Source organism: Flavobacterium chilense (genome assembly GCF_001602525.1).
Classification (GTDB): Bacteria; Bacteroidota; Bacteroidia; order Flavobacteriales; family Flavobacteriaceae; genus Flavobacterium; species Flavobacterium chilense.
The window spans coordinates 1-57,671 of record NZ_LSYT01000016.1 but is presented as its reverse complement, the minus strand read 5'-3'; the positions used below and the strand labels follow the sequence as shown (position 1 = coordinate 57,671).

At 35.0% G+C, this 57,671-nt stretch carries 40 protein-coding genes, 1 pseudogene and 2 riboswitches (1 of these 43 running past the window's edge); of the genes and pseudogenes, 37 read left to right on the top strand and 4 right to left on the bottom strand.

Annotation, left to right across the window (positions count from 1 at the left end):
* Positions 1-812, top strand: partial view of a M28 family metallopeptidase gene (locus A4F88_RS24645; protein ID WP_068845788.1) — the 3' portion only. It extends 655 nt beyond the left edge of the window; only the last 812 of its 1,467 coding nucleotides appear in the window; its start codon lies off the left edge, out of view; its stop codon occupies positions 810-812.
* Positions 813-974: 162 nt separating this feature from the next.
* Here the strand turns inward: A4F88_RS24645 and metK are convergent, their stop codons facing one another.
* Complete coding sequence (gene metK, locus A4F88_RS24640) at positions 975-2,225, bottom strand: methionine adenosyltransferase (RefSeq protein WP_068845786.1); 1,251 nt, start codon at positions 2,223-2,225, stop codon at positions 975-977.
* 526 nt (positions 2,226-2,751) lie between these two features.
* Between metK and A4F88_RS24635 the strand changes: the two genes are divergently transcribed.
* The 11 genes from A4F88_RS24635 to A4F88_RS24585 all read left to right on the top strand — a co-directional run bounded on the left by A4F88_RS24635 (position 2,752) and on the right by A4F88_RS24585 (position 16,538).
* On the top strand, positions 2,752-5,598 hold the full coding sequence (locus A4F88_RS24635; protein WP_068845784.1) for a TonB-dependent receptor plug domain-containing protein: 2,847 nt from the start codon (positions 2,752-2,754) through the stop codon (positions 5,596-5,598).
* A 419-nt stretch (positions 5,599-6,017) separates the two neighbouring features.
* Positions 6,018-6,206, top strand: coding sequence for a hypothetical protein (locus tag A4F88_RS24630; RefSeq protein WP_068845783.1), 189 nt, complete (start codon positions 6,018-6,020; stop codon positions 6,204-6,206).
* An 83-nt stretch (positions 6,207-6,289) separates the two neighbouring features.
* Positions 6,290-7,594 carry an O-acetylhomoserine aminocarboxypropyltransferase/cysteine synthase family protein gene (locus tag A4F88_RS24625; RefSeq protein WP_068845782.1) on the top strand — a complete coding sequence of 435 codons (1,305 nt, stop codon included), beginning with the start codon at positions 6,290-6,292 and terminating at the stop codon, positions 7,592-7,594.
* 208 nt (positions 7,595-7,802) lie between these two features.
* Positions 7,803-8,891 carry a homoserine dehydrogenase family protein gene (locus tag A4F88_RS24620; protein WP_068845780.1) on the top strand — a complete coding sequence of 363 codons (1,089 nt, stop codon included), beginning with the start codon at positions 7,803-7,805 and terminating at the stop codon, positions 8,889-8,891.
* Between the two features lie 612 nt (positions 8,892-9,503).
* Positions 9,504-9,704, top strand: a complete 201-nt coding sequence (locus A4F88_RS24615) for a hypothetical protein (RefSeq protein WP_068845778.1) — start codon at positions 9,504-9,506, stop codon at positions 9,702-9,704.
* A 188-nt stretch (positions 9,705-9,892) separates the two neighbouring features.
* Positions 9,893-10,001, top strand: a riboswitch (SAM riboswitch).
* Positions 10,002-10,078: 77 nt separating this feature from the next.
* Positions 10,079-11,062, top strand: coding sequence for an alpha/beta fold hydrolase (locus tag A4F88_RS24610; RefSeq protein WP_245179221.1), 984 nt, complete (start codon positions 10,079-10,081; stop codon positions 11,060-11,062).
* A gap of 1 nt (position 11,063) precedes the next feature.
* Positions 11,064-13,478, top strand: coding sequence for a bifunctional aspartate kinase/homoserine dehydrogenase I (gene thrA / locus A4F88_RS24605; RefSeq protein WP_068845774.1), 2,415 nt, complete (start codon positions 11,064-11,066; stop codon positions 13,476-13,478).
* 75 nt (positions 13,479-13,553) lie between these two features.
* Positions 13,554-13,979: an OsmC family protein gene (locus tag A4F88_RS24600; protein ID WP_068845772.1), complete on the top strand. Its 426-nt coding sequence runs from the start codon at positions 13,554-13,556 to the stop codon at positions 13,977-13,979.
* Positions 13,980-14,120: 141 nt separating this feature from the next.
* On the top strand, positions 14,121-15,293 hold the full coding sequence (locus A4F88_RS24595; protein WP_068845809.1) for a trans-sulfuration enzyme family protein: 1,173 nt from the start codon (positions 14,121-14,123) through the stop codon (positions 15,291-15,293).
* Positions 15,294-15,483: 190 nt separating this feature from the next.
* Positions 15,484-15,990, top strand: a complete 507-nt coding sequence (locus A4F88_RS24590; RefSeq protein WP_068845770.1) for an RDD family protein — start codon at positions 15,484-15,486, stop codon at positions 15,988-15,990.
* Between the two features lie 137 nt (positions 15,991-16,127).
* Entirely contained in the window at positions 16,128-16,538 is a 411-nt protein-coding gene (locus A4F88_RS24585; protein WP_068845807.1) for an RrF2 family transcriptional regulator, read from the top strand.
* Between the two features lie 111 nt (positions 16,539-16,649).
* On the opposite strand, the gene A4F88_RS24580 is transcribed toward A4F88_RS24585, so the two are convergent.
* Positions 16,650-17,432 carry a sulfite exporter TauE/SafE family protein gene (locus tag A4F88_RS24580; protein WP_068845768.1) on the bottom strand — a complete coding sequence of 261 codons (783 nt, stop codon included), beginning with the start codon at positions 17,430-17,432 and terminating at the stop codon, positions 16,650-16,652.
* A 311-nt stretch (positions 17,433-17,743) separates the two neighbouring features.
* Here A4F88_RS24580 and A4F88_RS24575 point away from each other — a divergent pair, with 311 nt between their 5' ends.
* The 19 genes from A4F88_RS24575 (at position 17,744) to A4F88_RS24485 (ending at position 42,334) form a co-directional block, all read left to right on the top strand.
* Complete coding sequence (locus tag A4F88_RS24575; RefSeq protein ID WP_068845766.1) at positions 17,744-18,646, top strand: sulfite exporter TauE/SafE family protein; 903 nt, start codon at positions 17,744-17,746, stop codon at positions 18,644-18,646.
* A 25-nt stretch (positions 18,647-18,671) separates the two neighbouring features.
* Complete coding sequence (locus A4F88_RS24570; RefSeq protein ID WP_068845764.1) at positions 18,672-19,382, top strand: phosphoadenylyl-sulfate reductase; 711 nt, start codon at positions 18,672-18,674, stop codon at positions 19,380-19,382.
* 204 nt (positions 19,383-19,586) lie between these two features.
* The gene (gene cysD / locus A4F88_RS24565) at positions 19,587-20,486 is read left to right on the top strand and encodes a sulfate adenylyltransferase subunit CysD (RefSeq protein ID WP_035645595.1); all 900 of its coding nucleotides are present in this window, start codon (positions 19,587-19,589) and stop codon (positions 20,484-20,486) included.
* Positions 20,487-20,609: 123 nt separating this feature from the next.
* Positions 20,610-21,854, top strand: a complete 1,245-nt coding sequence (locus tag A4F88_RS24560) for a sulfate adenylyltransferase subunit 1 (RefSeq protein ID WP_068845805.1) — start codon at positions 20,610-20,612, stop codon at positions 21,852-21,854.
* A 160-nt stretch (positions 21,855-22,014) separates the two neighbouring features.
* Entirely contained in the window at positions 22,015-24,105 is a 2,091-nt protein-coding gene (locus A4F88_RS24555) for a HEPN domain-containing protein (protein WP_068845762.1), read from the top strand.
* Complete coding sequence (gene cobA, locus A4F88_RS24550) at positions 24,098-24,871, top strand: uroporphyrinogen-III C-methyltransferase (protein WP_068845760.1); 774 nt, start codon at positions 24,098-24,100, stop codon at positions 24,869-24,871. Before A4F88_RS24555 ends, cobA begins: the two co-directional genes overlap by 8 nt.
* Positions 24,872-24,971: 100 nt before the next feature.
* Positions 24,972-25,553 (top strand): precorrin-2 dehydrogenase/sirohydrochlorin ferrochelatase family protein, encoded by a 582-nt coding sequence (locus A4F88_RS24545; RefSeq protein WP_068845758.1) that lies wholly within the window; start codon positions 24,972-24,974, stop codon positions 25,551-25,553.
* 97 nt (positions 25,554-25,650) lie between these two features.
* Positions 25,651-26,703 (top strand): NAD(P)/FAD-dependent oxidoreductase, encoded by a 1,053-nt coding sequence (locus A4F88_RS24540; protein WP_068845756.1) that lies wholly within the window; start codon positions 25,651-25,653, stop codon positions 26,701-26,703.
* 251 nt (positions 26,704-26,954) lie between these two features.
* Positions 26,955-27,314 (top strand): TfoX/Sxy family protein, encoded by a 360-nt coding sequence (locus A4F88_RS24535; RefSeq protein ID WP_068845754.1) that lies wholly within the window; start codon positions 26,955-26,957, stop codon positions 27,312-27,314.
* A gap of 268 nt (positions 27,315-27,582) precedes the next feature.
* Positions 27,583-27,696, top strand: a riboswitch (SAM riboswitch).
* Between the two features lie 336 nt (positions 27,697-28,032).
* Positions 28,033-29,037, top strand: coding sequence for a homocysteine S-methyltransferase family protein (locus A4F88_RS24530; protein WP_068845753.1), 1,005 nt, complete (start codon positions 28,033-28,035; stop codon positions 29,035-29,037).
* Positions 29,038-29,062: 25 nt separating this feature from the next.
* Positions 29,063-29,383, top strand: coding sequence for an NTF2 fold immunity protein (locus tag A4F88_RS24525; RefSeq protein ID WP_068845751.1), 321 nt, complete (start codon positions 29,063-29,065; stop codon positions 29,381-29,383).
* 264 nt (positions 29,384-29,647) lie between these two features.
* The gene (gene metH / locus A4F88_RS24520; RefSeq protein ID WP_073075578.1) at positions 29,648-32,323 is read left to right on the top strand and encodes a methionine synthase; all 2,676 of its coding nucleotides are present in this window, start codon (positions 29,648-29,650) and stop codon (positions 32,321-32,323) included.
* Between the two features lie 77 nt (positions 32,324-32,400).
* Positions 32,401-33,357 carry a methylenetetrahydrofolate reductase [NAD(P)H] gene (metF, locus tag A4F88_RS24515; protein WP_068845749.1) on the top strand — a complete coding sequence of 319 codons (957 nt, stop codon included), beginning with the start codon at positions 32,401-32,403 and terminating at the stop codon, positions 33,355-33,357.
* A gap of 212 nt (positions 33,358-33,569) precedes the next feature.
* Complete coding sequence (locus tag A4F88_RS24510) at positions 33,570-34,223, top strand: class I SAM-dependent methyltransferase (protein ID WP_068845747.1); 654 nt, start codon at positions 33,570-33,572, stop codon at positions 34,221-34,223.
* A gap of 194 nt (positions 34,224-34,417) precedes the next feature.
* Positions 34,418-35,641, top strand: coding sequence for a dicarboxylate/amino acid:cation symporter (locus A4F88_RS24505; RefSeq protein ID WP_068845745.1), 1,224 nt, complete (start codon positions 34,418-34,420; stop codon positions 35,639-35,641).
* Between the two features lie 93 nt (positions 35,642-35,734).
* Complete coding sequence (locus A4F88_RS24500) at positions 35,735-37,144, top strand: pyridoxal phosphate-dependent decarboxylase family protein (RefSeq protein ID WP_068845743.1); 1,410 nt, start codon at positions 35,735-35,737, stop codon at positions 37,142-37,144.
* A 292-nt stretch (positions 37,145-37,436) separates the two neighbouring features.
* The gene (locus tag A4F88_RS24495) at positions 37,437-39,785 is read left to right on the top strand and encodes a TonB-dependent receptor (RefSeq protein WP_245179220.1); all 2,349 of its coding nucleotides are present in this window, start codon (positions 37,437-37,439) and stop codon (positions 39,783-39,785) included.
* A 35-nt stretch (positions 39,786-39,820) separates the two neighbouring features.
* On the top strand, positions 39,821-41,062 hold the full coding sequence (locus tag A4F88_RS24490) for a DUF4374 domain-containing protein (RefSeq protein ID WP_068845742.1): 1,242 nt from the start codon (positions 39,821-39,823) through the stop codon (positions 41,060-41,062).
* A 105-nt stretch (positions 41,063-41,167) separates the two neighbouring features.
* A complete protein-coding gene (locus A4F88_RS24485) occupies positions 41,168-42,334 on the top strand; it encodes a PepSY-associated TM helix domain-containing protein (RefSeq protein WP_068845740.1) in 1,167 nt (388 codons plus the stop codon).
* Between the two features lie 418 nt (positions 42,335-42,752).
* Here A4F88_RS24485 and A4F88_RS24480 read toward each other — a convergent pair whose 3' ends face one another.
* Both A4F88_RS24480 and gldA read right to left on the bottom strand, forming a co-directional pair.
* Positions 42,753-44,876 carry an outer membrane beta-barrel family protein gene (locus A4F88_RS24480; RefSeq protein ID WP_068845738.1) on the bottom strand — a complete coding sequence of 708 codons (2,124 nt, stop codon included), beginning with the start codon at positions 44,874-44,876 and terminating at the stop codon, positions 42,753-42,755.
* A 498-nt stretch (positions 44,877-45,374) separates the two neighbouring features.
* On the bottom strand, positions 45,375-46,271 hold the full coding sequence (gldA, locus tag A4F88_RS24475) for a gliding motility-associated ABC transporter ATP-binding subunit GldA (protein WP_068845736.1): 897 nt from the start codon (positions 46,269-46,271) through the stop codon (positions 45,375-45,377).
* Positions 46,272-46,404: 133 nt separating this feature from the next.
* On the opposite strand from gldA, the gene A4F88_RS24470 reads away from it, so the two are divergent.
* From A4F88_RS24470 to A4F88_RS25810, 6 genes and pseudogenes are all read left to right on the top strand, one after another.
* A complete protein-coding gene (locus A4F88_RS24470) occupies positions 46,405-46,986 on the top strand; it encodes an outer membrane beta-barrel protein (protein ID WP_068845801.1) in 582 nt (193 codons plus the stop codon).
* Between the two features lie 96 nt (positions 46,987-47,082).
* Complete coding sequence (locus tag A4F88_RS24465) at positions 47,083-47,781, top strand: type 1 glutamine amidotransferase (protein WP_068845734.1); 699 nt, start codon at positions 47,083-47,085, stop codon at positions 47,779-47,781.
* Between the two features lie 296 nt (positions 47,782-48,077).
* The gene (locus tag A4F88_RS24460; protein ID WP_068845732.1) at positions 48,078-49,742 is read left to right on the top strand and encodes a T9SS type A sorting domain-containing protein; all 1,665 of its coding nucleotides are present in this window, start codon (positions 48,078-48,080) and stop codon (positions 49,740-49,742) included.
* A gap of 8 nt (positions 49,743-49,750) precedes the next feature.
* Positions 49,751-53,395: pseudogene (locus A4F88_RS24455) on the top strand (DUF5977 domain-containing protein); the annotation flags it as partial.
* Between the two features lie 143 nt (positions 53,396-53,538).
* Complete coding sequence (locus A4F88_RS24450) at positions 53,539-54,729, top strand: DUF5977 domain-containing protein (RefSeq protein WP_068845727.1); 1,191 nt, start codon at positions 53,539-53,541, stop codon at positions 54,727-54,729.
* Positions 54,730-54,759: 30 nt separating this feature from the next.
* A partial coding sequence (locus A4F88_RS25810; protein ID WP_068845725.1) for a DUF6443 domain-containing protein occupies positions 54,760-57,671 on the top strand: 2,912 nt, incomplete at its 3' end.

The following is a 57,671-nucleotide window of genomic DNA, read 5'->3' as shown; positions in this document are numbered from 1 at the left end:
TTGGGGCGACAATGCCAGTTTTCTGGGTACACAATAATCAATTGGAATATTTAAAAAGTACTAAAGATCTATTATCAACAGAAGTAGTTTCTGAAACCTATAAGTATCCTTCAGTAAATGTAGTTGGGAAAATTGAAGGAACAGATCCTAAATTAAAAAACGAGTATGTTCTTTTCAGCGGACATCAGGATCATGACGGAGTTCGTCAAAAATATGGACAGGATTCTATTTATAACGGAGCTGATGATAATGCAAGTACATGTGTAGCAATGCTGGCTATTGCACGAGCGTATAAAAAACAACCAGGAAAAAGAACCTCTTTGTTTGTATTCCATGGTTCAGAAGAGCGTGGTTTATTAGGTTCAAGATGGTATGCTTCGCATCCAACAGTTCCTGAAAAGGATATTATTGCAGTATTAAATGGTGACATGATTGGTAGAAACAATGTAAATCAGGCTGCTCTTTTGGGTTCCAGTTCTCCACATGAAAACTCTTCAGATTTAGTTGCCATTGCTAAAAAAGCAAATGATGAAGGGCCGAAATTTGACCTGGATAAACTTTGGGACAGACCGGAACATCCGGAATATTTTTACTTCCGTTCCGACCATTTGCCATATGCAAGAAAAGGAATCCCATCTGTTTTCTATACCAGTGTTTTGCACAGTCAATACCACACACCAATGGACGAATCAGAAAATATTGATTTCGTAAAATTGCACAAAATGACAGAGTGGATTTACCGCACCGGCTGGATTTTATCTAATGATCCTTCTCGCCCTAAAACATTACCTAATGTACAATTAGAGCGATAAAGAATTATATATGTGTTTGATCTTTATTCAAATAACACATAAGATTTAAATATAAATCTCACTAAAAATAAAAGAGGCTATCTAAATAAATAGATAGCCTCTTTTTTATGTTTAAGAGTAAATTAGTTGTCTAACAATCTAATTTAGTCTGGTAATCTAAAATTACAATCCAAATGCAGCTTTTACCTGGTCTACAAAGTCAAGTTTTTCCCATGTAAACAATTCAACAGTAACTGTTTTTTCATTTCCTCCGGGAGCAGAAAAAGTTTTAGTTACAGTTTCCGGTTTACGTCCCATGTGACCATAAGCGGCAGTTTCACTATAAATAGGATTTCTTAATTTCAAACGTTGCTCAATAAAGTAAGGACGCATATCGAAGATAGCTTCTACTTTTTTAGCAATTTCACCGTTAGTTAAGTTTACTTTAGAAGTTCCGTAAGTTTCAATGAAAATTCCCATTGGTTCAGCAACTCCAATTGCATAAGAAACCTGAACTAAAATCTCATCAGCAACACCTGCAGCAACTAAGTTTTTAGCGATATGACGTGTAGCATAAGCAGCACTTCTGTCTACTTTACTTGGATCTTTTCCAGAAAATGCACCACCACCGTGAGCACCTTTACCACCGTAAGTATCAACAATAATTTTTCTTCCTGTTAAACCAGTATCTCCGTGAGGTCCTCCAATAACGAATTTTCCTGTTGGGTTAATATGGTAGTTGATTTTATCATTGAATAAATGCGCGTGAGTTGGATTTTTAGCAATGATTCTTGGAATCAAAATTTCGATAATATCTTTTTTGATTTTAGCCAGCATAGCAGCTTCTTCATCAAAATCATCGTGTTGAGTAGAGATTACAATCGCATCAATACGGGTTGGTTTGTTATCATCGCTATATTCTAAAGTTACCTGCGATTTTGCATCAGGACGTAAATAAGTGATTTCTTTATTCTCACGTCTTAAAATTGCTAATTCCTGTAATAAGCTATGAGATAAATCAAGTGCCAATGGCATGTAGTTGTCAGTTTCGTTAGTTGCGTAACCAAACATCATTCCCTGGTCTCCTGCACCTTGCTCTTCTGGCTTAGCTCTGTCAACCCCTTGATTAATATCTGCTGATTGTTCATGAATTGCAGAAAGAATTCCACAAGAATTTGCCTCAAACATATACTCGCTTTTTGTATATCCAATTTTACGGATTACATCACGGGCAATTTGCTGCACATCAAGATATGTATTCGATTTTACTTCACCAGCTAAAATTACCTGACCTGTAGTAACAAGAGTTTCACAAGCTACTTTTGAGTCAGCATCAAATGCCAGAAAATTATCAATTAATGCATCCGAAATTTGATCTGCAACTTTGTCTGGATGCCCTTCACTAACAGATTCTGACGTAAATAAATAAGCCATAATAATTTATTAAATTAAAATTAAGCGAGGAAAATAATTGCTGAAAAAGCTAAAGAAGAGTTTCTGCTTTAGCATTTTTTACTACTGAAATCAATCTTTCAGCATCCATAACGAACCATTTCATTATGAAGAGGTTGCAATCAGTTCAAATTTTTCCTCTGTATTCGCGTGCAAAGGTATAAAACCATTTTGATTTGCAAATCAAAGTTCAACTTTTTTTATTTTTATAAACAGAAATTTAACACAAACATACTAAATTGATAGGGTAATAGAAATTATTTCTGTTTTTGTTTGGTTGATTAAAAAATAGTTTGCAAATTTGCCCCATCAAAATAATAGAAAGAATGAAATTAACAGTTTGCAACATGATGTCTTGTAAGATGCCGGAGCCTTCCGCAGAGACGCTGTTGTAGTTTTTTTCAAGACTTAATATAGAACCTCTGCTAACAGCAGGGGTTTTTTTATTTAAAAAGGAAACCAAACTGTACAATTTTTTTTACATCAAAATAATAAAATCAGAAAAACAATGAAAAAAAATGTAGTAATCGCATTAGGTCTTTTAACATTTTCTGGAATCTATGCTCAGGATAATAAAAAAGAGCAGGATACATTAAAGAACAATGAATTATCGGAAGTAACGATAGTAGGATCCAGAAGTAAAAACCGGGTAAAAACAGATGTTCCTGTTCCTGTTGATGTTTTTAATATATCAGATATAACAAAAGGATCTCCGCAAACAAGCGTTACCCAGATCTTAAATTATGTTGCACCATCCTTTACCAGTAATGCAACTTCTACCGCTGATGCAACAGATCACGTCGATCCGGCACAATTAAGAGGTTTAGGACCGGATCAGGTTTTGATATTGGTAAACGGTAAACGAAGACATACAAGTGCGTTAGTGAACATAAACGGATCACCGGGAAGAGGATCTGTTGGAACAGATTTAAATGCCATTCCGTCTTTTGCGATCGAAAGAATTGAAGTTTTACGAGATGGAGCTGCTGCTCAATATGGTTCTGATGCCATTGCAGGAGTTATTAATATTGTATTAAAAAAGAATGCCAACTTTATTTCGGGAGGTATTCAGTACGGGACTAATTTATCTTCAGGATCTAATAACTTTAAAGGAGGAGCCGATGGTCAGACTGTACAAGTAGACCTAAACTACGGAACCTCTTTAGGGAAACCCGGAAGTTTCCTGAACATAACAGGTAGTGCAGTAACAAGACAGGCCACAAGCAGGGCAGGAATTAGAAGCAATGGTATTTTTAATGCTTACAATGCTGTCGAAAACAGAGCTGCGCAAAACGGTGTTGCTATTAACTCATTGTTCAGCAACATTAATAACACTCCAAATACCACACAAATTCTAAATTCATTAAAGCAATATGCACCACAAGTAGGTTATTTTACACCGGCACAGCAAACTGCTATTTCATCAGCAACAACATTGGCACAGATGCAGACTGCTTTGAATTTTGATGTAACCAATAATGAATTAGCATACAGAGGTCAGGAAAGAAGCGATTACAATATGAGTGTTGGTCAGTCAGAACTGGCTTCGGGACAATTGTATTATAATACAAAGTATCCGTTAACAGAGACTACAGCTTTATATTCTTTTGGTGGAGTTTCATATAGAAACGGAAAATCATATGCTTTTAACAGATTGCCAAACGGTTCCGGAACTTTCACGCAAGTGTATCAAAACGGATTCCTGCCAGAAATACAATCTAATATTTTAGATGCTTCATCTGCCATTGGAGTGACCACAGAATTATTTGGTTTTGATACAGACCTTAGTACAAACTTAGGAACAAACTCTTTTCAATATGATGTAAACAATACTATTAATGCTACTTTAGGAACCAATTCGGCTTCGAGTTTTGATGCAGGAAAAGTTTCATTTTTGCAAAGCACTACCAATTTAGATTTAAGTAAAAAGCTGGATGTTTTAGAAGGATTAAACGTTGCTTTTGGTGGAGAGTTCAGATATGAAAACTATCAGATCAAACCAGGAGAAGAAGCTTCTTATGGATTGTATGATATAAACGGAAATTTAGTTTCAGGAATTTTGCCAAGTAATTCACCATTAATTGTAACAGACTTTTTTGGAAACAAACGCGGAGCAGGAGCACAGGGATTTTCAGGATTTCAGCCTTCGGATGCTAAAGAAAAAAACAGAAAAAGCGGAGCAGCTTATGTAGATTTAGAATTAAGTGCTACCAAAAACTGGCTTATAAACGGAGCTGCACGTTATGAAAATTATTCCGATTTTGGAAGTACCGTAATTTTTAAACTGGCTTCTCTTTTAAAACTAAATGATAATATCAACTGGAGAATTTCAGGGCAAACCGGATTTAGAGCGCCATCATTACAACAAAAATATTTTGAATCAAGTTCAACCCAATTTATAAATGGCTCACCATATCAGGTAGGTTATTTTACAAATGATTCGCAGGCAGCAAAAAGTATTGGAGTTGAAAACCTGAAACCAGAAAAATCTAAAAGTATCAGTACAGGATTTACATTCAAAATCCCGGAAGCAAATATTACGATTGCAACCGATGCTTATTTTACAAGAATCGATGACAGGGTAGTATTAACAGGACAATATTCAAGACCAACAGATGCGCAGATAAATGCAGCTACTTCGCCGGAACAAAAAGATGCACTGACTCTGTTTCAACAGGCATTTGATTTAAAAGGAGTAGAGAGAGCTTCGTTCTGGACAAACGGAATCAACTCTGAAACAAAAGGTATCGATGTGGTAATTTCTCAAAAATACGATGTAATCCCGGATTTTGTAATCAGAAATGATTTTGCATTGAGTTACAACGAAACCAAAAGAGTAGGAGACTTAAATGTTCCTCAATCCATTATTAATGCAGGTGGAGATCCTTATAAATATTCATTTTTCCCGGAATCAAGCCGAATTTATTTAGAAGAAGCAATTCCAAAACTAAAAGCAAATTTAATGACAACATTCAGCATTAAAAAACTGGATATTTATTTAAGAAACAGTTATTTTGGAAAAGTAACAGATCCTGGGGCAACAGATGTAAACTTAGACGGATCATCTTCAGTTTACGAACACCCTGTTTACAGCTCAAAAATAGTTACTGATTTATCTTTTGGATATCAGATTAACGAGAAATTCAGATTCACACTTGGGTTTAATAATATAGGAGATGTATATCCGGACAGAAATAATCCTTCAACTCCGGCATTTACCAATACAACACCAACATTGTCTCCTGCGCCAAGTACAGATTTAACAAATGCAAATCAGTTTGCCTATTCAAGAGCAGTATCACAATTTGGACTAAACGGAAGATTTGGATTTGCCCGTTTAAGCTTTAAATTTTAAGTATTGAATGAGTCTGCCACAGATTATAAAGATGAAACGAATTAGCATTGATTTTAAAATCAGTGTCAGCTTTTAATCTGTGGCTAAACTTCTTCAGTAGAATTCAGCTGTAATTGCCTGAATTTGGTGAATTAAATAATTTTAATGATAAATATCAAAATTTTATTTGGCAGTTAAATAAATATATATTACATTTACTCTATCGAATTAGTCGAGTTTAAAAAAAGAATTAAATTTTAAATTGAAATGAAAACAATAGCAAGAAAAAACATGATGTGTTGTAGTATGATGCAAATGTGCATCCAACCTTGCTGTTGCCAAAAGTAAAAGATCCAATCTTTGTTATAGTTAAACTATAAGCCCTTTTGGTCGCCATCCGAAAGGGCTTTTTTCATTTCAACACTTTTAAATTACAAATTATGAAAACACTAAACTCAATAGCAGTAGAATATTTGTTGAGAAACGATTCTCAAAACAACAACACTAAATCAGAAGAGATAACAAGAGAAGTTATCAGAATAAATACAGAGCAGAATATAAAAAATCAAAAATCATTGCTTTTTCAAATGTATGATCTTGAAGAAGAAGCAGAAGATTTTTTTGCTTAAACCGAATTCAAAATTCAATAACCATTTCAAAAATCAAATAACAATATATAATAGTATTAACAATACCTAAAAACTAAGAAATCATGAGTACACAAAAATTTGCCACAAACGCACTACATGCAGGACACGATGTTACTAAAAATGCAGGAACAAGAGCAGTACCAATTTATCAAACATCATCATATGTGTTTAACGATTCAGATCAGGCTGCCAATTTATTTGGTCTAGCTGAGTCCGGATTTATTTACACCCGGTTAAATAACCCGACAAATGATATCTTAGAACAACGACTTGCAGCGCTGGAAGGCGGAATTGCAGCTGTCGTTACAGCATCAGGAGCATCAGCAATTTCTACTACTTTATTGACTTTGCTAAAAGCCGGAGATCATATTGTAGCTTCTAATAGTTTATATGGCGGAACTTATAATCTTTTAAGTGTAACCTTACCACGTTTAGGGATTACAACAACTTTTGTAGATCCTTCAAAACCGGAAAATTTCACTAAAGCAGCCAAAGAAAACACAAGAGCCTTTTTTGTAGAATCTTTAGGAAATCCAAAATTAGACGTTTTGGACTTAAAAGGAATTTCGGCAGAAGCCAAAAACTTTAAAGTTCCTTTTATTGTAGACAATACCGTTGCTACACCTTATTTATTGAATCCAATTGAGCATGGGGCAGATATTGTGATTCACTCCTTAACCAAATATATTTCAGGAAACGGAACTTCTTTAGGTGGTGTGATTATCGATGCAGGAAAATTTGACTGGTCAAACGGAAAATTTCCTGAGTTTACAGAACCTTCTGCAGGGTATCACGGATTAGTGTATCACGAAGCTCTGGGAAATGCAGCCTTCATTGCAAAAGCAAGAATCGAAGGGTTACGTGATTTTGGCGCAGCTTTAAGTCCGTTTAATGCATTTCAGATCATTCAGGGATTAGAAACATTACCCATCCGAATCCAGAAGCATAGTGAAAATGCTTTGGCTTTGGCCTCTTGGTTAGAAAAACAAGATGAGGTAGTCTGGGTAAATTATCCGGGTTTAAAAAACAATAAATATTATGATTTGGCACAACAATATTTACCAAAAGGACAAAGTGGTGTTATCACATTTGGACTAAAAGGCGGTTTTGAAGCTGCTAAAAAAGTGGTAGACCAAACAAAATTGTTCTCACTTCTGGCTAATATTGGTGATACCAAATCACTAATCATTCATCCGGCAAGTACAACACACCAGCAATTGTCTGATGCAGAACAATTAGAAACAGGAGTTTCAAAAGATCTGGTTCGACTTTCTGTCGGACTTGAAGATATCGAAGATTTAATAGCTGATTTGCAGGTTGCTTTCGCAAACGTTACCCAATCGCAATACAGCATTAATAAAAATTAGGTTTTTTTGTTTTTTGTTTGAAAAATTGCCTTTAGCAGCGTGAGTTCTGCTAGAGGTGATTTTTTATAAAAAACTAACCATATAAAAGTTTTTTCACCATATAAGTGATATAAGTTCATGTTAAGCGTTGCATTACGTTTCAGCTCTTTTTTAAATTTTCTTAGATCACTTATATGGTTTAATTAACCCCCCCAATACATTAGAAATTATGTCAAAGCTTAAAATAAATATCATCCTTTTTGGAATTGGAAATATCGGAAGTACTTTGATCAATCAGATTATCGAAAGTCAGGAGTTTTTTCTCGAAAGTAAAAATGTCGATTTTCATTTTCCAATAATTACAAATTCTACAGTCGCCTTTTTCGAGAAAGAAGGTGTTGGATATGCCTGGGAAACCAATTTCCTGGAATTAGCAGTTCCGTTTAAAGTGCAGGATATTATTGAATTTGCCAAAGAAAATGAATTTGAAAATCTGATTGCTGTTGATGCAACGGCAAGCGATGAGCTAATTCATCATTATAATACGCTGATCGAAAACGGATTTAATATTGTAGCAGTAAATAAAAAAGCCAATACATTGCCAATTGATTTGTATAAAGAAATCAGGTCGAATCTTAAAAAATACGACAAAGAGTTTTTGTACGAAACATCAGTTGATACCGGTTTTCCGGTTTTGCAGACGCTAAGAGATTTGTATTATTCAGGAGAGAAAATTACAAAGATCCGGGGCGTATTTTCAGATAACCTGAGTTATGTTTTTAATCGGTTTGCGAATGAAGAAACCTCTTTTTCATCGCTATTAAAAGATGCCAGTTTACTCGGATTAATGCGATCTACTTTTAAAGAAGATTTATCCGGAAATGATACAGCCAGAAAACTACTGATCCTGACAAGAGAAATTGGAAAGGATTTTGAACTTTCAGATATAAAAATCAATTCCTTAATTCAGGAACAACATTTAGAACCAAATGGCATTTTGAATAAAGAAGCTATTGACAGGTTTTTCAAAATTGCAAAAATTACCCAGGCAGATAATCATGTATTACGATATGTAGGAGAATTTGATGTACAGAAAAACACCTTAGAAGTCAAATTGGTTTCAGAACCGGTTTCCTCAGCCATTGGTCAGCTAAAAGGATCCGATACCATTTTTGAAATTTACACACAATCTTACGCAGATGTTCCAATAGCAATTCAAAGTGCTTCGGCATGCAAGCAGGCTATTTCAAGAGGGATAATAACTGACATTTTGAAAGTGGCCGAAAAAATTAAAAATAAAGAAGCAGTTTGGCTGTAAGTGGTTTCTAATAGTAGTGAGTTGTTCTTTGATATATTGAAACAGAAAAATTTATTGTGTTAATTTTTGTAAGTTTTTACTTTGTTTTTGTGAAATGCTAATTTTGTAAGATGTTTTTTAACGATAAAATGATGTTTTTTAACGTTTTTTAAGATTAATTTGTTGATTCTCACTTGCGTAATTGAGAAAATATTCGCACATTTGTAACACCTCAAAATTACAAATAAATAAATTTAGCTATTCGAAAATAATAGTTATGTCGATCGGGACCAAAGTTGAATTAACTTTATTTCTTATTGATTTTTAAAAGAGAGTAAGTTAAAAATATTTCAACAGTTTCGAGAAGCTATAAAATTAAACAAATGCAGGAATTTTTTAAAATAGAGCGTAAATCACAGATGAATAAATCCTTACAGATGAACAAGATGTTTAACGTCGCACGTATTTGTGTACGCGTCTGTTGATACTAAAAGTATATATAAGTTGTAAAAAACTTAAACCCTTTTGGTATTAAAATCCAAAAGGGTTTTTTTATTCCATTTGGTTACCATAACAAAAAATTAAACAAACAATAAAGATTATAAAACGCAAACTAACATAAACTTAAATATCATGAGCAAATTAAACTACATAGCAAAAACTCTTTCTACATTGAAAAGCCTAAGAGCTGAAAGAAACAATCCGCCGCCAAAAAATGAATTGGTACACCCAAGATTCGGGATAACTGAGACGGATAAAAAAGCGGAGAAAAAAGATCCGGATTCATTATTGTTTTTGATGTATTCAAAAGAAAATGAAACACTTTTTATCTAACTCAAAAAGTGATATAAAATAGGGTAAAACCTGCTTAATTTTACTGGGCAAATTGTTCGGTAATTTTTTGCGTACAATAGTTTGTGTTTGAATTATGTTTAAGAAATCGAGGAATCAGTTTCGATAAAATTTGTTAGTTTAAGAAATTAGTAGTTAATTTGCACCGTTAAGTTCAAAAACGTATTGAAATGTTATAAAGAAAGGACGAGGGATTAGACCCGATGAATCCTTAGCAACCCTTCGTTAAGTCGAAGAAGGTGCTGCATTCTACCACGCCCAAACGTGGAAAGATAACAACAAGAATTTTTCTAGTTTCACTCTAGACTTTCTTTCTAATATTTCCACATACAAATCAAAATTTAAAAGATTTGAAATTGGAAAATATACCAAGTCCCATTATAATTCAGGATTTCATCACAGAGAGTGGTGCATCATATTCATTACTGCCATTAAGTTTTACCCTTTTTGGTTTGCCATTACACAGCGCGCCTGTTGTTTTGGTTAACCATGCTTTAACCGGAAATGCTCAGGTAACAGGAGAAAACGGATGGTGGAATGATTTAATTGGCGACGAAAAAACAATCGATACCAACAAGTATACCGTAATAGCATTCAATGTTCCCGGAAATGGGAATGATTCTTTTATTATCGAAAATTATCAGGACTTTACAACAAGAGATATTGCCAGAATTTTTATAAAAGGATTAGAAGCTTTACAGATTACACAACTTCACACCATAATTGGTGGTTCAGTTGGAGGCGGAATTGCGTGGGAAATTCTGGCATTAGAGCCTAATATTACCCAAAACCTAATTCCAATTGCCACCGACTGGAAATCGACGGACTGGATGATTGCCAATTGCTACCTGCAAGAGCAAATCCTGAACAATTCTTCAAAACCTATAGAAGATGCCAGAATTCATGCCATGTTGTGTTATCGCTCTCCTGAATCATTCAGAGAAAAATTTCAGCGAACAATCAATAACAACCTTTCTGTTTTTAATATAGAAAGCTGGCTGGCACATCACGGCGAAAAATTACAAAAAAGATACCAATTGTCATCTTATAAATTGATGAATCAATTGCTTAAAACCATAGATATTACCAGAAATAGTGACGATTTTGAAACTTTATTGTCCAGAACAAATGCCGCGATTCACATTATCGGAATCAACTCAGATTTGTTCTTTACACCAAAAGAAAATCGGGAAACTTTTCAGGAATTAAAAAAGTTCAAAGACAATGTTTTTTACAGCGAAATAGATTCGGTTCACGGACATGACGCTTTTTTAATCGAGTACAAACAATTAGATCATTTACTTGCCGATATTTTTAAGGCAGAAACAATAGCAAAATAAAATGAAAATATTAAAATTTGGAGGCAAATCGTTATCAAACGGAGAAGGACTTAACAAAGTAGTTTCAATCATTTCTGATAAAGTAAATCAAGGAGAACAAATTGCAGTTGTCGTTTCGGCTCGCGGAAATGCTACAGATGAACTAGAATATATTTTAAAACTTGCCGCTAAAAATGGCAATTACAAACCATTATTTGAAAACTTTAAAGCTTATCAGGTATCAGATTATGCACAAGTAGATTTGTCTGAAGAATTTAATGTTTTAGAAAAACTATTTGAAGGTGTCAGCCTGATTGGAGATTACAGCAACAAAATCAAAGATCAGATTTTATCTAAAGGCGAATTACTTTCGGCTAAATTATTAACCGCTATTCTAAAAGAAAAAGGAGTTCCGGCTAATTTTGTTGATTCAAGAGAATTATTAAAAACCGACTCTAAATTTGGTGATGCACAGCCTTTGGAGCAACTTTCAAAGAAAAATGTCATCAATTATTTCAAAGAGCATAATGGGGCAACAGTTAATATCGTAACCGGTTTTATTGGTTCAAACAATAATAACGATACCACAACCTTAGGAAGAAACGGCAGTAATTATACCGCATCATTGATTGCGAATTATTTAAATGCCGAAGAATTACAAAATTTTACGCACGTTGACGGAATTTACACCGCAAATCCTGATTTGGTTGCCGATGCTAAAAAAATTGAATTCCTGTCTTTTAATGAAGCAAATGAATTAGCCAATTTTGGAGCAACAATTTTGCACGCCAAAACGATAATTCCATTATTAGAAAAAAATATTCCGCTTCGTATTCTGAATACTTTTAACCACGAAAACCGCGGAACTTTAATCACTTCAGATTCGGCAAAAGAAGGAATCAAGACCCTTTCGGTTTTAGAAAACGTATCGTTGGTTAATCTTGAAGGACGCGGATTACTTGGAAAAGCAGGGGTAGATGCCCGAATTTTTAAAGTAATGGGCGATCACAATATTAGTGTAAGCATCATTTCACAAGGTTCTTCAGAAAGAGGAATTGGTCTTGTTGTGGCGACAGAAAAAGCCACAATAGCAATGGTAGAATTAGAAAAAGAGTTTGAAAATGACTTTTATTCTAAAGATGTAAATCAAATCACGGTAACAGACAATGTTTCTGTAATTTCAATCATTGGTCAGGATTTAAGCACTTTTCATAAACCTTATACCGCTTTAATCAAAAATAAAATAGTTCCAATATTATTCAACAACACCGTTACGGGTAAAAACGTGAGTTTGGTGGTTAAAAAAGCCGAGCTAAACAAAGCCTTAAACGTAATTCACGGAGAGATTTTTGGAGTTTCTAAAAAAATCAACATTGCCATTTTTGGGCATGGATTAGTAGGCGGAACTTTAATCAATCAAATTTTGGAATCTGCAGCTTCTATCGAAAAACGTAAAGACATTAAATTAAATGTTTTTGCCATTGCAAACTCTAAAAAACTGCTTTTAAACAAAAACGGTGTAACTGCTGACTGGAAAAATGATATTCAGAAAAACGGACTTGAATATACTATCAATGATGTAATTGCGTATGCGAACCAACATCATTTAGAAAATTTAATAGCAATTGATAATACAGCAAGTGCTACTTTTGTAGAAAACTATATTACACTGGCAGAGAGTAGTTTTGATTTGATTTCGTCTAATAAAGTTGCCAATACATTAAGTTATGGTTTTTATAAAGAGTTGAGAAAAGCCTTGGCGGAAAACCAAAAGAACTATCTGTACGAAACCAATGTTGGTGCAGGATTACCATTAATTGATACCATAAAATTATTGCACCTTTCGGGTGAAAATATTACTAAGATAAAAGGAGTTTTCTCCGGAACATTGAGTTATTTATTCAATAATTTCTCTGCAAAAGATGCTCCGTTTAGTGAGATTTTACAAGAAGCGATTGATAACGGTTATACAGAACCGGACCCGCGTGAGGATTTATGTGGTAATGATGTGGGAAGAAAATTATTGATTCTGGCAAGAGAATTAGATCTGCAAAATGAGTTTGAAGAAATCTCAATTCAGAATTTAATCCCGGAACATTTACGTGAAGGAAATGTTGCTGATTTCCTGGGCAAATTAAAAGAGTTCGACCCAATTTACGAGAAAATAAAAGCAGATCAACAACCCAATCATGTATTAAGATACATTGGTGAATTGTCTGGAGATTTGCAAAATGACAAAGGAATTCTTGAAGTGAAATTAGTTTCAGTACCTTCAGATACTGCTTTAGGCGGATTAAAAGGATCTGATTCTTTCTTCGAAATATATACAGAATCTTACGGAGATCGTCCAATTGTAATTCAGGGAGCCGGTGCAGGTTCTGCTGTAACAGCAAGAGGAGTTTTTGGAGACATCCTGAGATTGTCTGATAAGGGATAACCTATTTTAGAATTTAGATTATAGAGTTCAGATTAAAGATTTCTAAACTCAAAAATAAAAAAAAAGAAAAATACCATGAAAGTAACTTTAAACAGAGTAAATGACGCTTTTCATTTTAAACTCAAAAATGAACGCGGACATGTAGTTGATGTTGACAGCAGAGCCGAATTTGGCGGAAGTGATTTGGGTGCGAGTCCAATGGAATTGGTATTGATGGGAGTTGCAGGATGCAGTGCCATTGATATGATTTCAATCTTAAAGAAACAACGTCAGGAAATCACCTCATTTAACGCTGAGGTTGAAGGAGAACGTGTACAAGTTGGAGAAGCAAAACCTTTTAAAGAAATCGATGTGGTTTTTTATTTAGAAGGTGATATTAATCCTGAAAAAGCTAAAAAAGCAGCACAGCTTTCTTTTGAAAAATACTGTTCTGTAGCCAAAACAGTGGAACCAACAGCAACAATAAGCTACAAAGTTGTCTTGAACAACGAAGCTTTATAAATTAGATAATTTGTCAATTAGATAATTAGAAAATGCTCAGATTGCGCATAAATAATTGACTTGTTTTAGTTTAGATTTCAGTTTTTAAAACTTGAAACCTGAAACTTGAAACAAAAAACAAAAAACAAAAAACAACACACAATGAACACAGAAGAATTTGGTTTTGAAACACAAGCCATAAGAACACAATTAGAAAGAACTCAGTATCTGGAGCATTCGGTGCCATTATACTTATCGTCAAGCTTTGTATTTGAAGATGCCGAAGATATGAGAGCTTCTTTTACAGAAGAAAAAGAAAGAAATATTTACAGCCGTTTCAGTAATCCGAATACGACTGAATTTGTAGATAAAATTTGTAAAATGGAAGGTGCTGAAGCGGGTTATGCTTTCGCAACCGGAATGGCAGCAGTATATTCGACTTTTGCCGCTTTATTAAATGCCGGAGATCACATCGTTTCAGCAAGCAGTGTTTTTGGTTCTACACATGCATTGTTTATGACTTATTTCCCAAAATGGAATATCGAAACTTCTTATTTTGAGATCAACAAACCAGAAACTATAGAAAGTTTCATTAAGCCAAATACCAAAATATTATACGCAGAATCACCTACAAATCCGGGTGTAGATGTAATCGATTTGCAATTATTAGGAGATATTGCCAAAAAACACAATTTGATTTTAATAATCGATAACTGTTTTGCAACGCCATACATTCAGCAGCCAATAAAATTTGGAGCACATTTAGTAGTTCACTCTGCTACAAAATTAATTGACGGTCAGGGACGTGTTTTAGGCGGAGTTACCGTTGGAAGCGAAGATTTAATCAGACAGATTTATTTATTCTCAAGAAATACAGGTCCGGCTTTATCACCATTTAATGCCTGGGTTTTATCAAAAAGTTTAGAAACCCTGGCAATTCGTGTGGAGAAACATTGCGAAAATGCTTTGAAAGTAGCTGAATTTTTAGAAGCGCATCCAAATGTAAACAGCGTAAAATATCCATTCCTGAAATCGCATCCACAATACGAAATTGCCAAAAAACAAATGAAATTGGGAGGAAATATTATTGCTTTTGAAATTAAAGGCGGAATTGAAGCAGGACGAAAATTCCTGAACGCAATTAAGCTTTGTTCTTTATCAGCTAATATTGGCGATACCAGATCAATTGTAACACATCCTGCATCAACAACACATAGTAAACTCTCTGAAGAAGATCAGCTTGCTGTTGGTATTACACAAGGCTTAGTACGTGTTTCTGTAGGTCTGGAAACTGTAGAAGATGTAATTGCTGATTTGAAACAAGCGCTGGATTAATTTTAGATTTAAGAGCTTGATCCCGATACTGTTCGGGATAAAAATATAAATTAATGACGATTTTTGACTGTAAATTTATTACTGTTAAAAATCGTCATTTTTTTAGGTGGTTGTTTCAGTAAAAAATATATTTTTGTTAAAATGAAATAACAAAATTAATAACAACCAAAAACTAAAAACCACATTAATTATGAGTAACTCTACTTATGTTCTGGATGATAAATTATTGGCATCCAATGGCAGTCGTTTTCTAAATTATATTTTAGATCTTATTTTATTCATGGTTCTCTTATTTATCGTTTTACTTTCTATTAGCATTATTTCAGCACTACTTGGCGCTCCTGGTGTAGGGCACTGGTTTGATGAATTGGGTGATGCAGGATGGAGAATTTTATCTATAATAGGGGCATTAATTTATTATACCTTGTTTGAAGTTCTCTTTGGAAGAACATTGGCAAAGTTTATAACAGGAACGATAGTAGTAGATGAAAATGGAGAAAAACCGGATTTTGGTACTATATTTAAAAGAAGTTTATGTCGTTTAATCCCATTTGATGCTTTCTCTTTTCTGGGAAATAATGGAAGAGGATGGCACGATTCAATTTCTGATACTTATGTAGTGCGAAAAAAAGCGTTAGATACAGAAGTAAAAATGTTTAAAGAATTGAATTTAATTGGAGCTAAAGAAGTAAATTGATAGATATAGTAGAATATCATTTTTGATTCTGTTATTATTCTCGTTCAAAAAGCCTATTTTTGTTGCAGAAAAATATGTGGTTTGTTGTTTTTAGGCAGAAGTCTAAAATCTGCATTTCACCATCTAAAATTAATATAGTGCTTTCAAAGAAAACAAAATACGGAATTAAAGCCTTGACTTATCTAGCCAGACGTGAGAATAATGATCCTGTTCAAATTGCCGAAATTGCAAAAAGTGAACATATTTCAATCAAATTTTTGGAAAGTATTTTATTGTTGCTTAGAAATTCCGGTTTTTTAGGTGCTAAAAAAGGAAAAGGCGGAGGATACTATCTTATCAAGGATCCTAAAGATATTAGCATGGCTAAGGTCTATCGAATTCTTGAAGGACCAATTGCATTGTTGCCATGTGCCAGTCATAATTTTTATGAAAGATGTGATGACTGCGATGATGAATCTACTTGTGCAGCCAGACGCTTAATGATGGAGGTTCGTGACAATACACTTAAGATATTAGAAAGTAATTCTCTTGCAGATATTGCATTTTAAAGAAAATTTCAAACCATATGAGTCATATAAAGTAATAGAATTGCTTTAAAATGTAAGTTTTGTAAGCTTTTATTAAATGAACTTATATAACTTATATGGTTTTTAAAGAAATTAAAAAATCAATTTATATCCTGCCAGAAAAAGCATCACCGCAATTGCGTTTCTAAGAAACAAATCCGGAACCTTTCCGCTAAGCATACTTCCAATAAAAATTCCGGGAAGAGATCCCATTAATAATTGTCCCAGCAAAACAAGATCTAAGTTTCCCATAGAAGCATGTCCAATTCCTGCAACAAGAGTTAAAGGAACAGCATGAGCAATTTCAGTTCCAACCAAACGGGGCGTTGGTAAAAGCGGGTAAAGGAAAAATAAAGTAACAGTTCCTAAAGCACCTGCTCCAATAGAAGTTAACGTAACAGTTGCTCCAAGTAAAACCCCAATACCAATAGTCAGCATGTTTTGTGTGTGACTTTCGCTATGAAATTTATCTCCTGCATGTTTTTGAGAATATTTCAATAACTTCTTTTTAAATAAGATAGCAATCGAAGTAAAAAGCAATGCCCAGCCTAAACTGTATTTTATAACCGAATTGATAGTCGATATATCTGTTTTAATACTATTTAATATCCATAAAGTCAGTAAAGCTGCCGGAACACTTCCTAAAGTTAGCCAGCCTGTAATCGTCCAATTGATGTTTCCTTTTTTATGATGTACAAACACGCCTCCTGCTTTAGTAAAAGCCGCATACAATAAATCTGTACCAACTGCTGTAGTGGGAGGGATACCAAAGTATAACAAAATAGGAGTCATCAAAGAGCCGCCTCCAACACCCGTTAACCCAACCACAAATCCAACTACTAAACCCGCAATTACAAGACCTATTTGAAAATCCATGTATAAAAATTTGATGTAAAAATAGAAACAATTTTATAATTATCCTATGGATGTGGTAGACTTTAAAAATCATTTTAGAATTAATTAGATAATAAAGTGTTTATCTTGTTGTAATACAGTAGGATAAGGTTTTTAACAACATTAATCAAATTGTTATATTTCGTAAAGTGCTTTCAGTGGTAATCTTAAGATAATTAGCGCCGTAAAAAAATCAAATATTGTTTTGATATTTAGAAATAAGTAGTAATTTTGCTTTTCAATCTACTAGTCCGATAGGGTAATAGGTTTTTGATGAAAAAACAAACAATAGTATGGAGAACGAACTAAAAATAAACAGTATTAACGTTAAGGCCGATGCCGCGTTAAAAGAGAAATTATGGGTTGTGATACCGGTAGTTCTGTTGGCAGGTTTATTGATCACACTATTGTATAATCACTATGCCGAATTTTCTTGGGATGGGTTTGTAGGTGGTTTTAATCAGGAGTTTTTAGTGTTTTTTGCTATTGGAGTATTTGCACAATTAGTAGATGGAACTTTAGGAATGGGTTACGGAGCAACTTCAACGTCATTTTTATTGGCTTACGGAGTTCCGCCGGTTGTGAGTAGTACTGCAGTCCACGTGTCTGAAATGTTTACAACAGGAGCATCTGCACTTTCACATCACCGTTTTGGAAATATCAATAAAAAACTCGTAAAGCATTTGCTAATTCCGGGAGTTTTAGGTTCGATAACTGGAGCTTATTTATTGTCAGATGTTATTAATGGAGATATTATTAAGCCATTTATTGCAGTTTACATGATTGTTTTAGCGGTTATCATTATCAGAAAAGCTTTGAAAAAAACAATTGTAAAAAAGAAAACCAAAAAATTAGGAGCTCTGGCTGTTTTTGGAGGTTTTATGGATTCAGTTGGAGGAGGAGGCTGGGGGCCAATTGTAACTTCGACCTTATTAGGAAGAGGAAGAAATCCGAGATATACAATTGGTTCGGTAAATGCAGCTGAGTTTGCGATTTCGTTTGCAAGTGGTATAACATTTATGCTTTTTGGCGGAATTCATGGCTGGCAGGTGATTATCGGATTAATTTTAGGAGGATTAATTTCAGCGCCATTAGCCGCATATTTGGTAAACAAAATCAAAAGAAAACCAATGATGGTTGCCGTTGGGATTTTAATTATATTATTGAGTTTAAAAACATTATCTAAATTATTGTAATTCTTTAGATAGGGAGAAAGAGATTATGAGTGCGATTATTGTACAAGAATTATTAGATAAAACTAAAGATTTTTCACTAGATGAAACATTAGTTTTTTTAGCAGAAAAGTTTCCGGGAAAAGTAATTTTTTCCACTTCTTTTGGTCAGGAAGATCAGGTAATTACAGATTTTATTGCAAAAAGTAATACTGATGTTACCGTTTTTACTTTAGACACCGGAAGATTGTTTCAGGAAACTTACGATGTTTTTCACAAGACATTAAAAAAATACAAAAGACCTATCGAAGTTTATTTTCCGGAAGCCGCTGCGGTTGAAAATTTACTAAAAATAAAAGGACCAAACAGCTTTTATGATTCAGTAGAAAACAGAAAAGAATGCTGTTTTATTCGAAAAGTAGTTCCGCTACGAAAAGCTTTGGCAGGAAATTCAGTCTGGATTACAGGATTAAGAGCCGAACAATCAGAAAACAGACAGGATTTACATTTGTTTGAATACGACGGAAACTTCGAAATCATAAAATTCAATCCGTTACTAAAATGGACTTTAGAAGAAGTTGAAACGTATCTGCAAGAAAACAATGTACCTCAAAATGCTTTACACAAACAAGGTTTCGTAAGTATTGGCTGTGCACCTTGTACAAGAGCTATTTTTCCGGGTGAAGACATCAGAGCCGGAAGATGGTGGTGGGAATCAAGCCATAAAGAGTGTGGTTTGCATAGTGCTAAGAAAGACTAAGTCTAGATTTTTAGAGGCAAGAAGCAAGAGACAAGAAAATAGAATAAAGAATATAGATTTAAAGTTCTGAAGGAACGATCCATATTGTAGCGCCGGATTTTAATCCGGGGAAGAATAGAAAACAGAATAAATAGCGGAAAGTTTTAGAGTAACTCACAACTTAAAACCTGAAACTTGAAACTAAAAAATATCAAACAAAAAACAATGAGTTCAGTATTAAAAACAAACGCTTTAGAGAGTGAAGCGATATACATTTTCAGAGAAGTAATTTCACAGTTTGACAAACCGGTTTTACTTTTCTCAGGCGGAAAAGATTCTATTACATTAGTGCGTTTAGCGCAAAAAGCATTTTTTCCTGCTAAGATTCCGTTTCCTCTATTGCACGTTGATACAGGACACAATTTCCCTGAAACAATTGCTTTCAGAGACAAATTGGTAGAAGAATTAGGTTTAGAGTTGATCGTACGTAATGTTCAGGATGCTATTGATGAAGGAAAAGTGGTAGAAGAAACAGGAAAATATTCTAGTAGAAACAGCCTGCAGACAACAACACTTTTAGATGCAATCGAAGAATTTAAGTTTGATGCTTGTATTGGTGGTGCACGTCGTGATGAAGAAAAAGCAAGAGCTAAAGAACGTATTTTCTCAGTTCGTGATGATTTCGGACAATGGGATGAGAAAAATCAGAGACCTGAATTGTTTGATATTTTAAATGGAAAGATTGAAAACGGACAAAACGTTCGTGTTTTTCCAATTTCAAACTGGACAGAATTAGATGTTTGGAGTTATATCGAAAAAGAACACATCGAAATTCCATCAATCTATTTTTCACATAAAAGAAAAGTTTTTTTGAGAGACGGTTTAATTTGGTCGCATTCTCCTTTTGTGTACCAGGAAGAAGACGAACAAATCGAAGAAAGAATTGTTCGCTTCAGAACCGTTGGAGATATGAGTTGTACAGCAGCAGTTGAATCTTACGCAGCAACAATCGAAGAAGTTGTTGGAGAAATCAGAGAATCAACCATTTCTGAAAGAGGAGCCAGAATTGATGACAAACGTTCTGAAGCTGCCATGGAAAAGAGAAAACAACAAGGTTATTTTTAATTGATAATTAATAATTAACAATTGATAATTAAAAAGTAGAATCAAGAAAACAAAAACATACGGATTTATAAGTTTCGAAAGAACATGAAACCTGAAACTTTAAACCTGAAACAACATACAAGAATGGAAGTTTTAAAAATAGCAACAGCAGGAAGTGTAGATGACGGAAAAAGTACTTTGATCGGGAGATTATTGTACGATACAAAATCATTGACAACGGACAAAATAGAAGCAATCGAAAAAAGCAGTAAACAAAAAGGATACGATTATCTGGATTTTTCTTTGGCAACTGACGGATTAGTAGCCGAAAGAGAACAAGGAATCACGATTGACGTTGCGCACATTTATTTTTCGACTGCAAAGAAAAGTTACATTATTGCCGATACTCCGGGTCACGTAGAATATACCAGAAACATGGTTACGGGAGCTTCAACTTCTCAGGTTTCTATTATTTTAATTGATGCCAGAAAAGGAGTTATTGAGCAAACATACCGTCACTTTTTTATCAATAATTTATTGCGAGTAAAAGAAGTAATTGTTGCGATTAATAAAATGGATTTAGTTGATTATTCTGAAGAAGTTTTCAATAAAATCAAAGCCGATTTTCAGGCATTAAATGCAAAAAGTACATTCAAAGAACAAAACGTAAGTTACATTCCGTTAAGTGCAATCAATGGCGGAAACGTAGTTGATAAATCTGCAAATATGCCTTGGTATGACGGACAAACGGTATTAGAACATTTAGAAGGACTGCATTCTTCAGATGTTTTTGAAACAGGAAAAGCACGTTTCCCTGTTCAGACTGTGATTCGTCCAAAAACAGAAGAATACCACGATTTTAGAGGTTACGCAGGAAAGTTATACGGAAACTCAATTAAAGTTGGAGATGCCGTAACAGTTCTTCCATCTTTAACAGAATCAAAAGTATCTAAAATTCACTTTTTCGATAAACAATTTGATGAAGCCGTTGCAGGTTCTTCAATCACAATCGAATTAGAAAATGATATCAATGTAACAAGAGGCGATATGATTGTAAAATCATCAGAACTTCCAAAAATTGAAAAAGAAATCACCACAACAGTTTGCTGGATGGACAGTAAGAAACTGGTTGCAGGAACAAAATACATTGTACAGCACAATACAAATTCAGTTTTAGCAAAAGTAGAAAGTATTAAAAATACAATCTCAACAGACTATTCCGGAACAAAAGAAGCATCACAATTAGCGATAAACGAAATTGGAGAAGTAAGCATCAAACTAAGCAAACCATTATATTTTGATGCCTATAACGATAACAAATCAAACGGAGCTTTTATCTTAATTGATAAAGCAACAAATACAACAGCAGGAGTAGGATTCATTAGGTAGTTTCACTGCTGTAAACAATAAGCTATAGGCTGTAAGCTTTTAGCAAAAAACGTATAAAAGGCATGCAAGAAAGCTTAGCCTCTTACCTAATGCCAAGCCAGAAAAAGACAAAGTTAATAAAGTTTAAAGCGTATAGCCTAAAGCCTAAAGCGTAAAAGAAATGGAAAGTTTTAGAACAGAAATAGAAAATCCGATTGTTCAGAAAGAGATCATCGATTTAGAGAAAAAAATTCATTTATTCCGTGGAGGAAAAATTGATGATGAGCGTTTTCGTAGTCTTCGTTTAGCGCGTGGAATTTACGGACAGCGTCAGGAAGGTGTACAAATGATTCGTATCAAGTTGCCTTATGGTAAAGTGACCAGCGAACAATTGATACGTATCACTAAAGTTTCTGATGAGTATTCTACAGGACGTTTGCATATTACAACACGTCAGGACATTCAGATTCACTATGTAAGTTTAGACAGAACTCCTGAACTTTGGGCAAATTTAGCCAAAGACGATGTGACCTTGCGTGAAGCTTGTGGTAATACAGTAAGAAACATTACAGCAAGTGAACTGGCAGGTGTAGATGTAAACGAACCATTTGATGTTTCGCCTTATGCACATGCTTTATTCCAATACTTACTAAGAAATCCAATTTGTCAGGAAATGGGACGTAAATTCAAAATTTCGTTCTCCTCTTCTGAAGAAGATACTGCTTTAAGCTATTTACACGATTTAGGATTTATTCCAAAAATTAAAGACGGACAACGCGGATTTAAAATTATGTTTGGAGGAGGTTTAGGATCTCAGCCAGCGCATGCCGAATTGCTTTCGGAGTTTGTTCCGGCAAACGAAATCATTCCAACAGCAGAAGGAATCATCCGTATTTTTGACAGATATGGTGAGCGTGCCAAAAGAATGAAAGCACGTATGAAATTTTTAATCAAAGAAATGGGAAGAGATGTTTTCCTTGATTTGGTTGAAAAAGAGAAAAAAGCCATTGCTTTTGAAACCTACGAAATAGATACAACTGCTTTTGACGGTCCAATTGCAGAACCAGTATTAGAAGTTCCGCAAGTTACAATCGAAGATACAGGAGCTTACGAAGCATGGAAAAAATCGAATGTAATTGCACAAAAGCAAGAAGGTTATTATGCTATTGGAATCAAAGTTTTATTAGGAGATTTTTATACTGATAAAGCCCGATTATTAGCTGATTTAATTAAAAATTACGCAGCAAATGAATTGCGTTTTTCATTGCGTCAAAATATTGTAATACGTCATGTAAAAGAAGAAAATTTACCATTCTTTTATCAGGAATTAGCCAAGTTGAACTTCGTTCATTTAGGCTATAATTCTACTGCAGATATTACAGCATGTCCGGGTACTGATACTTGTAATTTGGGGATTGCAAGTAGTACCGGAATTGCAGAAGAACTCGAGAAAGTTCTAAATGCAGAATACCCGCAATATCTAAACAATCGTGAAATAGAGATCAAAATTTCAGGTTGTATGAATGCCTGCGGCCAGCATAATATGTCTGCAATTGGATTTCAGGGAATGTCGATAAACTCAGGAAAATTAGTGGCTCCGGCATTACAGGTTTTACTAGGCGGAGGAAGATTAGGAAACGGATCAGGGCGTTTTGCTGATAAAGTGATCAAAATTCCAAGCCGTAGAGGACCAGATGCATTACGTACCATTTTAAATGATTTTGATGCCAATGCAAACGGAGAAAAATTCCTGAATTATTATGATGCAAAAGGAGAGAAATATTTCTATGAAATTTTAAAACCTTTCGCAGACGTAACCAATTTAACCGAAGCTGATTTTGTAGACTGGGGTAACGCAGATAACTACGTAAAAGCAGTAGGAGTTGGAGAATGTGCGGGAGTTGTGATCGATTTAGTTGCTACTTTATTATTAGAAGCCAAAGATAAATTGACGTTTGCTCAGGAATCATTCGACGAAGGAAAATGGTCAGATGCTATTTACCATGCTTACGCAGGATTTGTAAACGGTGCGAAAGCATTGTTGCTTTCAGAAAATGAAAAAACAAATAATCACGCAGGAATTGTAGACTTATTTGATACTGTTTTCATCGCAACATCTAAAATAGAATTGGCAACAACATTTAGAGAATTAGTATATCAAATCAATCAAAATGAACCATCAGAAGCATTTGCAAAAGCATATATTCAACAAGGAATTTCATTTTTTGATACAATAGAAAAATACAGAGCTCAAGAATTAGCAAATGCTTAATATCAAACCAAAAGTAACTTTAGTTGGCGCAGGCCCCGGTGATCCGGATTTGCTTACGCTCAAGGCCGTAAAAGCACTAGCTGAAGCGAATGTGGTTTTGTACGATGCCCTGGCCAATGACGAAATATTAGAACACGCTCCTAAAAATGCCATCAGGATTTTTGTTGGAAAAAGAGTCGGAAATCATGCTTATACGCAAGATCAGATCAATCAGTTGATTGTTGATAATGCGTTGACGTATGGAAATGTGGTACGTTTAAAAGGTGGAGATCCGTTTATCTTCGGACGTGGAAGTGAAGAAATTGACTTTGTAGAAAGTTTTGGAATCCCAACCTTTGTAGTTCCGGGAATTTCATCTGTAGTTGCAGTTCCTGCAAGTCAGGGAATTTCGATTACAAAACGTGGCGTTTCAGAAAGCTTCTGGGCGATTACCGGAACAACATCAGATAGAAAATTGTCTTCAGATGTAGCTTTGGCAGCACAATCATCTGCAACTGTTGTAATCTTGATGGGAATGCACAAACTGCCTCAGATTATTGATCTATTTCAAAAAGAAAATAAAGGAAATTTACCCGTTGCGATTATCCAAAACGGAACAACATCAGAAGAAAAGGTAGGAGTTGGAACAGTAGATTCGATTGTTGAAATTGTAAAAGAACAAAAATTGAGTTCGCCAGCAATTATCGTTCTGGGAGAAGTTGTCCGCGAAAGCAACAAATTAAAAGGTTTTTACGAAGAATTTCTATCAAAAGAAATCGTGAGATAATAAAACATAGCCCGAGGTTTCAACCTTGGGAACGCATGGATATTTAATTCAATATGCATCAAAAAATCATCTAATTTTGTTTAGATGAAATTAAATTAAAATGGAACAAAACGAATTATATCCAATATTCTTAAAGCTTCATAATCTGAATGTTTTAATTGTGGGAGGAGGAAACGTAGGACTGGAAAAGCTTTCTTTTTTGTTAAAGTCAAGTCCAAATGCAAATGTTGAGGTTGTTGCACCAAATTTTCATTTAGAAATAAAAGTTTTAGCAGAAAACCATCCTTCGATAACATTAACAAAATCGAAGTTTAAAAAGAAAATGCTCAAAAAGCGTCATATGGTAATCGCTTGTACCGATGATTTAAAAGTCAATAAAAGAGTTTACGAACTGTCGAGAAAGCGTTATCTGATTTGCAATATTGCCGATACACCGGATTTGTGTGATTACTATCTGGGTGGAATCGTAACAAAAGGAAATGTAAAAATTGCCATTTCGACCAACGGAAAATCACCAACAACAGCCAAAAGGCTAAGAGAGTTTTTTGAAGAAGTTATTCCGGATGATATCAATAAAATGGTTGAGAATCTCAATGAATACAGGAAAACACTGAAAGGTAATTTTGAAGACAAGGTGAAAAGAATGAACGAGATTACCGCTTCATTAAAAAATAAAGAGTAAAAAATTTCACAAAGAAATGAATGATAAAAATCATTGAAATTAGAATAAATTATTCGTTCCTTTGTATTATTAAGAATGATTATAAACAACAAACATAATGATTAAAACAGATATACTTATAATTGGAGCAGGACCAACAGGTTTATTTGCCGTTTTTGAGGCAGGATTATTAAAATTAAAATGCCATATTTTAGATGCTTTGCCACAAGCAGGAGGACAACTTTCAGAATTGTATCCAAAAAAACCTATTTATGATATCCCTGGTTTCCCTGAAGTTTTAGCAGGAGATTTGATTGACGGATTACAAGAGCAAATCAAACAATTCGAACCAGGCTTTACATTAGGTGAGCGCGCAGAAACAATCGAAAAACAAGAAGACGGAAGTTTTATCGTAACCTCAAATAAAGGAACTAAATTTCATGCACCGGTTATTGCTATCGCAGGAGGTTTAGGAAGTTTTGAGCCACGTAAACCACTTATTGAAGATATCGAGTTTTATGAAGATAAAGGAGTAAAATACTTCATCAAAAATCCTGAAAAATTCAGAGATAAAAGAGTTGTTATTGCAGGAGGAGGAGATTCAGCATTAGACTGGAGTATTTTCCTTGCCAATGTAGCTTCAGAAGTAACTTTAATTCACAGAAGAAACGAATTTAGAGGAGCTCTTGATTCTGTAGAAAAAGTACAGGAATTAAAAACAGCCGGAAAAATCAAATTAATTACACCGGCAGAAGTTATCGGAATCAATGGTGCAGAGCATGTTGAATCATTAGACATCGAAGAAAACGGTGCACACCGTAAAATCGAATGTGACTATTTTATTCCACTTTTTGGATTAACACCAAAATTAGGTCCAATCGGCGACTGGGGATTAGAAATCGAGAAAAATGCCATTAAAGTAAATAATGCATTAGATTACCAAACTAATATTCCGGGAATCTTTGCTATTGGAGACGTAAATACCTATCCAGGAAAATTAAAATTAATCCTTTGTGGATTCCACGAAGCAACTTTAATGTGTCAGGCAGCATACCAAATCATCAATCCAGGTAAAAAATATGTATTGAAATACACAACAGTTTCTGGTGTAGATGGTTTCGACGGAACTCGTAAAGAAGCACCAAAAGCAGTTGTGAAGGCGATTGTTTAGTCTAAGTTTCTAAGGAACTAAGATTTTTATATAGTAAGCCCAAACCATTATGGTTTGGGCTTTTTTTTATTCATCATGCAGAATCCCAGAGAGATAACATATTTATAGACATAAACAATTCCGTATATAAAAAGCTCCAGCGGAGCGACATATCTCGTATTATATACGGCTGTAGCCAGTAGCTATAAAATTTTAAAACAAGTTATAAACTTAGTATCTTAGTAGCTCAGAATATTAGAATCTTAAAAAAAATGGCTTTCGACGAACATAATGCCCAAAGAATCCGAATCTTTCTACAGCATAAAGGCGCCGATTTTTTTGAAAAGAAAATGTTTGGTGGCATTGTTTTTATGGTAGATAATAAGTTGTGCTGCGGAACCCGTCTCGACAAAAAAGTTGACGAAAATCTACTTCTGTGCAGAATTGATGATATTGCTTACTCAGAAGCCATAGAAAGAGACGATGTGCTCCCAATGCCCAATGCTGATAAGCCAATGAAAAACTACATTTTTGTTACCGAGATTGCCTGGAAAAGAAACCAGGATTTAGAGTATTGGTTACAGCTTTGTTTAGACTTTAATCCTTTAGCAAAAGCAAGCAGGAAGAAATAACTACAAGTTTAAATTAAATAGACCTAGTCCATCGTGTTGAAATATTCAATAATAGAATTATCATATCGCTTTTTAAAGTTCGATGATGTGTATCAGAATATGAAAAAACAGATAGAAAACGCTAAACTGAGCATCTCAGCATCTTAGAACTTTAGTAGCTTAAAAAAAGAACTTAGAACCTCAGAATCTTAGCTTCTTAGAAACTTTAAAAAACACTTGCAATTGTTCAGCTTATGTCTTTACTTTGCACTGTTCTTAAAATTACTGAAAGTTATCACGAAAGGCGGAGGGAAAGACCCAATGAAACCTTAGCAACCCTTTATCATAAAGAAGGTGCTACATTCTACTTTGTACTAATCATAGTATCTAAGATAGATAACACAAATACATAAAAGTATTTCTCAAAACACTTCCTGACAACTTACAATATAATTTTACCGAATTCACTTTGGTATCATGAGCGAATCATTGGCGCATTTTTGCGGTCAATAGTTCCCGCTTTACGTTGCAATCATTTTGCTTTTTAAAGGAAAAAGCAAAATAATTTCCACTTCAATCGGGGCTAATGAGCCAGCAATAGTGTGTTTTTGGAATTAATGTAAAAAAAAATATCGAAGGGAAGCCCTACAGGTTTTTTAAAATCTATCGGGTTTAAATAGAGCCTTCAAAATTATAATTTAAAAAGCTTTGCGCCTTAGTGCCTTAGCGGCAAAAGAATATGGCAATTACAATTCAAGAAGCAATAAAAAAAAATATCCTAATCCTTGACGGAGCAATGGGAACGATGTTGCAACGCTATAATTTCTCCGAAGAAGATTTTCGTGGAGAGCGTTTCAAAGACTTTCCGCATCCGTTAAAAGGAAACAACGATTTACTATCCATAACACAACCCGGCGCCATTCGCGATGTTCACGCAGCTTATTTTGAAGCTGGTGCAGACATTGTAGAAACCAACACTTTTTCAGGAACGACAATCGGTATGGCCGATTACTTCCTGGAAGAATTGGTTTATGAACTAAACTACGAATCGGCAAAAATCGCAAGACAAGTAGCCGATGAGTTTACCGCAAAAAATCCGGATAAACCACGTTTCGTAGCTGGTTCAATTGGTCCAACAAACAGAACAGCGAGTATGTCTCCGGATGTAAACGATCCAGGTTACAGAGCCGTAACATTTGATGATTTACGAATTGCTTACAAACAACAAGTAGAAGCCTTAATGGATGGCGGCTGTGATTTACTTTTGGTAGAAACGATTTTCGATACTTTAAATGCAAAAGCAGCACTTTTTGCGATAGAAGAAGTAAAAGAAGAACGCAATCTGGATATTCCAATCATGGTTTCTGGAACTATTACGGATGCTTCCGGAAGAACACTTTCTGGGCAAACCGTTGAAGCGTTTCTGATTTCAGTTTCACATATTCCGTTATTAAGCGTAGGATTTAATTGCGCTCTTGGAGCCGATTTGTTGAAACCGTATTTAAAAACATTATCCCAACATACACAATTTAATGTTTCGGCACATCCAAATGCAGGATTACCAAATGCATTCGGACAATACGATGAAACACCAGAACAGACTCAGGCTTTAATCAAAGAATATTTAGACGATAATTTAATTAATATCATTGGTGGTTGCTGCGGAACAACTCCGGATCATATTAGATTAATTGCTGAGGTTGCGAAGGATTATAAGCCACGTGTGGCACCGGTTTTTGCATAATTTCATGATCAGTTTTTAAATAAATATGAAGAAAATTTTGTTTCTGATTAGTTTGACACTTGTAAGCTGCAATTATACAACCAATACAGTTTTTCAGAAAAGCATTAAATGTGAAGATTGTTTAGTTACAAAAGAAGAGACAGCAGTTGGAATAGCAGAACCTATTTTATTTGAATCATATGGTAAAGATCATATAAAAGACCAAAGACCTTATAAAGTAACAATAGAAAATGATTCTATTTGGCATATTGAAGGGACTTTTAATAGTATTGGTTTTGGAGGTGTCTTTGATATTAAAATCTCAGCAAAAAACGGGAAGGTTCTTTATATGATGCATGGAAAGTAGAAAGATAATTGAAAAGCAAAAGAAATATAAAGGTTATTATGAAACCGAGTTTGCGTGAGGGATAGAAGTGAAAAGCCCGCAGACCAATGCAGTGAAACGAAATTGGTCGAGGACTTGTAACGGATAGCCCGACCGAAGGACACGCCCAAATTAAAATATTGAAAACGAATATACCTACAAGGCTTTAAAAGCCTCACAGGAAAGAAAATAGAATAAAAAACTTAGAACCTTAGTATCTCAGGATCTTAGTAACTTAGAAAAGAAATGACAGAAAATAGAAGAGACCTTGTATTATCAGGATTAGAACCGTTAATTATTACACCAACCAGTGTTTTTGTAAACATTGGCGAACGTACAAATGTAACAGGTTCACGAAAATTCCTAAGATTAATCAAGGAAGAGAAGTATGACGAGGCACTTGATATTGCAAGGCAGCAGGTAGAAGGGGGAGCACAGATCATCGATATTAATATGGATGAAGGAATGCTTGATGGTGTTCAGGCAATGACTAAATTTTTGAATTTAATTGCATCAGAACCGGATATTTCAAGAGTGCCTATTATGATCGACAGCTCGAAATGGGAAATCATCGAAGCAGGTCTTAAAGTAGTACAAGGAAAAAGTGTTGTAAACTCGATTTCGTTAAAAGAAGGTGAAGAAGCCTTTATACATCATGCCAAACTAATCAAACGATACGGAGCGGCAGCTATTATTATGGCTTTTGACGAAGTAGGTCAGGCAGATAATTATGACCGAAGAGTCGAGATTTGCCAGCGTTCGTATGATATACTGGTAAACAAAGTTGATTTTCCTCCACAGGATATTATTTTCGATTTGAATATTTTCCCGGTTGCAACCGGAATGGAAGAACATCGCTTAAATGCTTTGGACTTTTTTAGAGGTACAAAATGGGTTCGTGATAACTTACCACATGCTCATATTAGTGGTGGAGTAAGTAACGTTTCGTTCTCTTTTAGAGGAAACGATACCGTTCGTGAAGCGATGCACTCGGTATTTTTATACCACGCGATCAAGAACGGAATGACAATGGGAATCGTAAATCCGGAGATGCTTTCGATTTATGACGATATCCCAAAAGATTTATTAGAACACGTTGAAGACGTGATTCTTGACAGACGTGATGATGCAACAGAAAGACTTTTAGATTTTGCCGAGAATGTAAAAGGCGAAGTAAAAAGCGATGAAAAAGCCGTTCAGGAATGGCGTTTAGGAACCGTTCAGGAGCGTATAACACACTCATTAGTAAAAGGAGTTGATGCTTTTATTGAAGAAGATGTAGAAGAAGCCCGTTTAGCAGCAACAAAACCTATTGAAGTTATCGAAATCAACTTGATGACAGGAATGAATGTCGTTGGAGATTTATTTGGAAGCGGAAAGATGTTCCTGCCTCAGGTAGTAAAGTCGGCACGTGTAATGAAAAAAGCCGTAGCATATTTATTACCTTTTATTGAAGCCAGCAAACAAGCCGGAGACAAACAAGGAAACGGAAAAATATTGATGGCAACCGTAAAAGGAGATGTTCACGATATTGGTAAAAACATCGTTTCGGTAGTTTTGGCTTGTAACAACTATGAGATTGTAGATCTGGGTGTTATGGTGCCTCCGGAAAAAATCATTGCGGCTGCGATCGAACACAATGTTGATATTATTGGTTTAAGCGGACTGATCACACCTTCGCTTGACGAAATGGTGTATCTGGCTAAAGAATTAGACAAACAAGGAATCAAAATTCCGATTATGATTGGTGGAGCAACCACTTCGCGTGCCCATACTGCCGTGAAAATTGCGCCACAATATAGAGAAACTGTAATTCACGTAAACGATGCTTCAAGAGCTGTTACTGTTGCAGGAAACCTGTTAGATCATAACAGAAAAATATATGCGGCAGATATTCGTGCAGAATACGATTCATTTAGAGAAACATTCTTAAATCGTTCAAGAGACAAAAACTTCCTGACGATTGAAGATGCCCGTAAAAATAAAATGCAATTGGATTGGTCTGAATATACTCCGAGTAAACCAAAAGTAATTGGAGCACAAACCATCGAAATAGAACTGGATGTTTTGGTTCCGTATATCGACTGGACACCATTTTTTCAAACTTGGGAATTGTACGGAAAATATCCTGCGATTTTAACGGATGAAGTTGTGGGTAAAGAAGCGACTTCTGTTTTTGCAGATGCTCAGGCGATGTTGAAAGTAATTCTGGAAGAGAAAAAATTAAAAGCAAAAGGTATTTATGGAATTTTCCCTGCGAATCAGGTGGATGATGATGACATCGAGTTACGTGATGAAAACGGAAAAGTTCTGGAGAAATTCTTAACGCTTCGCCAGCAGTCACAAAAAACAAAAGGTGCACCCAATATTGCATTGTCTGATTTTATTCTGCCAAAAGAAAGCGGAATAGAAGATTATATGGGAGCTTTTTGCGTAACCACAGGTTTTGGTGTAGATGAATGGGCAGCAGAATATGAAAAGAATTTAGATGATTATAATTCGATCATGGTAAAAGCGCTTGCCGATCGTTTTGCTGAGGCTTTCGCCGAATATCTTCACGAGAGAGTCCGTAAAGATTTCTGGGGTTATGATAGAGAAGAATCTTTAACAAACGAAGAATTGATTAAAGAAAATTATAAAGGAATTCGTCCGGCTCCTGGTTATCCGGCTTGCCCGGATCACCTGGAAAAACCAACGATTTGGAAGCTCTTAAATGTAGCCGAAGAAATAGGAGTTACCCTGACAGAAAGTATGGCAATGTGGCCGGCTTCATCAGTTTCTGGATATTATTTCGGAAACCCAAAAAGCAGGTATTTCGGACTCGGAAAAATAAAAGAAGATCAGGTAGTAGATTACGCCAAACGACGCAATGTACCAACAGATTACGCCATGAAATGGTTAAATCCTAATATAGCAGATTAAATTAGTCTAAAGTCTAAAGTCTTAAAGTCCGAAAGGAAAGACTTTCGACTTTCGACTTTCAAACTTTAAGACTTAAAATGAAAGTAACAGAGCATATAGAAAACGCCAAAGGAAAAACATTATTCTCATTTGAAATTATTCCGCCTCAAAAGGGGAAAAGTATTCAGGAATTATATGATAATATCGATCCCTTGATGGAGTTTAAACCACCATTTATTGATGTAACCACTTCTCGTGAAGAATATATTTATATTGATAAAGGCAACGGACTTTTGGATAAAAAATTAACCCGTATGCGACCGGGAACACTCGGAATCTGCGCTTCTATAAAACATAAATACAATGTAGACACCGTTCCGCATTTACTTTGTGGTGGCTTTACGCAGGAAGAAACAGAATATATGCTGGTAGATTGCCAGTATTTAGGAATCAACAATGTAATGGCGCTTCGTGGCGATGCAATGAAAGACGAACAATCGTTTGTACCAAAAGCCGGAGGAAATAGTTTTGCTATTGATTTGGTTCGACAAATCAACGATTTAAATTGCGGAAAATATTTGCACGAAGTAATGGATATAGACAACAAAGCCGATTTTTGTATTGGTGTTGCCGGTTATCCGGAGAAACATTTAGAATCGCCATCATTGCAATCAGACTTAAAAAGATTAAAAGAAAAAGTAGATGCAGGAGCAGATTATGTGGTAACACAAATGTTTTTTGACAATGCTAAATATTTTAACTTTGTAGAAAAAGCAAGAGAAATGGGCATCACAATTCCTATTATTCCGGGAATTAAACCCATCGCCGTTCAAAGGCATTTACAAATTTTACCACAGATTTTCAGAATCGATTTACCGGAAGATTTAATCGATGCCGTTGATAAATGCAAAAATAATGTAGAGATCAAACAAGTCGGAATCGAATGGGCAATTCAGCAGTCATTAGAATTAAAAGCTGCCGGAGTTCCGTTTTTACACTATTATTCAATGGGGAAATCTGAGAATATTCGTCAGATTGCAAGTCAGGTTTTTTAAGGAATTCTATTAAATATAACGGGAGTTTGTCATTTCGACGAAGGAGAAATCTTCGCAAGTAACTCCGCAACGAGAATCCAATCTTTGTCGAGCTTCTCGTGGAGATTTCTCCTTCGTCGAAATGACAAAACAAACGTTAGTTGGAATCCGAGCCAAGTGACAACAAATTGCTGAAGGATTTTGTTTAATTTAGAAGTTTAAATTTTCGAGTCATGAAACAAGAAGAACTACAAGCCATAGCCTCTCAATTAAAAAATCCAACGGGAGAAAAAGGAATCGAAATGGGTAATATGATGAACGAAACGAACATCAATATGACACGTCATTCGATTCAGAATCTAAATATATCCAAAGAAAATAAAATTCTCGAATTGGGTCACGGAAATGCGGGACATGTAGCGTTTCTATTCGAACAGGCTGAAAATCTGAAATACTACGGACTCGAAATGTCAGACTTGATGTTTCAGGAAGCGCGTCAAACCAACAGAAATTTTGTCTCTCAAAAACAAGCCTTTTTTTCTCTTTATAACGGAAATAAAATCCCGTTTGAAGGTGAATCTTTTGATAAAATATTTACCGTAAATACCATTTATTTCTGGCAGGAACCAGAAAAACTACTTTTAGAAATTTACAGGGTTCTAAAACCAAACGGAAATTTCTGTTTAACCTTTGCTCAGGAAGATTTCATGAAACAACTTCCGTTTACTCAATTTGAATTTGAGCTTTACAGTACCGAAAAAGCGCAAAAATTAATTGAGAAAACACCTTTTAAAATAGTCTATACAGAAACCCAGACAGAAAAAGTAAAAAGTAAAACAGGCGAATTGGTCGACAGGGCTTTTACAACAATTGTTCTGGAGAAATAGTTGAAATTTTTAGACACATAGAAACATAGATGTTTTGTTTTGTCTAAAAATAACGAGAACTAAAAGAAAAACGCATTTTTCACACATAGCTATGTTTGTTTAAATAAGTGAAACGCCTTTATAGACAAAGAGAACTATGTTTCTGTGTGTTTTAAGAAAATAAAGGTTGCTAAATTCTAAATCCTTGTACCATTATGGAAGTTAAGAAAATCAATTTTTTACAAAGCTACAGTAGTATTTTATGGCTTCTTGGCGGCATTATAATCGGGAGTATTTTTGGATTGGCGTTTGGAGAAAAAGTTTTGGTCATAAAACCAATTGGCGATATATTTCTGAACTTACTTTTTACAGCCATTATTCCCCTTATCTTTTTTACAATCGGTTCCTCGATTGCTAATTTAGAGAAAACAGAAAAACTGGGTAAACTGTTTATCATTATGGTATTGGTTTTTCTGGCTACGATTCTTATTTCGGCCCTTGTTATGATTTGTGCCGTTTATCTTTTTCCCATTCATCAGGATATAGAGATTACTAAAATTCCGTTTGAAAATATTGAATCAGGATCTGCCGGAGATCAAATTGCAAAGCTGCTTACGGCAAATGATTTCTTCGAACTGCTGTCCCGAAAAAGTATGTTGGCGTTGATTATTTTTTCTTTTTTAATTGGCTTTGCCACATTACAGTCCGGAGAAAAAGGAAATGCTTTCAAAAGCTTTCTGGATTCGGGAAACGAGGTAATGAAACAACTTTTAAACATTATAATGAAATTTGCACCAATTGGTTTAGGAGCTTATTTTGCCTATCAGGTTGGTATCTTCGGACCACAGTTATTTGGAGTGTATGCAAAACCTATGGCAGTGTATTATGCAGCCTGTATCTTTTATTTCTTTGTGTTTTTTAGTTTGTACGCACTTGTGGCTGGCGGAAAGAGAGCTTTTAAAGTTTTTTGGAGCAATAATATTACGCCATCATTAACCGCAGTGGGAACTTGCAGTAGTATTGCAACCATTCCGGCCAATTTGGATGCTGCAGAAAAAATGGGAATTCCGGCACATGTTCGAAATTTGGTCATTCCGCTTGGTGCGCCTTTGCATAAAGATGGTTCGAGTATGTCATCCATTTTAAAAATCACTTTTTTGTTTGCCATGTTTGGAAAAGATTTTACAGATCCTATGACAATCCTTTTAGCTTTAGGAATTACAGTAATAGTTTCTATTGTTGAAGGCGGAATCCCAAATGGTGGTTACATTGGCGAAATCTTAGCCATAACCGTTTATGGTTTTCCAATGGAACAAGCCTTGCCCGTCGCCATGATTTTAGGAACACTCGTTGATCCAATTGCTACTTTATTAAATGCAAACGGTGATGTAATTTGTTCTATGATGGTTTCCCGATTCTCAGAGAAAACCAAATGGTAATTTTATTTTATAACCCAAAAATCAGTGTTAATCAGCTTAGTAAGTTATTGGTATAGCAGAAAATGGCATAACTAAGTATTAAAAAAATATAGAATGAATTCAGCATTACAACACGATCTTAATGATTTCGAAAATATATTAGAAAAGACAAAACAGCAAGGATTAGATTTCCTGAATAATCTCGAAAATATTCCAACATCAAATAAACATACCATTGATCCAACGCGGAATTTAAACGCAGAAGGATTAGGATCTTTAGCCACTTTGCAGGAATTTAAAGAGCGATTAGCACCATTAATGGTGGCTTCGCCCGGACCAAGATATTTAGGGTTTGTAACCGGAGGTTCAACTCCTGCTTCTATAGTTGGAGATTGGCTGGCCTCTGTTTATGATCAAAATACACAGGCAATAAAAGCACAAGGAGGAGCTTCGGCTTTAATCGAATTTGAAACGATTCATTTATTATTGCAGTTGCTGGAATTGCCCACAACATTTTTAGGCGGATTTGTAACGGGTGCAACCATGTCAAATTTTACCTGTCTGGGAGTTGCAAGACAATGGTTTGGGGCACAATCCGGAAAAGATTTTGCGAAAAACGGAATTTCAGAACCCATCAATATATTGACTGCTACGCCACACTCTTCTTCAATAAAAACATTATCGATGTTAGGGATTGGCAGTAATAATTATACCGCAATAAAAACTATTGAAGGAAATCGTGAGGCTATTGATATTGCTGATTTAGAAAATAATATTGAAAAGCTAAACGGAAAACCTTTTATTCTAATCTCGAGCGCAGGAACTGTAAATACTGCCGATTTTGATGATTTTGAAGCGATTTCAAAACTAAAAGAAAAATACAATTTCTGGTGGCATATTGATGCCGCTTTTGGAGGTTTTGCTGCAGTTTCAGAAAAGTTTAAACATCTTGTTGAAGGCTGGGAAGGTGCGGATAGTATTACCATTGATTGCCATAAATGGCTCAATGTACCTTATGAAAGCGCTTTTTATTTAATTAAAAAAGAACATACACAATTACAGGTCGAAACATTTCAGAATTCGAATGCACCTTATTTAGGGAATCCATTAGAAAACTTTAATTACCTGAATGTATTACCTGAAAATTCAAGACGTTTGCGAGCCTTGCCAGTCTGGTTTTCATTGTTGGCATACGGAAAAGAAGGTTTTCAGGATATTGTAGAAAACAGCACCGCATTAGCATTGCATTTTGCCAATGCTTTAATTGAAAATGATAATTTCGAATTGTTGGCACCTATTAGGCTCAATAATGTTTGTTTTACTTTGAAGGGAGATCACAATCAGGAAAATGTTGGTGCGTTTTTAACTCTTTTGAATGATAAAGGAAAAGTATTTATGACACCAACAGTATATCAAAATCGTAAGGGAATCAGAGCTTCTTTTGTAAACTGGCGAACCACAGAAAAAGATATTAAAATAATAATAGAACAACTTAAAGAAACAGTATCTGATTTAAATTTATAATCTGTTTTTATTAATTTTTAATGAGCCCGCTTATTTAATAAGCGGGCTTTTTTTATGCACATTTTTCTCTTTTACACCAAAAAGAAGCTTTAAATTTTAACTTTTTCAATACTTAATTTTAAGCAAATATTAAGATAGGCTTAATTATTTATTAAGGATTTGATTATTTTTTAGAATATTCTCTGTTTAAAAGTTAATTACTATTCTTATTTAGAATAATTAAAAATAGTTTGGAAAAAATAACATGAGAGCTTAATTTTGCTGCTAATTTAATTTCCAAAACAAAATTTAAATGATGCAAACAAGTAGATTAATGCTCTTGATTACAATTCTCTTCATTTCCTTTCAGGGGTATTCACAAAAAAACAAAGTAAACTTAACCGGAGTTATTTTAACAAATCTTGGTAAACCTGCAGAAGGAGTTTCGGTAGCACTAAAAGGAACAGCTTATGCGACATTAACGAACAGCAAAGGTGAATATAAAATTAGCGGAGAAGCCGGAGATTATATTTTAGTGGTTACTCATGTTGGTTTTAAAACAACAGAAGCGGCAATTTCTTTAAAACAAGGAGGAAAACCAACTCAGAATATTACAATGGAAGAAGATATGGCGGCTTTAAACGAAGTTGCCGTAACAGGAAAATCTAAAGTGCAAAGAGTGCGTGAACAGGCTTATAATATTACGGCTGTCGATCTTAAAAAAACATACAACACTTCTGCCGATTTAAATCAGGTTTTAAACAAAACTACAGGAGTTCGTATTCGTGAATACGGAGGGTTAGGATCTGCTTTTAACTTTTCTCTAAATGGTTTTTCCGGTAATCAGGTTAAGTTTTTTCTGGATGGAGTTCCTATGGATAGTTATGGTTCTGCATTAACATTAAATAATATTCCCGTAAATATGGCCGAAAGAATTGATGTTTACAAAGGAGTTGTTCCTATCGAATTGGGCGCAGATGCTTTGGGAGGAGCAGTCAATATTGTAACCAATAAAAACGTGAATCGCTATATCGATGCATCTTACAGTTATGGTTCGTTCAATACACACAGAGCTGCTGTAAACACACGATTTTCGGGGCGTGACGGATTTATTGCCAATATTAATGCTTTCACAAATTACTCAGACAATGATTATAAAGTCGATGTAAGTGTGGTCGATAAAAACACATCAAAGTTTTTACCCGAACAAAAATACAAACACTTTCATGATGCTTACAAGTCAGGAACTGTAATGGCTGAAGCGGGATTTAAGAACAAAAGTTTTGCAGATTATTTACTTGTTGGTTTTGCTTTGGCAGGAAATAAAAAAGAAATTCAGCAGGGAAGAACAATGCAAAAAGTCGTTGGGCAGGCTTTTACAGACAGCAATAGTTTTATTACTTCTTTAAAATATAAAAAAGACAATCTATTCACAAAAGGATTATCGGTCAATATTAATAGCACTTATGCTTTGGTAAACAACCGTTCTGTCGATACATCTTCACGAGTGTATGACTGGACAGGAAATTATGTCTACAGGCAATTTGCAGGAGCTAATGATAAAGGTGAATTGGGAAATAAAACCATCTATGTTTATGATGAAGAAAACGCTCAAATTGCAACAAACTTAAAATACCAGTTAAATGATCAACATTCTATTGCGGTAAACTATTCTTATTTGGGATATAAACGTAAAGAAACAAACGAATATCTAAAAGTAGTTGAACTTGGAGAGCCTTCTATCATTAAAAATATTTTAGGATTAAGTTACAATTTTAGTGGTTTAGACAATCGATTGGCGATTTCGGGTTTTGGTAAAATGTTTGGCTTAAATACCGAAATGATTTCTAATAGTATTACTCAGTCATCCTCATCTGTTAATTATGGTTACGGAGCGACTTCAGCCTATCATTTATCGGATAAATTTCAAATCAAAGGATCATATGAACATGCTTATCGTTTGCCTTCGGCTACTGAAATGTTAGGTGATGGATTAACTGTAAACAGCAATATTGGATTAAAACCGGAAAGCAGCGACAATGCAAATTTAGGCTTGGCTTTTCTTACTCAAAAAAATAAAAATCAGTTTAGTGCCGAAACAAGTTTGATCTACAGACAAGCCAAAGATTTTATCAGAGAAAGACAAGACGGAGATAAAACAGTTTATGAAAACCTTCAGAATGTGCAAATAACGGGTATTGATGGTGTTTTGCGATATGGTTACAAAGATTTTCTGAATTTTGAAGTAAATGGTACTTATCAAAAAAGCCTGAATAAAAATAAATATAAAACCGGAACTACCAGTCCGGATGCTTTGTATGATGCACAATTGCCAAACGTTCCCATCTTTTACGGAAACGCTGATCTGACTTTTAATTTTAAAAACATCAAATACAAAGGCGACAGACTTTCCTTAAATGTAAGTGCCAATTATATAGATGCTTTTTATCTGACCTGGCCGGTTTTAGGTTCATTAGAAACCAAAAAAGCAATTCCGGAACAATTTACTGAAAACGCGATGGTGGCTTATTCTTTCCTTAACGGAAAATACAATCTGGCGTTTGAGTGCCGCAATATTACAGATGTAAAAGTGTACGATTACTTTAAAGTTCAAAAACCGGGACGCGCTTTTTCAGTTAAGTTCAGATACTTTCTTCAGTAATTCAATTTTAATAATAACCCTTAATAATTATAATCATGTTTGTAAACAAATTTGCAAAATGCTTTGCATTGGCTTTTCTGTCCTTATCAATTTTTTCATGTAGCAGTGATGATTCATCTTCAGGTGAGCCAACTGTAAATGGTACTAAATATGTTGCATCGTACTGGTTGTCTGATTATACACAGTATATATTAGATTTTAATTCTACAGATCAGTTAATGACCGGCGAGATCAGTGCAAAAGGAGTAGGAATTGAGCAAAACGGAAGTTGTTTTCCGGTACAAAATACATTTTTTGCCCTAAGTACTGATGATGACGGATCTGTTTCGTTTAATCTTAACAGTGTAGGAAAACTGATGCAGGGAGGAAAACTTGCTTTCGAATCGTCTTATGCAGTTGGGTATACAGATGATAAAAAAATGATCAATATTGGAGCAACCTGGGATGGTAGCTCATCAGATTATGAACTTATGATATACAATCCGGCAACGGTTTCTATCGATGGTCGTAAGTTTAATGATTTTAGTGTTAATCCTGAAAATAAAAAAATATTATACTGGCCAACAGGGGCAGCCGTTTCCGGAGATAAACTTTTTGTTCCCGTATATACAAAAGATGTTAGCGACGGAACCAATAAAGTATTATCCTCTGATGCTGTTGTAAGAGTTTATAAATATCCTTCTTTAGAATATGTGAGTACTATAAGAGACACCAGAACAGCTGCTATTGGGATGTATTATACCAATACCGGAATTGTTCAGACAGAATCTGGAGATGTTTATACTTTTTCATCAAATGCCCGCGCTGGAGGTTATCCTGTAACAGCAGTATCATCAGGAGTTTTACGTATCAAAAAAGGAGATGCTAAGTTTGATCCAGGATATTTCTTCGATATCGAGGCTAGTACACTAAAAGGAAAAGTTCTGGCTGCATATCCGGTAGGAGGAGAAAAAGTATTTATCTCTTATATTACTAAAGATACAGATGCAGTTAGTCCTGTTTATAGTTTCCTTAGAACAAATACACTCTTTAAATCGGCAATTTTAGACTTATCTGCTAAAACAATTGTGCAGGTTACAGGATTACCTGATCATGGCGGAGATGAGTTTTTTGGATTAGGAAGTATGTTTGTTGAAAACGGAAAAGCCTACAAAAGTTTTGTAACAGGAACTGAAGCACGTGTGTATCAAATCGATATTGCAACCGGAACTGCAAAAGCCGGAGCATTAATCAAAGAAGGACTTTACCTGCCTGCAATTGGTAAGCTTACTTACTAAATAGAAGATTATAAATGGCTTGAGATATTATTTCGATACTACTCAGGCCATTTTATAAATATCATTTTGGCTTTAAAATACCACTTTTTTCAAATTAAAATTTCAATGAATATTTCTAAAAACCGAACCAGTAAACCACCCAATAAAGGAAAATCACGTTTTAGTAAAATCAATGCCTGGCTGCATTTATGGCTCGGACTGGGTTCTGGAATCATAGTATTTATCATGGCAATTACAGGCTGTATTCTGGTTTTCGAACATGAAATAAAGCAACTTACATCGCCTTATTTAAGTGTAGAAGCTCAAAGTCCTGAAAAATTATTGCCCCCTTCTCAAATTTATGCTGCTGTTCATAAAGTATTACCCAATAAAGAGATTCACGGAGTTTGGTATAATGGTTTAGATAAATCAATTAAGGTCGATATCGAATCGGATTCGTTGATTTATGTAAATCCCTATAACGGCATAATTACCGGAATGGTCGATCACGAAGACTTCTTTCATATCATTGACGAAGGGCATCGCAATCTCTGGTTAGATCGGGATATTGGATCACAAATAACAGCCTGGGCCACCTTTATTTTTTTCTTTTTGCTGATAAGCGGATTAATACTCTGGTTTCCGAAAAAGTGGAATAAAACCACCAGAAACAATAGTTTTAAAATAAAATGGGATGCCAAGTTTAAGCGACTTAATTATGACTTGCATAATGTTATGGGTTTTTATGCCCTTATTTTGGCAGTACTGATTTCTTTTACCGGAATGTTAATGAGTTTTCACTGGCTGCGAGAAAGTACCTATTGGATCAGCGGTGGCTGGGCAGATGAAAAGGATAAAAAAGAACAAGTAATTCCGGTTGCAAAAGATACTTTGTCGAAACAAGAATTAGACAAACTGGCTGCTGCCGATTTTATCTGGAAGAAGGTGCGAACCGAAATCGCTAAGGAAAATAAAGAAGCTGTAATCATTCATTTTCCGGATGAGCCAAAAGATGATTTTTATGCTTGTACCGATATGCATAAAGGAGTTTGGAGAGATTTATACTTTGATGCCAAAACGCTCGAACTACTCCCAAAATCTCATCAATATATTAATGACGAACGATTTTCGAATTGGTTAATGCGCTCTAATTATAGTCTTCATATAGGAGCAATAGGCGGATTGCCAACTAAGATTATATATTTCACGGCCAGTTTAGTTTGTGCCAGTTTACCCATTACCGGATTTTATATTTGGTGGGGAAGAAAGAAAAAGCAAAAACCACGAGCATAACTCCGGTTTGATTTTTATCTATTTTTTGTTAGTTAGTTTTAAAAGTCTTTTGTGAGAAGTAACATTCTTCAAAAGGCTTTTTCTTATTTAAGAAATAATGAAATGCAGGTATTCATCAACATTTTTATGAGGCTGAGTGAACCAAAAAGCATTGGAGAAGTCTGGTAAATAAAAAATCAGTCTTAATCATTTTATAGTTTGATCTTTTATTTCTCCGGATGATAAAAATGAATATTTGTTGGGTATAAAAAACAAATAAATCCGTTTGAATCTATTTGATCTGCGTGCCATTTTTTAATGATCCTGATGTAAATTGTACTTTTAGTTATGGACTAAAAACAGAAAGAGTCTGCTAACTACAAACAGACTCTTTTCCATCAAAAAAAAACAAAAACAAGGAAACTAAAGATTCAAAATATTAAATTCTATAAGTAAAGGCTATCGTGGCAATACGATTATCAAGATCATATCTTTTATTGATGCTCGTTTGTGCGATAACCGAATTGATGTGGAAATTATTGTTATTGAAAATATCAGTAATATTAAATTTGATATTGCCTTTGTTAGAAAGCACTTGTTTTGAAATTCCGATACTGAAATCAAAAAAAGCATCTCTTTCATAAATACCCAGATTCGATCTTGACTGGTATTGTACATTTGCCTCCGCCTTTAAACTTTCGGTAATTGTAAACGAGTTTTGTACACTTAAATTCAACGTAACAATTGGATCAATTTTATCTGTATTCACTACATTGCCCATAAATCTATTTTCGAAAACATTAAAAAGTGTGTTTACAGCCCACCATTTATAAATCTCAGCTGTATTGGTAATATTAGCACCATAATTATACGACTTATCAACATTAATCTGAGTGGTTACTGTGGTATTGTTGGACGGATTGTAGACATAAACTTCGGTAAATACATCTTTGGTTTTACTAAAATAGAGTGAAGCCATAAAAGCACTTTTCCAGGCATAACCAATTTCTGTTGAATGCGTGATTTCAGGAATCAGATTCGGATTTCCCTGAGAGTAATTAAACGAGTCATCATAAAAACGAAACGGATTCAGATCAAACTGACTTGGTCTGTTGATTCTTTTACTGTATGAGGCATGTAAGGAATGATTGCTGCTCAATTCATATTTCATAGAAACACTCGGAAACCATTTTAAATAATCGTCTTTGTGTTCTTCGTTTAGAGTTTTCTGTAAAATATTGATTGCAGTATATTCTGAACGTAAGCCCCCCTGAATATTGAATTTTTCCAACTGATATTTGTAATTGGCATAAGCCGCATAAATTTGCTCCTTATATTCAAAATGATTGGTCGAGTTAAGATCTACAATCCATTGATTGTTCTCATTGTATTCGTAAACCGATGGATTGTCGTTGTTTTTTACGCTGGCTTTAAAACCCCATTCAATGGATTGTTTCTCTTTTAGCGGATTGGTAAAATCAACTTTTCCGGTAAAAACTCTTAATTGAGACGGAATAAAACCTCGTCTGTCATTAATATTGGTTGTACTTGAAGGATCAATATTTTTTGCACTTTGAAATTGATTCGATCTGAATTTTGAAGTTTCATATTCAAAATCAAAAGACATGTTTTTTCCTTCGCTGTTAAATTTATGAACCCCTGAGAAAGCATACGTATAATCATTCCATTTCTCTTTACTGTCGTTATAGGTCGCAGCATCAAATTGCACCTGATCCATGGCATTAAGCAAAGTGTTTCTGCCATTTGCTATGTTTTCGTAACGTCCTAATTTGGCATCGACATATACTTCTAAATTTGTTTTAGGAGAAACTTCATAAGTAGTCCCTATCTTAAAATTGTTTGATGTCAACGGTTCGTTAGTCGTTGAGGTTTGGTGATTTTTACTTAAAATTTGCTGACGTGATGCATCCGTATATTGATTTTGATTGAATTCTTTTCGTTCTTCTTCACCTCTAAACGTATAGCTGTAGTTCCCGTAAACACCAAATTTTTCTTTATTATAATTTAAGTTTATGCCGGAATTGGTTCTGTTTTTTCGGCTTCGGCCATAATTCGTAAACACAGTTCCTTTAAGTCCGCCAGCATTTGGTTTCTTTAAAACGATATTAATGATTCCGGCTTTTCCTGTTGCATCATATTTAGAAGATGGATTCGTGATAACTTCAATTTGTTTGATGTTAGAGGAAGTAGTCGATTTTAAATAATTGGCGAGTTCCTTCTGCGAAAGCTGTGTTAGTTTACCGTTTATCATAACGCCAACGCCTTGTTGCCCGCGAATCGATAATTCTCCATCCTGAGACACAACAACACCTGGAGCACGAGATAAAACGTCTAAAGCAGTTCCGCCTTCAGAAACAATACTATTTTCAACATTAAAAACTAATCTGTCTGATTTTTGAGTATATAAAACTTTCTTTTTTGTAATTACGATTTCTTCTAAAACATTTATAGAGGTTTCTACTATACTGTCTGTTTCTTTTTCTGTCTGCGAGTATCCGTAGACCGAAAAGGCGAGCATAATAGAGGTGATAAAATTCTTCATGATATTGGGATTTGATTTTTTGGAGTAAGGATTTAAATGAAGTCTCGATTCTTAGCGAAAAGAAGATTTTCTCTATTTCAAAACGATTTGTTCCAGTTTATCAGAAAGTATATTTCGAAAATGTAAAAAACGGTTCAGGAGCTTCGAGAAAAAGGTTTTGAAAGCGTATAATATAGAGAACATTATAATGGTATTTTGAAGTTTCAGTTGTCAAATATAACACTATTTATATCAAGTCTAAATAAAAATAGTTAAAATTTGCATTCAAAAACCATAATGAATTGATATTTAAAGGTTCTCTGTTTTTCTTAAAATGAGAAAATTTAGAATAAAGGAAGGATTCCGAAGCAAAAAAGAAGTGAAATAGAGGATGAGCTCCTAGAGAAAAGACATCAAAGTGAAACAGTACTTCATAAAAAAACCAATTCGATCTCAATAGAAAGAATTGGTTATATATAAGTAAAACTGTAAGCTGTAACTGGGGTTGAAAACGGAAACTTATTTTGTTATTTCTCTAAAAACAGCTTCCAGGTTTTTATTTTTCTGATTTAATTGCAAGGTCTTTAAACCATTTTCATTAGCAAAATCAAAAATAGACGGACGCATATCTTTGTCAGCAACAAAAGTAAGCTCCCAGGTCATGTCATGTAAGTTTTTGTATGAAGTAATATTTTCCAGTCTGGCTAAAAGTTGCTCTTCGATTTGATAATCAAACTCAACTTCAATCACTTGCTCTTTATTGTCAGAAACAAGATGGTCTAATTTATTATCGGCTACGATATTTCCTTTGTCAATAATTATGACACGATCACAAATAGCTTCTACTTCCTGCATAATATGAGTTGATAAAAAAACGGTTTTATCTTTCCCAACATTTTTAATTACATTACGAATTTCCATTAACTGATTAGGATCCAATCCGGTAGTAGGTTCGTCAAGAATTAAAACATCAGGATTGTGTAATAAAGCATTTGCCAATCCTACACGCTGGCGGTATCCTTTAGACAGCTGCCCAATCTTTTTATGGCTTTCCGGTGTCAGTCCTGTCAGTTTAATTACCTCTTCAATTCTTGATTTTGGCACCTTATAAACATCAGCATTAAAAGCCAAATACTCACGAACATACAAATCCAGATACAACGGATTGTGCTCCGGTAAATATCCAATAGAACGCTGAACTTCTTTAGGGCTTGTCATGACATCATGGCTATTTACAAGGGCTGAGCCACTATCGGCAAGTAAATAAGTGGTCAAAATTTTCATCAAAGTAGATTTTCCGGCTCCGTTCGGACCAAGAAATCCTACGATTTCTCCTTTCTCAATTTTAAAAGAAATTTCATTTAAAGCTTTTTGCTCTCCGTAACTTTTTGATATGCTGTTTACTTCTATCGACATGACTTTTTATTTGCTACAAAAGTAAACAGAAATAGTCTCGATTACTACATTTTGCCTTGTAAAGAATTTAATTTTTAGTTGTAACAACGGCATCGTTATTGTTAAAGGAATGCTAAAATTAAAAAATTCAAACATGAAAAAAATTCTAGTGATGGCTGCATTGGCTATCTGCAGTTTTGCAAATGCTCAAAAAGGAACAATTTTAGTAGGTGGTAACATTGGCTACTCTTCTGAAAAAACTGAATATCAGTTTAGCGAAGAAAAAACTAATACATTTAGCTTTTCTCCTAAAGTTGGTTACCAATTTAACGACAACTGGACTGTAGGGGGTGAATTTACAGTGTCTTCATCTACTGATGACAATGGTGCAAGAGAAATTAAAGATAATGGTTTCAAATTAGGAGCTTTTGTTCGTTACTCAGTGCCATTAAGCCAGACTTTTTCTGTTTTTGCAGATATGGGAGCAGGTTTCCAAAATGCAAAATCTAAAGTATATGGTCCTGGAAATGCTTATTCAAAAAGAAAAGCAGATGGTATGTACGTTGGTGTAACTCCGGCTCTTTTCATTAACATGAAAAAAGGTTTTGGTTTAAACTTCAGTATTGGTGGTTTAGGATATGAAACATTAAGTTATGATAATAACGGTGCTGATGTTAGTAAATTCTATTTCAACTTTGGTCAGACATTTAATATTGGAATTTCTAAAAACTTCTAATCTTAAGTTATATTCAATTTCAGAAAAGCACTCCTGTTTGGGGTGCTTTTTTTGTATTTTTGAGAAAAGGTTATTCACTTAGATCACAAGCAAATCATGTCTGAAAAATTAAATATCCATTGTCTGCAACATGTTACTTTCGAAGGCTTAGGCTGTATGGAAGAATGGATTTTGGAAAACAATCATAACTTAACATACACACATTTATGCCACAATGAAACTCTTCCGGATCCCGATAAAATTGATGTTCTGATTGTAATGGGCGGAGAAATGAGTGTTCATGATGAAGTCGATTTTCCGTGGCTTAAAGCCGAAAAAAGATTTATAAAAGACGTAATTGATGCTAATAAAAAAGTAATAGGAATTTGTCTTGGAGCTCAATTGATTTCTAATGTTTTGGGCGGAACGGTTTCTAAAAATAAAGACAAAGAAATTGGCTGGTTTCCTGTTGAGGTTACAGCACCAGATTTACCTATTTTAAAAAATGTTCCAAAAAAATTAAATGTGTTTCATTGGCACGGAGAAACATTTTCTATTCCGGAAAATGCAATTCGGTTATTTCAGTCTGAAGGTTGTTTAAATCAGGGATTTTTGTACAAAGATCATGTTTTGGGACTTCAGTTTCATTTTGAAGTAACACCTCAATCTATGCACGAAATGACAATGGCAGGACAAAACGAATTAACTGATGCAAAATACATTCAATCTTTAGATACTATCTTGCAAACAACTCAGTTTATAGAACAGAATAATAGGGTGATGTTTGGGTTTTTGAGTTTTTTGTTAAAAGTCTAATTATATTACTAAAACATAAATGTTATAGCTTTAGAGCGTTAAGTGCTACAGCTGCAAATATTAGATAAAGCCCTTCTCCGGAAGGGCTTTGTTTTTTTATACAAAAGTAAAAAATCACCGAAAGTGGGTATTGTGGTTATGGTAAAGTATCTCTATAATTGTAATTGTTATTCTTAATATTTTATTAAAAATTATAAAAAATATATTGAAAATGCGGGAAACCGTAAAGTTATAACCTGGCGGTAATTTAGATTTACGCAGTAAAATCTAACATTCCGCATTAATCCAATTTGCTTATGAAAAAACTTTACTTACTGTTACTTTTTATTTTTCCTTTATTGGCTTATCCTCAGGATATCCTTTGGGAAAAATCATACGGAGGTACCCATGCTGATTATCTTTTTGATGCGCAGCCCACGGCTGATTATGGTTTTATTCTGGCAGGAAGTTCCCTGTCTAATAAAACCGGCAATAAAACCAGCGATAACCAGGGTGATTTAGATTACTGGATCTGGAAAATGAATGAGAAAGGCGATCTGGACTGGCAAAAAAGTATTGGCGGCAACGGTTTCGACTTACTTCAAAGCATTAAAAATACCCGGGATGGTGGTTTTATTCTGGCAGGAACTTCAGGTTCCGGAAAAGGAGGACAAAAAAATGAAGACTGCAAAGGCATTACAGATTTTTGGGTCATTAAATTAGATGCTTCAGGAGCAGAACAATGGCAAAGAACCATAGGCGGACCAGGACAGGATGAATTACTCTGCGCCTTTCAGACCAAAGACGGCGGCTATATGTTAGGCGGCTCTTCAAGTTCTAGCCCTCCGGCCCTTTCAATGGTAAAACCGGATGCAAAATCAACAGCAACTACTAAAGCTGATTTATTCAATAAATCTGAAAAAAGCCGTGGCAATATGGACTACTGGATTGTCAAACTCGACAAGCAGGGCAACATAGAATGGCAGAAAACCTATGGCGGACAGTATGCCGATATACTGCGAAGTATGGAACAAACTACAGACAATGGTTATATTTTGGCAGGATACTCCAATTCTCCGGTTTCAGGTGATAAAACAGCAAATAATAAAGGTGTTGGTGATTTTTGGATTATAAAAATAAATGATACAGGCGAAATTCAGTGGCAGAATACCTATGGAGCAGAAGGCGATGATCAGCCTTATGTGATTCACCAGACAGCAGATGGAGGTTACATAGCAGGAGGAAATTCCAACAGTAAAAATCCCTTAACCACTTTAGGCGGTATTGTTAGTAATGGTACAGATTACTGGGTATTAAAACTGGATCAGGACGGAGCTGTAATTTGGAGCAAAACTTACGATTTTGGAAAAACAGATATTCTGACTTCTCTGGTCGAAAATAAAGATCATACGTATCTCATTGGAGGTTATGCACAAAGTGAGAACAAACGTCCTAGGGAAGGAATTGTGGGTAAAGCAATGGGGATTGTCAATAAAGAAAAAGACGGTATTAATGATTATATCGCATTAAAGATTGATGATAAAGGTGAAGAATTATGGAGCAAAACCGTAGGAAGCTCCGGAGAGGATATTCTCAGAAAGTTAATCGAAACCCGCGATGGAGGTTATCTAATGGCAGGAACCTCTAATTCCAGTGCCTCAAAAGACAAAAACGGTAATATTGGAGGTAATGATTTTTGGGTAGTGAAACTCAAAGACAAGCAAAAAGTAGAAAAAATCAAATCCAGTATCGAGGCAATCCCTAATCCGGCATCCAGTTATACCAATGTAATTGTAGGGTATGATTTTAAAGAAGGTACTGCCACTCTGGTCGATATTACAGGACGTGTTTTACAGGAATTTGCTATTACCGGCAGAACCATTCCGGTAAATCTAAGCAGGTATTCTGAAGGAATTTACATCATCAAAATTAAAACCGATGTAAAAACAGAATCTGTAAAAGTTATTAAATCAGTTAATTAACAAAGAAAATGAAAAAAACATTACTTATACTTTTTTTGTTGCAGTTCACCTTATTAATGGCTCAGAATGGAAAGGATAATTTTTTTCCACCAACACCAGAGGCTGGTTCTTTAATAAAATATGTAGATGTTCCGGTTAATTATTCAACCGGAGTTACCAATTATTCCATTCCGGTACATATTATAAAATTAAAAAATCTGACAATCCCTATAACTTTAACGTATCAGTCTTCTGGTTTAAAACCTTCAGAAGTTGCAGGAAATACAGGGTTGGGATGGGAATTAAATGCAGGAGGAAAAATTACGCAGAATGTCGTACAAAAAAATGATCTGGATACCCATAGTCCGGCTAACCCTGTTTGGAATTTACCTAATGACAGAGATTTTAAGCTCCCAATACCTTCTTCAGATTTATCCTGGACTATAAGTCCTTATTCGCGAGCTCAGTTAGACAGTATACATGGGGCCGGAACTGATTATACTACTTTTACCAATATTGCTGAGAATAATATAGATTCTCAACCGGATATTTTTTATTATTCAACACCAAATAAATCAGGTAAATTTTTCTTTGGTAATAATTTTGAAGTTAAGCAAATTCCTTTCGGAAAGGAAAAAATTATTTATAACAGCAGTAATTATACCTTTGAAATTACAGATACAGATGGGGTTAGGTATATTTATAATATAGTAACCGAAAATTTAAATTCTGCAGAAAGTGTGTGTTTGAAATTCCCAAAGCTTAATGGAATGTCTAACAGTAATTCATATACTTTTTATTTAGCTCAGATTATAACGCCCAATAATGAAATTGTAGATTTTATTTATGATACAGTCAAATACAACCTGATAAATGATAAAGATTACACCAGATATTATCATTGGTTTTTTGGCGGAGGGGAGAAAATTACTTCTTATTATTCAGAAATTACTACTAAAGTTTTAACTAAAATTAAAGTGAATCAGGATTATGAGATTGAATTTTTATATAACAAATACAGGAAAGATATAAAGGGTAAAGTTCAGACAACTGCCCCGAAAACACTGGATAATATTAAAATTAAATATAAAAATGAAATAGAAACATACCAATTTGATTATGGTTATTTTGGTATTCCTGAAAGTCAGTATAACCCAAATAGTTTTGAAGGAGCAGAAATATATCAAGATAATGGGTATACACTAAAACTAAAAAGTTTTCAAAAAACAGGCGAAAACCCTTATGTTTTTTCTTATTATAATGAAGAGGTTGTAGGAAGGTATAATCCCTGTCTGGACCACTGGGGATATTATAGTAATAGTTGTGAAAGGTATACTATGAATACACTTTTTAGTGATTTGGGTGGTACAAAAGAACCTAATTTAGAAAAAACCAAGACGAATGTGTTGAAGAATATTGTTCTTCCAACCAAAGGAGAGGTAGAATTTAATTATGAGCTTAATACATGTTTTGGTTGTAGTATTCCTTACACTGAATATGAATGGAAATCGTATGAAGCACATGCAAATGGGGACGATAAATTTACAGGAGATGAGATAACAATCATAAAAGATTTTATCGTTCCGGAGAAGAGTATAACTATTCCTTATATATCATTTGATTTATACAGTCCTGGAGAAGCCACAACATCAAATTATGCAATTGCAGAAATTTATGATGAGCAATGGCACCTTATGAATTTTCAATTTATTGGTACAACCGGATATAATTATAAGCCCCTTGAAGGAGATGGATTACTTAAAGGTCAAAAATACTATCTTGTTTTGAAATGTTACGATACGTTTGAAAATCAAAATAAATTTGCGAGCATTCATTTTTTATATTCAAAAAAGAATGAGGCTGAGGTTGCAAAAGTTGGAGGATTACGTATTCGAGATATAAAAACAAAAGATACAGGTAATGTTATAACTCATCGTTCTTTTGATTATCGTGAGGATGGTAAGTCATCAGGTATTTTGTATGAGAAACCATTTTACTTTGATGAGTATGGTTATTTCTCTGAGATAAACGATCCAGATGCTAATACAATGGGGAATGGTTTGATAACTTATGCTGTCCAGTATTCCAGAATTCCTTCGGATTTATTTGGGTTTAATGGATATCATATTTTTTACACAAAAGTGACCGAAAATAATACCGATACTCAGGATGTTTCAAATATTATAAAAGTTGAAAAATATTTTACTTTTTCGGATGATATAAGGTTTGGAGAAATTTCACAGTTTTCAAAAATATCATACAATTGGAAAAGAGGGCTTCTTTCTCAAATTAATGAATTCAATAAAACTGATATGGTAAGAAAGACTGTAATGTCTTATAAATTTTTAGATACCCCTCCGGGAGATAAATCCTCAATTAGTGATCCGGGTTTTCCATTGATGAATGCTACATTTCCAAATGAATTTCATAAAAGAGGGCTGGATGTTAGCATTTACAGGAAAAATGCAAGTTTTTATAATTTGTACAACTATACCGGTTCTAAAACAATATCAGCCTGGTATTATATGGATAAAAAAACAACAGAAGAAAATCTTGACGGAAAGATTTTAAAAACTGAAGAAGATTATAAATATGATAATCCTACACACGCACAGTTAACGTCGCAAACGGTCAAAAATTCTAAAGGAGAGGTAATCGAAACCAAATATGCATATCCGGATGATTTATTAGGTGAGCCATTTATGGCAGATTTAAGTGCTGCAAACAGAGTCAGTACACCCATAATTACAGAGCAATATAAAGGCGGAACACTTCTTTCTAAAAATAAAACTGTTTTTGCCAAGGATGGTTCAACGGGCAATTTGTTATTACCAAAAGAAATTTATTCGGCTAAGTTTCCTAATGATTTTCCTGATATTTCGAATGTGGGCAAACTCGAAAAGAAAATCACTTATAATCTGTATGATGATAAAGGCAATGTGATCCAATATACCCCTGAATCAGGAGTGCCGGTTTCTATAATCTGGGGGTACAATAAAACATTACCTATTGCTAAAATAGAAAATGTAACATATGATCAGGTAGTGAATTATGTTAATGATCTTCAGGTACTGTCTGATGCAGATGATGATAATTGTTTGTCTGCTAATTGTAAGGAACAGCTTTTGCGCAATGCATTAAATTCCTTAAGAAATACATTTTCCAATGCATTTGTTTCTACTTATACTTATAATCCATTGGTTGGCGTAACCAGTATCACAGATCCTAAAGCAATACCTTCCTATTATGAATATGATACTGTTGGAAGATTAAAGTTTATAAAAGATCAGGATTTAAATGTGCTTCAAAAATATTGTTATAATTATAAAGGACAGCAAACAGATTGTGGCAATAATAATTCAACAAGTGTATTTATTTATAAAAGTGCAGCAAAAAGCGGCGTGTTTACCCGTAACAATTGCGCTGCCGGCGGTACTCCACAAAGCGTAACGTATACTGTTCCTGCCGGACGTTATAGTTCTGATGTTTCACAGGCAGCAGCAGATGCCCAGGCGCAAAATGATGTCAATACAAATGGCGAGGCCTATGCAAACAATGATAGCAATGCAAAATGTATTTTTAGCAGTGCAGCAAAAAGCGGTGTGTTTACCCGAAACAATTGCGCTGCTGGTGGTACTCCACAAAGCGTAACGTATAGTGTTCCTGCCGGACGCTATAGTTCTGATGCGTTCCTGCCGGACGTTATAGTTCTGATGTTTCACAGGCAGCAGCAGATGCCCAGGCGCAAAATGATGTCAATGTAAATGGTCAGGTTTATGCAAACAATGATGGCAATGCAAAATGTATTTTTAGCAGTGTGGTAAAAAGTGGTGTGTTTACCCGAAATAATTGCGCTGCCGGAGGTACTCCACAAAGTGCAACATATACTGTTCCTGCGGGTCGTTATAGTTCTGATGTTTCACAGGCAGCAGCAGATGCCCAGGCGCAAAATGATGTCAATGCAAATGGCCAGGCATTTGCAAATGACAATAATAATGCTAAATGTATTTTTTGGAATACTGCCCAAAGCAGATTGATCTCAAGAAATAATTGTGCTGCTGGCGGAACCCCTTCTAGTGTATGGTATACAGTAGCTGCCGGAACCTACAATTCAAATGTTTCTCAGGCGGCAGCTGATGCCCAGGCTCTGCAACAGATTGATAACAATGGTCAGGCTTATGCCAACGCTAATGCAATATGTACATTTTACAGTATTGCTTTAAGCTCTGAAATTACAAAAGACAATTGTGCATCAGGAGGAGTTGGCTCTGGAGTAATTTACAGTCAGGCAGCCGGAATTGAGATCTCAAATGTTTCTCAGGAGGATGCTAATTCTAAGGGATATATAAGATGGTTTACTGATGGTCAGGCTTATATAAATGCTAATGGTTTCTGTACTTTTAGTAGTGCTGCTTTAGGGGGGTATTTTCCTAAAACGAATTGCGGTCAAGGAGGAGAAAGTCCCTCAATATATTATGGGCAGGCTGCCGGTACAATAACATCCAGAATATCGCAAGCAGATGCAGATGGGCTGGCTGCAACAAAATTTTATGCAGATGGTCAGGCAAACGCAAATGCGAGTCAGGGATGTATATATAAAAATACTGTCCAAAGCAGATTAATTACCCGAAACAATTGTGCTCCGGGAGCAACACCAGACAGTGTTTGGTATACCGTTGCAGCAGGAGTACATACTTCTTATATCTCTCAGGCCGATGCAAATGCTTATGCTCAGTTACAGATAGATACTTATGGACAAGCTTATGCAAATTCAAACGGATTGTGCAGGTTTTATAACAAACAAATAAATCCTATATATTATAAAACAGATTGTCCTGCAGGAACAACAAATCCGTATGTGTATTATTATGTTGAGGCTGGAAAATACGAGTCGACGATATCCCAGGCAGATGCAGATAATAAGGCTTTGATAGAAGCTAATACTTACGGACCAGCTTATGCAAATGAAGTAGGGCGTTGTTTAAATTCAGGAGAAACTGAAGAATAATTCACTCATTTTTAAAGACACTCAAAACTGATGAAAAAATATATTACAATTATAATCCTGTTAGTATTTGCAGGTTGGGGCATGAAAGCCCAGACTTTTAGCGATGATAACTTCATATATACAATTACGCCCAAAAAAGCAGTGCCGTCAGGTAAACTTAATACACTAACCAAAGACGAAATGAGTCAAAATGTAACCTATTTTGACGGATTAGGCCGTCCCATACAAACCATTGCCATTGGGCAGGGCGGAAACGGAAGTGATCTTATAACCCCTGTAGAATATGATGGATTTGGCAGACAGCTCAAAGAATATTTGCCTTATGCAACGTCTAATGCAGGCAATGACTATTCTAAAATAGATCCTGCCACAGCCCTAAATGCGGCAATAAATTTTTATAATACCGGTAAATATGACAATACCAGTAACCCGTTCTCAGAGAAACAACTCGAAGCTTCGCCCCTAAACAGAGTTTTAAAACAAGCCGCTCCGGGAACTTCCTGGAAAATGGGAAACGGACATGAAATCAAATTAAAGTATCAGACCAATAGTGATACCGATGCCGTAAAATTATACCAAGTCACTACCACCTGGCAGGCTGCTCAGGGTTTGTACGACATTAGTTTTTCAGATGCAGGAACGACCTATGACGAAAAAGAGCTCTATAAAAACGTAACCTATGATGAAAACTCGGCTGCAAGTCCCAGTGAATCCGCAGGCTCTACCGTAGAATTTAAAAACAAAGAAGGACAGGTTGTTTTAAAAAGAACCTACGAGTCAGGAGTTAAACATGATACTTATTATGTTTATGATAGTTACGGAAACCTCACTTATGTACTACCGCCAAAAGTAACAGGTACTATCGATAATGAAATTCTAAACGGTTTGTGTTATCAATACAAATACGATAACCGCAACCGTCTGGTCGAGAAAAAGCTGCCGGGAAAACAATGGGAATTTATTGTATACGATAAACTCGACAGACCCGTAGCCACAGGACCTGTCTTTTCGCCATTTAAAAACGATACCAGCGAGGGCTGGCTCATAACCAAATACGATGCTTTTGGCCGTCCGGTTTATACAGGCTGGAGTAACCAGTCATCAAATGCGGCAACCAGAAAATCATTGCAGGATGCCCAGAATACTAAAACGACTTTGTTTGAAACCAAACAAACGTCAGAAACGATAGACGATATTAGTGTAAACTATAGCAATGCCATTGAGCCAACCAGTTTTAAACTTTTAACCGTAAACTATTACGATGATTATGATTATCCCAATGTACCCTCGATACCCACAACTATCGAAGGACAGGATGTTTTGGCCAATACCAAAGGTCTGGCTACCGGAAACTGGACAAGGGCAGTAACCACAGCTGACCAAACAGCAGGAGAAACCACTACAACCTTTTATGATACAAAAGCAAGGCCAATAAGCATATACCTGCAAAATCATTTAAGCGGACACACCATTACCGATAGCAAGCTTGATTTTACCGGAAAAGCAGCCTATACCATCACCAGGCACAAACGTACCTCAGGAGATAATGAACTGACCATCACAGAAGAGTTCACCTACTCCCCACAAGACCGTTTGCTGACCCATACCCACCAGATTAACGGAGGCGTTGTGCAGCTTTTAGCAGATAATACCTATGACAATTTAGGGCAACTGACTCAAAAAAATGTGGGTAACAACACCGCAAACCCCTTGCAAAAAGTACATTTTACCTATAATGTAAGAGGCTGGCTTACGGGGATTAACGATATCACTGACTTACAACACGATTCAGACCCTGTAGATTTGTTTGCCTTTAAAATCAACTACAACAATCAGCCGGGTAATTCGCAAGTAGAGGCTTTGTACAACGGAAATATTGCCGAAACTTTCTGGAAAACAGGAGCAGATAATACAGAGCGTTCTTACGGTTATCAATATGATGATTTAAACCGATTATCAGCAGCGATATATGCAAAGAATGGAGCGGTTACAGATATGTATAACGAAAATTTAACCTATGATAAAAATGGAAATATTAAGTTCTTAAACCGAAACGGAGATATTGATCCTCAAATTGGTACAAATTCTATAGATGCTCTGGTGTATACATATGCAGCAAATTCTAACCAGTTAAGTAAAGTGGCTGATAATAGTAATAATAGCAGTGGTTTTAATGATTTCAACAAAACTGGAGATGATTACAGTTATGATGCAAATGGCAACATGATCACTGATAAAAACAAAAATATCACAGGAATTGTATACAACCAGCTCAATCTGCCTAAGAAAATTACATTTGGCACCAATAATACTATTGAGTATATTTACAACGCAACGGGACAAAAACTCGATAAAATTGTTACTGAAAATGGAGTGGTAACCGCGACCAATTATCTGGGAGGTTTTCAGTACAGCTATGTCGATAATGGAGGTTATGTGCCGGATGATCCGGGAGATACAGACCCGCCAATTGATGGTTATGATCCTGTTCCTAACCCGGGAGGAGGAGCGAATCGTGCTAGTGGAGTACAGCAGGCTTTGTCTGTAACTACAGTATCATCTGTACCTACATTACAATTTTTCCCTACCGCAGAAGGGTATTTTGATAATGTAAACCAAAAATATGTATTTCAGTACAAAGATCATCTGGGCAACATAAGAGTAAGTTATGCTAAAAACCCTCAAACACAAGTTCTTGAAATTATCGAAGAAAATAATTATTATCCTTTTGGATTAAAACATAAGGGATATAATGATTATATAGCAACAAACAATAAATATAAGTACAACGGAAAAGAGTTGCAGGACGAGCTGGGGCTTAATGTATATGACTATAGTGCACGCAATTATGACCCTGCACTTGGTCGATGGATGAATATTGACCCATTAGCAGAACAAATGCGAAGATTTAGTCCTTATAATTATGCTTTTAATAATCCTGT

Coding starts and splice junctions, on each gene's coding strand:
- A4F88_RS24485 (WP_068845740.1), top strand. CDS start 41,168: ATGAATATTTCTAAAAACCGAACCAGTAAACCACCCAATAAAGGAAAA.
- cysD (WP_035645595.1), top strand. CDS start 19,587: ATGAGTTCAGTATTAAAAACAAACGCTTTAGAGAGTGAAGCGATATAC.
- A4F88_RS24470 (WP_068845801.1), top strand. CDS start 46,405: ATGAAAAAAATTCTAGTGATGGCTGCATTGGCTATCTGCAGTTTTGCA.
- metK (WP_068845786.1), bottom strand. CDS start 2,225: ATGGCTTATTTATTTACGTCAGAATCTGTTAGTGAAGGGCATCCAGAC.
- thrA (WP_068845774.1), top strand. CDS start 11,064: ATGAAAATATTAAAATTTGGAGGCAAATCGTTATCAAACGGAGAAGGA.
- A4F88_RS24525 (WP_068845751.1), top strand. CDS start 29,063: ATGAAGAAAATTTTGTTTCTGATTAGTTTGACACTTGTAAGCTGCAAT.
- A4F88_RS24560 (WP_068845805.1), top strand. CDS start 20,610: ATGGAAGTTTTAAAAATAGCAACAGCAGGAAGTGTAGATGACGGAAAA.
- A4F88_RS24580 (WP_068845768.1), bottom strand. CDS start 17,432: ATGGATTTTCAAATAGGTCTTGTAATTGCGGGTTTAGTAGTTGGATTT.
- A4F88_RS24535 (WP_068845754.1), top strand. CDS start 26,955: ATGGCTTTCGACGAACATAATGCCCAAAGAATCCGAATCTTTCTACAG.
- A4F88_RS24630 (WP_068845783.1), top strand. CDS start 6,018: ATGAAAACACTAAACTCAATAGCAGTAGAATATTTGTTGAGAAACGAT.
- A4F88_RS24590 (WP_068845770.1), top strand. CDS start 15,484: ATGAGTAACTCTACTTATGTTCTGGATGATAAATTATTGGCATCCAAT.
- A4F88_RS24615 (WP_068845778.1), top strand. CDS start 9,504: ATGAGCAAATTAAACTACATAGCAAAAACTCTTTCTACATTGAAAAGC.
- A4F88_RS24495 (WP_245179220.1), top strand. CDS start 37,437: ATGATGCAAACAAGTAGATTAATGCTCTTGATTACAATTCTCTTCATT.
- A4F88_RS24540 (WP_068845756.1), top strand. CDS start 25,651: ATGATTAAAACAGATATACTTATAATTGGAGCAGGACCAACAGGTTTA.
- A4F88_RS24500 (WP_068845743.1), top strand. CDS start 35,735: ATGAATTCAGCATTACAACACGATCTTAATGATTTCGAAAATATATTA.
- A4F88_RS24555 (WP_068845762.1), top strand. CDS start 22,015: ATGGAAAGTTTTAGAACAGAAATAGAAAATCCGATTGTTCAGAAAGAG.
- gldA (WP_068845736.1), bottom strand. CDS start 46,271: ATGTCGATAGAAGTAAACAGCATATCAAAAAGTTACGGAGAGCAAAAA.
- A4F88_RS24465 (WP_068845734.1), top strand. CDS start 47,083: ATGTCTGAAAAATTAAATATCCATTGTCTGCAACATGTTACTTTCGAA.
- metH (WP_073075578.1), top strand. CDS start 29,648: ATGACAGAAAATAGAAGAGACCTTGTATTATCAGGATTAGAACCGTTA.
- A4F88_RS24635 (WP_068845784.1), top strand. CDS start 2,752: ATGAAAAAAAATGTAGTAATCGCATTAGGTCTTTTAACATTTTCTGGA.
- A4F88_RS24480 (WP_068845738.1), bottom strand. CDS start 44,876: ATGAAGAATTTTATCACCTCTATTATGCTCGCCTTTTCGGTCTACGGA.
- A4F88_RS24625 (WP_068845782.1), top strand. CDS start 6,290: ATGAGTACACAAAAATTTGCCACAAACGCACTACATGCAGGACACGAT.
- A4F88_RS24545 (WP_068845758.1), top strand. CDS start 24,972: ATGGAACAAAACGAATTATATCCAATATTCTTAAAGCTTCATAATCTG.
- A4F88_RS24620 (WP_068845780.1), top strand. CDS start 7,803: ATGTCAAAGCTTAAAATAAATATCATCCTTTTTGGAATTGGAAATATC.
- A4F88_RS24600 (WP_068845772.1), top strand. CDS start 13,554: ATGAAAGTAACTTTAAACAGAGTAAATGACGCTTTTCATTTTAAACTC.
- A4F88_RS24510 (WP_068845747.1), top strand. CDS start 33,570: ATGAAACAAGAAGAACTACAAGCCATAGCCTCTCAATTAAAAAATCCA.
- A4F88_RS24595 (WP_068845809.1), top strand. CDS start 14,121: ATGAACACAGAAGAATTTGGTTTTGAAACACAAGCCATAAGAACACAA.
- A4F88_RS24575 (WP_068845766.1), top strand. CDS start 17,744: ATGGAGAACGAACTAAAAATAAACAGTATTAACGTTAAGGCCGATGCC.
- A4F88_RS24490 (WP_068845742.1), top strand. CDS start 39,821: ATGTTTGTAAACAAATTTGCAAAATGCTTTGCATTGGCTTTTCTGTCC.
- A4F88_RS24505 (WP_068845745.1), top strand. CDS start 34,418: ATGGAAGTTAAGAAAATCAATTTTTTACAAAGCTACAGTAGTATTTTA.
- A4F88_RS24530 (WP_068845753.1), top strand. CDS start 28,033: ATGGCAATTACAATTCAAGAAGCAATAAAAAAAAATATCCTAATCCTT.
- metF (WP_068845749.1), top strand. CDS start 32,401: ATGAAAGTAACAGAGCATATAGAAAACGCCAAAGGAAAAACATTATTC.
- A4F88_RS24570 (WP_068845764.1), top strand. CDS start 18,672: ATGAGTGCGATTATTGTACAAGAATTATTAGATAAAACTAAAGATTTT.
- cobA (WP_068845760.1), top strand. CDS start 24,098: ATGCTTAATATCAAACCAAAAGTAACTTTAGTTGGCGCAGGCCCCGGT.
- A4F88_RS24460 (WP_068845732.1), top strand. CDS start 48,078: ATGAAAAAACTTTACTTACTGTTACTTTTTATTTTTCCTTTATTGGCT.